This window comes from Microcoleus sp. Pol17C6, assembly GCF_036701145.1.
In the GTDB taxonomy this organism is placed as follows: Bacteria; Cyanobacteriota; Cyanobacteriia; order Cyanobacteriales; family Microcoleaceae; genus Microcoleus.
The window spans coordinates 1-57671 of sequence record NZ_JAUBQH010000035.1 but is presented as its reverse complement, the minus strand read 5'-3'; the positions used below and the strand labels follow the sequence as shown (position 1 = coordinate 57671).

The 57671-nt window shown below is 45.5% G+C and carries 51 protein-coding genes and 1 tRNA gene (1 of these 52 running past the window's edge); 30 read left to right on the top strand and 22 right to left on the bottom strand.

Going from position 1 to position 57671, the window contains the following annotated elements:
• The 9 genes from QUA25_RS18205 to QUA25_RS18165 form a co-directional block, all read left to right on the top strand.
• Positions 1 to 278, top strand: the 3' end of a protein-coding gene (locus tag QUA25_RS18205) for a nicotinate phosphoribosyltransferase (protein ID WP_333040243.1). It extends 1126 nt beyond the left edge of the window; the window shows 278 of its 1404 coding nt (coding positions 1127-1404); its start codon lies off the left edge, out of view; the stop codon is at positions 276 to 278.
• 320 nt (positions 279 to 598) lie between these two features.
• A complete protein-coding gene (locus QUA25_RS18200; RefSeq protein WP_333040242.1) occupies positions 599 to 1198 on the top strand; it encodes a nicotinate-nucleotide adenylyltransferase in 600 nt (199 codons plus the stop codon).
• Complete coding sequence (locus QUA25_RS18195; protein WP_333040239.1) at positions 1159 to 1908, top strand: NrtR DNA-binding winged helix domain-containing protein; 750 nt, start codon at positions 1159 to 1161, stop codon at positions 1906 to 1908. Before QUA25_RS18200 ends, QUA25_RS18195 begins: the two co-directional genes overlap by 40 nt.
• Positions 1909 to 1978: 70 nt before the next feature.
• On the top strand, positions 1979 to 2272 hold the full coding sequence (locus QUA25_RS18190; RefSeq protein WP_333040236.1) for an isochorismate lyase: 294 nt from the start codon (positions 1979 to 1981) through the stop codon (positions 2270 to 2272).
• A gap of 87 nt (positions 2273 to 2359) precedes the next feature.
• On the top strand, positions 2360 to 4090 hold the full coding sequence (locus tag QUA25_RS18185; protein ID WP_333040234.1) for an NAD+ synthase: 1731 nt from the start codon (positions 2360 to 2362) through the stop codon (positions 4088 to 4090).
• Positions 4091 to 4109: 19 nt separating this feature from the next.
• The gene (locus QUA25_RS18180) at positions 4110 to 5039 is read left to right on the top strand and encodes a DUF192 domain-containing protein (protein WP_333040232.1); all 930 of its coding nucleotides are present in this window, start codon (positions 4110 to 4112) and stop codon (positions 5037 to 5039) included.
• 43 nt (positions 5040 to 5082) lie between these two features.
• Positions 5083 to 5415 (top strand): CRISPR-associated ring nuclease Crn3/Csx3, encoded by a 333-nt coding sequence (gene crn3, locus QUA25_RS18175; protein ID WP_333040230.1) that lies wholly within the window; start codon positions 5083 to 5085, stop codon positions 5413 to 5415.
• 368 nt (positions 5416 to 5783) lie between these two features.
• Positions 5784 to 7319: a calcium-binding protein gene (locus QUA25_RS18170; RefSeq protein WP_333040227.1), complete on the top strand. Its 1536-nt coding sequence runs from the start codon at positions 5784 to 5786 to the stop codon at positions 7317 to 7319.
• Between the two features lie 255 nt (positions 7320 to 7574).
• The gene (locus QUA25_RS18165) at positions 7575 to 8204 is read left to right on the top strand and encodes a hypothetical protein (protein ID WP_333040225.1); all 630 of its coding nucleotides are present in this window, start codon (positions 7575 to 7577) and stop codon (positions 8202 to 8204) included.
• Between the two features lie 232 nt (positions 8205 to 8436).
• Here QUA25_RS18165 and ureC read toward each other — a convergent pair whose 3' ends face one another.
• From ureC to QUA25_RS18130, 7 genes are all read right to left on the bottom strand, one after another.
• Entirely contained in the window at positions 8437 to 10173 is a 1737-nt protein-coding gene (gene ureC / locus QUA25_RS18160) for an urease subunit alpha (RefSeq protein ID WP_333040222.1), read from the bottom strand.
• A 177-nt stretch (positions 10174 to 10350) separates the two neighbouring features.
• Complete coding sequence (locus tag QUA25_RS18155; protein ID WP_333040220.1) at positions 10351 to 11478, bottom strand: glycosyltransferase family 61 protein; 1128 nt, start codon at positions 11476 to 11478, stop codon at positions 10351 to 10353.
• Positions 11479 to 11810: 332 nt separating this feature from the next.
• A complete protein-coding gene (locus QUA25_RS18150; RefSeq protein WP_333040218.1) occupies positions 11811 to 12128 on the bottom strand; it encodes an urease subunit beta in 318 nt (105 codons plus the stop codon).
• Between the two features lie 33 nt (positions 12129 to 12161).
• The gene (gene ureA, locus QUA25_RS18145) at positions 12162 to 12464 is read right to left on the bottom strand and encodes an urease subunit gamma (RefSeq protein WP_006635319.1); all 303 of its coding nucleotides are present in this window, start codon (positions 12462 to 12464) and stop codon (positions 12162 to 12164) included.
• Positions 12465 to 12626: 162 nt separating this feature from the next.
• The gene (locus tag QUA25_RS18140) at positions 12627 to 13502 is read right to left on the bottom strand and encodes an urease accessory protein UreD (RefSeq protein ID WP_333040208.1); all 876 of its coding nucleotides are present in this window, start codon (positions 13500 to 13502) and stop codon (positions 12627 to 12629) included.
• Between the two features lie 61 nt (positions 13503 to 13563).
• Positions 13564 to 14877 (bottom strand): photosystem II assembly protein, encoded by a 1314-nt coding sequence (locus QUA25_RS18135; RefSeq protein WP_333040204.1) that lies wholly within the window; start codon positions 14875 to 14877, stop codon positions 13564 to 13566.
• Positions 14870 to 15790, bottom strand: a complete 921-nt coding sequence (locus QUA25_RS18130) for a radical SAM protein (RefSeq protein WP_333040202.1) — start codon at positions 15788 to 15790, stop codon at positions 14870 to 14872. Before QUA25_RS18130 ends, QUA25_RS18135 begins: the two co-directional genes overlap by 8 nt.
• 197 nt (positions 15791 to 15987) lie before the next feature.
• Between QUA25_RS18130 and QUA25_RS18125 the strand changes: the two genes are divergently transcribed.
• Positions 15988 to 16113, top strand: coding sequence for a hypothetical protein (locus QUA25_RS18125; RefSeq protein ID WP_333040200.1), 126 nt, complete (start codon positions 15988 to 15990; stop codon positions 16111 to 16113).
• 236 nt (positions 16114 to 16349) lie between these two features.
• Positions 16350 to 18125 (top strand): ATP-binding protein, encoded by a 1776-nt coding sequence (locus QUA25_RS18120; protein ID WP_333040198.1) that lies wholly within the window; start codon positions 16350 to 16352, stop codon positions 18123 to 18125.
• A 240-nt stretch (positions 18126 to 18365) separates the two neighbouring features.
• Here QUA25_RS18120 and QUA25_RS18115 read toward each other — a convergent pair.
• A tRNA-Leu gene (locus QUA25_RS18115) sits at positions 18366 to 18450 on the bottom strand.
• A gap of 198 nt (positions 18451 to 18648) precedes the next feature.
• On the opposite strand from QUA25_RS18115, the gene ndhL reads away from it, so the two are divergent.
• From ndhL to QUA25_RS18090, 5 genes are all read left to right on the top strand, one after another.
• Positions 18649 to 18864 (top strand): NAD(P)H-quinone oxidoreductase subunit L, encoded by a 216-nt coding sequence (gene ndhL, locus QUA25_RS18110; protein WP_193972727.1) that lies wholly within the window; start codon positions 18649 to 18651, stop codon positions 18862 to 18864.
• Positions 18865 to 19170 (top strand): DUF3007 family protein, encoded by a 306-nt coding sequence (locus QUA25_RS18105; protein ID WP_333040197.1) that lies wholly within the window; start codon positions 18865 to 18867, stop codon positions 19168 to 19170.
• A 302-nt stretch (positions 19171 to 19472) separates the two neighbouring features.
• Entirely contained in the window at positions 19473 to 20270 is a 798-nt protein-coding gene (gene trpA / locus QUA25_RS18100) for a tryptophan synthase subunit alpha (protein ID WP_333040195.1), read from the top strand.
• A 498-nt stretch (positions 20271 to 20768) separates the two neighbouring features.
• Positions 20769 to 21416: a DUF6658 family protein gene (locus QUA25_RS18095; protein WP_333040193.1), complete on the top strand. Its 648-nt coding sequence runs from the start codon at positions 20769 to 20771 to the stop codon at positions 21414 to 21416.
• Positions 21417 to 22718: 1302 nt separating this feature from the next.
• On the top strand, positions 22719 to 25130 hold the full coding sequence (locus QUA25_RS18090) for an ATP-binding protein (RefSeq protein WP_333040190.1): 2412 nt from the start codon (positions 22719 to 22721) through the stop codon (positions 25128 to 25130).
• A 275-nt stretch (positions 25131 to 25405) separates the two neighbouring features.
• Here the strand turns inward: QUA25_RS18090 and QUA25_RS18085 are convergent, their stop codons facing one another.
• The 3 genes from QUA25_RS18085 to QUA25_RS18075 all read right to left on the bottom strand — a co-directional run bounded on the left by QUA25_RS18085 (position 25406) and on the right by QUA25_RS18075 (position 29762).
• Positions 25406 to 26737: a serine/threonine-protein kinase gene (locus QUA25_RS18085; protein WP_333040188.1), complete on the bottom strand. Its 1332-nt coding sequence runs from the start codon at positions 26735 to 26737 to the stop codon at positions 25406 to 25408.
• A gap of 154 nt (positions 26738 to 26891) precedes the next feature.
• Positions 26892 to 27887 (bottom strand): pentapeptide repeat-containing protein, encoded by a 996-nt coding sequence (locus tag QUA25_RS18080; RefSeq protein WP_333040185.1) that lies wholly within the window; start codon positions 27885 to 27887, stop codon positions 26892 to 26894.
• A 183-nt stretch (positions 27888 to 28070) separates the two neighbouring features.
• On the bottom strand, positions 28071 to 29762 hold the full coding sequence (locus QUA25_RS18075) for a hypothetical protein (RefSeq protein ID WP_333040183.1): 1692 nt from the start codon (positions 29760 to 29762) through the stop codon (positions 28071 to 28073).
• Between the two features lie 70 nt (positions 29763 to 29832).
• Here QUA25_RS18075 and QUA25_RS18070 point away from each other — a divergent pair, with 70 nt between their 5' ends.
• Entirely contained in the window at positions 29833 to 31332 is a 1500-nt protein-coding gene (locus QUA25_RS18070; protein WP_333040181.1) for an NAD(P)/FAD-dependent oxidoreductase, read from the top strand.
• A gap of 303 nt (positions 31333 to 31635) precedes the next feature.
• On the opposite strand, the gene QUA25_RS18065 is transcribed toward QUA25_RS18070, so the two are convergent.
• Both QUA25_RS18065 and QUA25_RS18060 read right to left on the bottom strand, forming a co-directional pair.
• On the bottom strand, positions 31636 to 31812 hold the full coding sequence (locus QUA25_RS18065; RefSeq protein WP_333040180.1) for a hypothetical protein: 177 nt from the start codon (positions 31810 to 31812) through the stop codon (positions 31636 to 31638).
• Positions 31800 to 32810 carry a leucine-rich repeat domain-containing protein gene (locus QUA25_RS18060; protein WP_333040176.1) on the bottom strand — a complete coding sequence of 337 codons (1011 nt, stop codon included), beginning with the start codon at positions 32808 to 32810 and terminating at the stop codon, positions 31800 to 31802. Before QUA25_RS18060 ends, QUA25_RS18065 begins: the two co-directional genes overlap by 13 nt.
• A gap of 178 nt (positions 32811 to 32988) precedes the next feature.
• On the opposite strand from QUA25_RS18060, the gene QUA25_RS18055 reads away from it, so the two are divergent.
• The gene (locus QUA25_RS18055; protein ID WP_333040174.1) at positions 32989 to 33447 is read left to right on the top strand and encodes an ABA4-like family protein; all 459 of its coding nucleotides are present in this window, start codon (positions 32989 to 32991) and stop codon (positions 33445 to 33447) included.
• 343 nt (positions 33448 to 33790) lie between these two features.
• Here QUA25_RS18055 and QUA25_RS18050 read toward each other — a convergent pair whose 3' ends face one another.
• Positions 33791 to 36712: a GAF domain-containing protein gene (locus QUA25_RS18050; protein WP_333040170.1), complete on the bottom strand. Its 2922-nt coding sequence runs from the start codon at positions 36710 to 36712 to the stop codon at positions 33791 to 33793.
• A gap of 231 nt (positions 36713 to 36943) precedes the next feature.
• Between QUA25_RS18050 and QUA25_RS18045 the strand changes: the two genes are divergently transcribed.
• The gene (locus tag QUA25_RS18045; protein ID WP_333040167.1) at positions 36944 to 38104 is read left to right on the top strand and encodes a quinone-dependent dihydroorotate dehydrogenase; all 1161 of its coding nucleotides are present in this window, start codon (positions 36944 to 36946) and stop codon (positions 38102 to 38104) included.
• Positions 38105 to 38489: 385 nt separating this feature from the next.
• Here QUA25_RS18045 and QUA25_RS18040 read toward each other — a convergent pair whose 3' ends face one another.
• Together QUA25_RS18040 and QUA25_RS18035 are read right to left on the bottom strand one after the other, a co-directional pair.
• Positions 38490 to 39941, bottom strand: a complete 1452-nt coding sequence (locus QUA25_RS18040) for an anthranilate synthase component I (protein WP_333040163.1) — start codon at positions 39939 to 39941, stop codon at positions 38490 to 38492.
• Between the two features lie 116 nt (positions 39942 to 40057).
• Positions 40058 to 40729, bottom strand: a complete 672-nt coding sequence (locus QUA25_RS18035) for an aminotransferase class IV (protein ID WP_333040160.1) — start codon at positions 40727 to 40729, stop codon at positions 40058 to 40060.
• Between the two features lie 96 nt (positions 40730 to 40825).
• Between QUA25_RS18035 and QUA25_RS18030 the strand changes: the two genes are divergently transcribed.
• Positions 40826 to 41494, top strand: a complete 669-nt coding sequence (locus tag QUA25_RS18030; protein WP_333040158.1) for an ElyC/SanA/YdcF family protein — start codon at positions 40826 to 40828, stop codon at positions 41492 to 41494.
• Positions 41495 to 41670: 176 nt separating this feature from the next.
• On the opposite strand, the gene QUA25_RS18025 is transcribed toward QUA25_RS18030, so the two are convergent.
• Positions 41671 to 41898, bottom strand: a complete 228-nt coding sequence (locus tag QUA25_RS18025; RefSeq protein ID WP_333040156.1) for a hypothetical protein — start codon at positions 41896 to 41898, stop codon at positions 41671 to 41673.
• A 437-nt stretch (positions 41899 to 42335) separates the two neighbouring features.
• Here QUA25_RS18025 and QUA25_RS18020 point away from each other — a divergent pair, with 437 nt between their 5' ends.
• The 3 genes from QUA25_RS18020 to QUA25_RS18010 all read left to right on the top strand — a co-directional run bounded on the left by QUA25_RS18020 (position 42336) and on the right by QUA25_RS18010 (position 45503).
• Complete coding sequence (locus QUA25_RS18020; protein ID WP_333040153.1) at positions 42336 to 42974, top strand: transaldolase family protein; 639 nt, start codon at positions 42336 to 42338, stop codon at positions 42972 to 42974.
• A 227-nt stretch (positions 42975 to 43201) separates the two neighbouring features.
• Positions 43202 to 44902: a calcium-binding protein gene (locus QUA25_RS18015; RefSeq protein WP_333040152.1), complete on the top strand. Its 1701-nt coding sequence runs from the start codon at positions 43202 to 43204 to the stop codon at positions 44900 to 44902.
• 49 nt (positions 44903 to 44951) lie between these two features.
• Positions 44952 to 45503, top strand: a complete 552-nt coding sequence (locus QUA25_RS18010; protein WP_333040150.1) for a GUN4 domain-containing protein — start codon at positions 44952 to 44954, stop codon at positions 45501 to 45503.
• Between the two features lie 105 nt (positions 45504 to 45608).
• Here QUA25_RS18010 and QUA25_RS18005 read toward each other — a convergent pair whose 3' ends face one another.
• Entirely contained in the window at positions 45609 to 47681 is a 2073-nt protein-coding gene (locus QUA25_RS18005; protein WP_333040148.1) for a serine/threonine-protein kinase, read from the bottom strand.
• A 1117-nt stretch (positions 47682 to 48798) separates the two neighbouring features.
• Entirely contained in the window at positions 48799 to 49920 is a 1122-nt protein-coding gene (gene cax / locus QUA25_RS18000; RefSeq protein WP_333040146.1) for a calcium/proton exchanger, read from the bottom strand.
• A 546-nt stretch (positions 49921 to 50466) separates the two neighbouring features.
• Here cax and nuoB point away from each other — a divergent pair.
• The 7 genes from nuoB to QUA25_RS17965 all read left to right on the top strand — a co-directional run bounded on the left by nuoB (position 50467) and on the right by QUA25_RS17965 (position 55492).
• Complete coding sequence (nuoB, locus tag QUA25_RS17995) at positions 50467 to 51180, top strand: NADH-quinone oxidoreductase subunit NuoB (RefSeq protein WP_333040266.1); 714 nt, start codon at positions 50467 to 50469, stop codon at positions 51178 to 51180.
• Positions 51173 to 51592, top strand: a complete 420-nt coding sequence (locus QUA25_RS17990) for a VOC family protein (RefSeq protein ID WP_333040144.1) — start codon at positions 51173 to 51175, stop codon at positions 51590 to 51592. Before nuoB ends, QUA25_RS17990 begins: the two co-directional genes overlap by 8 nt.
• A 77-nt stretch (positions 51593 to 51669) precedes the next feature.
• Positions 51670 to 52464, top strand: coding sequence for an SDR family oxidoreductase (locus QUA25_RS17985; RefSeq protein WP_333040142.1), 795 nt, complete (start codon positions 51670 to 51672; stop codon positions 52462 to 52464).
• A gap of 277 nt (positions 52465 to 52741) precedes the next feature.
• Positions 52742 to 52930 (top strand): hypothetical protein, encoded by a 189-nt coding sequence (locus QUA25_RS17980; RefSeq protein ID WP_333040141.1) that lies wholly within the window; start codon positions 52742 to 52744, stop codon positions 52928 to 52930.
• On the top strand, positions 52897 to 53130 hold the full coding sequence (locus tag QUA25_RS17975; RefSeq protein ID WP_333040139.1) for a hypothetical protein: 234 nt from the start codon (positions 52897 to 52899) through the stop codon (positions 53128 to 53130). The genes QUA25_RS17980 and QUA25_RS17975 overlap by 34 nt, the downstream gene beginning before the upstream one ends.
• 314 nt (positions 53131 to 53444) lie before the next feature.
• The gene (locus QUA25_RS17970; RefSeq protein ID WP_333040138.1) at positions 53445 to 54644 is read left to right on the top strand and encodes an FAD-dependent monooxygenase; all 1200 of its coding nucleotides are present in this window, start codon (positions 53445 to 53447) and stop codon (positions 54642 to 54644) included.
• A 32-nt stretch (positions 54645 to 54676) separates the two neighbouring features.
• Positions 54677 to 55492 carry an alpha/beta hydrolase gene (locus QUA25_RS17965; RefSeq protein ID WP_333040136.1) on the top strand — a complete coding sequence of 272 codons (816 nt, stop codon included), beginning with the start codon at positions 54677 to 54679 and terminating at the stop codon, positions 55490 to 55492.
• Positions 55493 to 55513: 21 nt separating this feature from the next.
• Here the strand turns inward: QUA25_RS17965 and QUA25_RS17960 are convergent, their stop codons facing one another.
• From QUA25_RS17960 to QUA25_RS17950, 3 genes are read right to left on the bottom strand one after another with little or no spacing between them, the layout of a single operon-like run.
• Positions 55514 to 56062: a hypothetical protein gene (locus tag QUA25_RS17960; RefSeq protein ID WP_333040133.1), complete on the bottom strand. Its 549-nt coding sequence runs from the start codon at positions 56060 to 56062 to the stop codon at positions 55514 to 55516.
• Positions 56059 to 56556 carry a DUF4365 domain-containing protein gene (locus tag QUA25_RS17955; RefSeq protein WP_333040130.1) on the bottom strand — a complete coding sequence of 166 codons (498 nt, stop codon included), beginning with the start codon at positions 56554 to 56556 and terminating at the stop codon, positions 56059 to 56061. Before QUA25_RS17955 ends, QUA25_RS17960 begins: the two co-directional genes overlap by 4 nt.
• Before the next feature lie 55 nt (positions 56557 to 56611).
• On the bottom strand, positions 56612 to 57355 hold the full coding sequence (locus QUA25_RS17950; protein ID WP_333040128.1) for a DUF4145 domain-containing protein: 744 nt from the start codon (positions 57353 to 57355) through the stop codon (positions 56612 to 56614).
• Positions 57356 to 57671: the final 316 nt, after the last annotated feature.

Sequence of the window (57671 nt, the reverse complement as noted above, 5' to 3'; positions counted from 1 at the left end):
GACATATTGAAAATGGGCAAATTCTCGGAGATTGTTTGGGATTGTCGGGAGAAACTATTCACAATTGCGATTCTTACTTACCATTAATGGAGTTGGTTGTCAAGGATGGCAAACGAGTCCAGAACCCGGAAAGTTTGGAAGAGATCGCCAAACGCACTGCTGCTTCTGTCGCCAGTCTTCGACCCGAAACTCGCCAACTTGACAACCCGATTTCGCCGTCAGTGGAAATTTCTACAGATTTGCAGAGTCTCACCCAAAAAACGAAAAAGAGTCATTAGTTAGTAGTCAGTGGTTATTGGTGTTAACTTAAGACTAAAATCCATGATAAATCTCGTTTCTAGCTTAGCCTCGATCCCCCTAAATCCCCCTTAAGAAGGGGGACTTTGAGAGCTGACAGTCCCCTCTTTTTTGAAGCGAGACTTCGATCGCTCCAGTTCCCCCCTTTTTAAGGGGGGTTAGGGGGGATCGAGGGGTTAATTATCAAACAGCAGGCTGGAACTACGTTTGATATTAATTTGACACGCTTTGGTCATTAGTATGTAGTTCAATTCCCCATTCCCAATTTCCCATTAACTATTAACGATATTACCGATTACCTATGCAGAAGATTGCTCTTTTTGGAACCAGTGCCGATCCGCCCACAGCAGGACACAAAACAATTCTGAGTTGGCTTTCCCAACATTTTGATTGGGTAGCAGTTTGGGCGTCAGACAATCCTTTTAAGTCCCACCAAACTTCTCTAGAACACCGATCGGCAATGCTGCTGTTAATGATTCAAGAAATTAATTCGCCCAGACACAATCTTTGTTTGCATCCAGAACTCAGCAGTCCGAGGACGGTGGAAACTGTGGAACAAGCAAGATTGCTGTGGCCTAATGCAGATTTGACGCTGGTAATAGGTTCCGACTTGGTGGGGCAACTGTCTCGCTGGTACAAATTTGAAGAATTGTTAAAAAAAGTCGAGTTGCTGATAGTACCGCGACCCGGTTATCCGTCAGAGCAAATAGATTTGTGGCAGTTGAGGCGCCTGGGTGCAGACGTGGCGATCGCATCTTTGAGCGCTCCCAATGTTTCTTCTACTTCCTATCGGGAAACAGGAGACAGGGAAGCTCTGACTCCGACCATCGAAGATTACATCCATAGGGAGCATTTGTACGCATGGCACGAGGCACAAAAAAGAGCGAGGGTTGCTCATTAGCTGACTTTAAAGTAGGAGTAGATAATGTTATTTTTTCCGTCGATACCGTGCAGAACCGCTTGTTGGTGCTGTTGGTAATGCGGCAAGACGAACCGTTTATCGATTCTTGGAGTCTTCCCGGTACTTTGGTGCGTCAGGGCGAGTCTCTTGAAAATGCGGCTTACCGAATTTTGTCTGAGAAAATTCGGGTAAAAAATTTGTATTTGGAGCAATTGTATACTTTCGGAGAACCGGGGCGCGATCCTCGGGAAGTTACCAGGGGCGATCGTTATCTTTCGGTTAGTTATTTTGCTTTGGTTCGGTTTGAGGAAGCTGAGTTAATTGCTGGGAGTGTAGTTGCGGGTGTCGGCCACCGTGTCGGGGGTATTGCTTGGTATCCCGTGCAACAAGTTCCTAAGCTGGCCTTCGATCACAATCAAATTCTCGAATACGGATACCGGCGACTGCGTAACAAACTTGAATACAGTCCGGTAGCTTTTGAAGTTTTGCCGGAACTTTTTACTTTGAGCGATTTGTATCAACTTTATACAACTATTTTGGGGGAAAATTTTTCTGATTATTCTAATTTTAGAGCTCGATTGTTGAAATTGGGTTTTTTGTGCGATACCGGTGTTAAGGTTTCGCGCGGGGCGGGCCGCCCTGCTAGTTTGTACCGCTTTGATGCGGCCGCTTTTGCTCCTTTCAAAAATAAGCCACTGGTGTTTATCTAGCTGTTCCTTGGATGACATTCTGGGATCAATTTAGTAACATTAGAATAGAAGCTATTAAGGAGTGCAGACGATGAAAGACCCTGATGAATGCGCTAATATTCACGAAGTTCGGGAGGAAATTGATATCATCGATCGAGAAGTGATCGATGCTTTGAGCAAGAGATTTCAATACGTCATCGCGGCAGCAAGGTTCAAAACGAGTGAAGCTAGCGTTCGATCGTCGGATCGCTTTCAGGCTATGTTACAGCAGCGGCGCGAGTGGGCTAAAGAATCGGGTTTGAATCCTGATGTGGTGGAAAATATTTACCGGGATTTGGTAAATTATTATATTGAGGAAGAGTTAAAACATTACAAATCTGAGTAAGTTTTCGCTACATTCAAATCTAGGACTATAGGAAAGTGAGTCCGCGCGGGCGGATTGTTAGCAATATTTATTAAGTGATTTGGTGATATGAAAATTGCGATCGCACAACTCAATCCTACTATTGGTGATATCTTGGGCAACTCCAACCTAATTCTGGAGGCTGCGAAAAAAGCTGAGGTTGAGGGCGCAAACTTATTGCTAACACCGGAACTTTCCCTGATCGGTTATCCGCCGCGCGATTTGTTAATTAATCCGAGTTTCATTGCAGATGCAGGTGCACAGTTGCAGCAACTGGCGCAAGCTTTGCCACGAAAGTTGGCAGTTATAGTAGGCACAGCCTTACCTAATGCTAAGGCTGTTAAACTCGGCGGAAAATCATTGTTTAATAGCGCTGTTTTGTTGCAAAATGGCGCCGTCAAACAAGTTTTTCATAAACGCTTGTTGCCTACTTATGATGTATTTGATGAAGATAGATATTTTGAACCTGGAGAAAACAGCAATTACTTTTCTATTGGCGAAGTCAAAATTGGCGTGACAATTTGTGAAGATTTGTGGAACAATGAAGAGTTTTGGGGTAAACGCAGTTACGCGGGCGATCCTGTTTCCGATCTGGCAAAATTGGGCGTAGATTTAGTGGTGAATTTGTCGGCATCGCCTTACTGTGCGGGGAAGCGGGGAGTGCGATCGGCGATGTTGCAGCACAGCGTCATCCGCTGCGCGATACCGATTATTTACGCTAATCAGGTAGGGGGAAATGACGATATTATTTTTGACGGCAGCAGTTTTGCTGTGAATCGAAAGGGTGATTTGATTCAGGTATTAGCTTCTTTTGAAACGGATTTTGCGGTGCTGGAATATGACGCAGCTAAACAAGATTTAGTTGGCAGCCATCAGCAAAATGCAGCAGGAAGTGAGGCGGCGCCGTTGAGTTTTCATCCGGCAGAAGGAGATGCCGAAATTTGGGCTGCTTTGGTTTTGGGAGTACGAGATTATGTTCGCAAGTGCGGTTTTTCTAAGGTTGTACTCGGTTTGAGTGGGGGGATAGATTCGGCTTTGGTGGCGGCGATCGCCAGTTGCGCGATCGGGCGCGAAAATGTTCTAGGGGTGCTGATGCCTTCTCCTTACAGTTCGGATCATTCGGTTAATGATGCTTTGGAATTAGCCCGCAATCTGGGCATCGCGATCGAACTATTGCCGATCGGCGATTTGATGAAAACTTACGATCGCACTCTCGCCAATTTGTTTGTCAACACAACTTTCGGGATTGCTGAGGAAAATATTCAATCGCGGATTCGAGGCAATCTGTTGATGGCAATTTCTAATAAGTTCGGACATTTGCTGCTATCGACTGGCAATAAGTCGGAAATGGCGGTGGGTTACTGCACTCTCTACGGCGATATGAATGGGGGATTGGCGGTGATTTCTGATGTGCCGAAAACTCGCGTGTATTCGCTTTGTAGGTGGCTGAATTCTGGGAGTGAGAAGATTAAAAATCAGGCTGACTTGGCAAAGGAAATTATTCCGGTTAATATTATTACTAAGCCGCCGAGTGCTGAACTGAAACCGGGACAAGTTGACCAAGATTCTTTGCCGGATTACGATGTTTTGGATGACATCTTGCAGCGGTTGATAGAAAATCACGAATCGGTCCAACAAATTGTCGCTGCAGGACACGATGAAGCCGTGGTTAAACGTGTAGTAAAATTAGTGAGGCAAGCGGAGTTTAAACGGCGGCAAGCAGCCCCTGGTTTGAAAATTAGCGATCGAGCTTTTGGTACCGGTTGGCGGATGCCGATCGCCAAATCTTCATTCTATTAAACGCATCATTAAACGCAAAATGGTTAACATCGACGGTAGTTTCGGCTTCGATTTTCTCCTGGGAACTCTCAGCAACGATACGATTAGAGGATTTGCGGGTAATGATACTATTCAAGGTTTGGGGGGAAATGACCGAATTTTTGGCGATCGGGAAAATGATTTGCTGGCCGGAAATGAAGGCGCTGATACGCTGTCTGGCGGTCAGGGAAGCGATACAATCTATGGAGGACAAGACTCCGATTGGATATTTTGCGATCGGGGTAACGATTTGCTAATAGGCGGCGAAGGCGGGGATATCTTGACAGGAGGCGCGGGGGAGGATTTATTTGTAATGGAAAAAACCGCGGCCCCATCTACTATTACTGAAGCCGATATAATTACTGATTTTGGCAACGGCAATGATAAAATTGTCTTGACAGAAGGCATGAAGTTTAGCGATTTAGAGCTTTCTGTTTCCGACAACCAAACTATTATGAAAGATAAAAATTCGGGCAAATATTTAGGAGTTGTTTCGGGAAATTCTAATCTGACTGAATCCAACTTTATTTCGCTGTTTGGCCAACTAGATAGGGGTCAGCTTTTGCCAATTTCGGTTAACACGATTATAGCCGATCGCGCGATCGGACTGGAAGTGGCGCAAACTCCTCAAGAGCAAGCCACAGGTTTAATGTTTCGGACAGAATTACCGGATGACAGGGGAATGTTTTTCCCGATAGAACCCGCGCGAAACGTGCGTTTTTGGATGAAAAACGTGTTGATTGAGCTGGATATGGTTTTTCTGCGGGAAGGCGTAGTGCAGGCGATAATTCCTAACGTACCGCCGTGTTTGAGCGAAATCTGCCCCAACTACGGCCCGGATGTTCCAGTTGACGGAGTGATCGAACTAAGAGGCGGAAGGGCGGCCCAATTGGGACTCAAAGTTGGCGATCGGATTCCCAATTTACCCTAAAAGGTATATGATTTTATCGCAGCCTTAAACATTTGTGCATCCAATGAATCCTATTGAATTAAAAATAATTCCTCATCAAACTCAAGACGGTTTAGCTTACCAACATTTGCGATTGCGTATTACAACTCAAGACGGTATCATCACGCCAAATGATTTACAAGGTTTGAAACTTCCTCAAGACGTTCAATTGAGCCAAGGAATTGTCATTGAAGGTAGAGGAGCAATTTGGCTGTACGGGTATTTAGTACACGAATGTCATCCTGCGGCTTGGGTTGGATGTTACGATCCGCGATTAGAAGGTGCCGTGGTAGTAGCGACGCACAAGCACGAGGTATCAGTTGGACAGGTATTAAAATTGAGTTTACCGAGCGATTAAAACTCTCCTGAGTTTGAGGTGATAATAAATAAAAATAAAACTTGCTTTGGTGGGGGCATTTTACCTGGGTTAGCGACACGCTAACTACTGTTTTTACCACAAATCCAGGAGAGTCGCGATTAAATTAGAGCGTGTTGAGTGAATGGTCCGAACTATTGTGCACCAGAATATCCAGCTATGAATGCCGCTCCAGAAAAGCAAGTCTTGAACAGGCAGGATGCCTGTGCCACAATAATATAATTTTTGGAGAAGTCTATTCAGAAACATTAGTCGATCGCCCTACAAGCGCGCGAATCTGTTTTGTCAGAAGCTTCGGGCGATCGAACACTCGTCAATTTATCAAACTTGCACTTTTAATGCGAGGACTTATGACCATTAATCGCGTTTCTGTAGACTCAGCAGGCGATCAGGCGATCCGCTTATCAGTCGGCTCCTCCATCTCCGCCGACGGCCGGTTGGTCGCGTTTGCATATGGCACCAGCCTCGTACCGGCGGACGCTAGCGGTAGCGGCGACATCTTCGTGCGCGACTTATCAACCAATACCACCACCCCCGTCTCTGTTGACTCAGCAGGTAATCGGGCGATCGGTGTGGGGTTCTTCCCAAGTTCCTTATCTCCCTCCATCTCAGCCGACGGGAGGTTTGTGGCGTTTGAATCTAATGCCACCAACCTCGTGCCGGGGGACACTAACTCTTACCGGGCCATCTTCGCGCGCGACTTGTCAACCAATACCACCACCCTCGTCTCTGTTGACTCAGCAGGCAATCGGGGGAACAACTACTCCTTATCTCCCTCCATCTCAGCCGACGGGAGGTTTGTGGCGTTTTATTCTAATGCCAGCAACCTCGTGCCGGGGGACAACTATAACTTCGACATCTTCGTGCGCGACACGCTCGCCAATACCACCACCGGCGTCTCTGTTGACTCAGCAGGCGATCGGGGGAACCGCGACTCCTACTCCCCCTCCATCTCAGCCGACGGGCGGTTTGTAGCGTTTGAATCTGATGCCGACAACCTAGTGCTGGGGGACACTAACAACAGGAAAGACATCTTCGTGCGCGACACGCTCGCCAACACCACTACCCTCGTCTCAGTCAGTTCTAGCGGCGATCGGGCGATCGGTTTCGATTTCTTCCCAGGTTCCCGATCTCCATCCATCTCGGCAGACGGACGATTTGTGGCGTTTTCGTCTGATGCCATCAACCTCGTGCCGGGAGACACCAACTATGACGAGGCCATCTTCGTGCGCGACACGCTCGCCAAAACCACCACTCTCGTTTCTGTTTCAGGGGCTGGCGATCGGGGGAACCGCTACTCCTTATCTCCCTCCATCTCAGCCGACGGGCGGTTTGTGGCGTTTTATTCTGATGCCACCAACCTCGTGCCGGGGGATACCAACAATAGCGGTGACATCTTTGTTGTTGACTTAACCAGCACTCCAGGTGGCATCAATAACTCTCCAAACGCCATCAACGGCACGAACGGCAACGACAACCTGACAGGCACGAACGGCAACGACACCATCAACGGTTTGGCAGGCGATGACGTTCTGACTGGTTTGCGGGGCAACGATATCATCAATGGTGGCGACGGCAGCGATAACCTGTCTGGGGGCAAAGGTTTTGACACCCTCAACGGCGGTTTGGGCAACGATATTCTAGTCGGTGGCGTGGGCAACGATGTATTTGTTTTAGGTGGGGGATTGGGAGTTGATACCATCTCTGATTTCGCAAACTCTCAAGATACCATTCAATTAATCAATGGCTTGACTTTCGGACAGCTATCAATTTCCCCTGGAACGGACGGCACATTAATTAGAGTAGCCAGCAGCGGTGAAGTTTTAGCTTCTTTGATAGGCGTTGCTCCGAACCTCATCGGCCCTGAAGATTTCCTCTCTGTTTAGATATCTGCCGATTCTCAATTGCCTAGTGTAGAAACACAGCACGGCGCTTTGTCCTTTTACCGAATATTTCACCTTTACTCAAAGAACGCGATCGGGACTTATGCACTCCGACAGAGAAACCGGATTTTTTACCGAATTTGCGGGTCACAACGCAGTATTTTCGTAAAAAACCCGGTTTCTGAACCCCCGTACACAAGCCCTAGCAAAAAATGGTTTGACGCGCAATATACTGTTGTTGGCTTTTAGTTATTAATTATGGCAAATTACAGAACTGTATTGTTGTTCAATAGTTTAACTTTAGTGCTAGTGGGGCTAGTGACGGCGTGTCTGAGTTTGTTCGGTTCTTCAGTAAAAGGGTTATTTTTGCCGCCTTGCTCTGCCACGTATCCGGGTGCAGGTTTCTTTTTTTTGGCGTTTCAAATGTTATTTTATTTATCGGTAATGGTGTGCGCTTTTACCTTTGGATTGCTGAGAATTATTCAACCAGAGCGCCCCGAAAATCGATTTATTTTATATTCGGCACTGTTTGCAGGTTGCTTTCTGTTCAATGAAGTTTTTCGCACCCACGTTCATCTGGGACGTGCGGGTTTCCCGAAAGTGACAATTGTCATATTTTACGCCGGGGTGGCCATTGCATACGGATTAGCTTTTCGGAGACAAATTCGCTCGACTCCCTATGCTTTACTGCTGAGTGGCGTTGGTTTGTTATTTGTTGCCTTTTTTGCAGAAGCGCTGCCTTTAAAAAACGAGATAATTTCGAGCTTGCTGGAGGGAATACCGAAGCTGTTGAGCGGAATTAATATTGCACTTTATTTTTGGTTTTTGTGTCAGGGTTTGATAGTGCGAGCGATCAATTTTTCTAACCGGAAATTACATCCCGAATGAAGTAAGATGAAGATTGGCCGTTGGGTGGGGGCGGGTTTTTTAGATTGTCGGTTTTGGGCAAATATTGTTGGTAAAACCCGCCCCTACATGATTGTATAATCGGTTAAAACTAATAGGTTGCACCATTCTCAATTAGCTTTTTATGAACAGGCAAGATGCCTGTTTCACAAAAAAATTTATATTTTGTGAAACAGGCATCTTGCCTGTTGCTGACAATGGTGCAAAATATCAGTCAAAACAAAAAGTACCGCTGCGCCATTGGCAAAACTGTTGCCGGTTCGCAAGTTAACAATTCCCCATCCGCCCTAACTTCATAAGTTTCTGGATCGACTTCCATTTGTGGCAAATAATCGTTGAGTTTCATATCTCTTTTACTAATTTGTCGTGTGCCGGAAACTGCTACAGTGGGCTTTTGCAAACCGAGCTGTGCGGCAATATCTCGATCGCGCGCAGCTTGGGAAACAAACGTCAGACAAGTCGCCCCAATCGCCCCGCCAAAACTGCCAAACATCGGCCGCATATGCACCGGCTGCGGCGTCGGAATGCTGGCGTTAGCATCTCCCATCTGCCCGTAGGCGATCGCCCCTCCTTTAATTACCAGTTCCGGTTTCACCCCAAAAAAAGCCGGCCGCCACAAACATAAATCCGCCAACTTTCCCTCTTCCACCGAACCGACATACTGACTAATTCCGTGAGTGATTGCCGGATTAATTGTATATTTTGCAATGTACCGCTTCACCCGAAAATTATCGTTAATTTCCTCTGTTTCCCCCCCTTGGTAAGGGGGAGTTAGGGGGGGTAAATGTCCCCGCTGCACTTTCATTTTATGTGCCGTTTGCCAAGTCCGAATAATCACCTCTCCCACTCTTCCCATCGCCTGAGAATCAGAAGAAATCATGCTAAACGCACCTAAATCGTGGAGAATATCCTCAGCAGCAATAGTTTCCCTTCTAATTCTCGATTCAGCAAAAGCCACATCTTCCGGAATGCCTCGATCCAAATGGTGGCAAACCATCAACATATCTAAATGTTCTTCTAAAGTATTGACAGTGTAAGGGCGAGTCGGGTTAGTTGACGAGGGCAAAACATTAGCTTGTCCGCACACTTTAATAATATCCGGTGCGTGTCCGCCACCAGCACCTTCGGTGTGGTAGGTGTGAATAGCACGATTTTTGAAAGCGGCAATTGTAGCTTCCACAAATCCCGCTTCATTCAGAGTATCTGTGTGAATTGCCACTTGCACATCGTACTCGTCAGCTACATTCAAACAAGTGTCGATCGTTGCTGGTGTAGTTCCCCAATCTTCGTGGAGTTTCAAACCCATTGCACCGGCTAATATTTGTTCAATTAATCCTTGCGGTTGACTGCTATTTCCTTTACCTAAAAATCCTAGATTTACGGGGAAAGCGTCAGCAGCTTGCAGCATTCTGTACATATGCCAAGGCCCCGGAGTGCAAGTTGTGGCGTTTGTACCCGTTGCAGGGCCAGTGCCGCCGCCGATCATTGTCGTGATTCCAGAGGCGATCGCCACTTCAATTTGCTGCGGACAAATAAAGTGAATGTGAGTGTCAATTCCCCCAGCACTGAGAATCATTCCTTCGCCCGCAATTACTTCAGTACCAGGCCCGATAATAATATCTACCCTATCTTGAATATAAGGATTTCCGGCTTTACCAATTTTGTCAATTTTGCCGTCTTTAATGCCGACATCTGCTTTAACAATTCCCCACCAGTCTAATATTAAAGCATTAGTAATCACCGTGTCAACAGCGCCGTCTGCATTAGAAATAGGCGACTGTCCCATGCCGTCGCGAATGACTTTGCCACCGCCAAATTTAACTTCATCCCCGTAGGTTGTGAAGTCTTTTTCAACTTCTATGAATAATTCTGTATCGGCTAACCGGACGCGATCGCCCACAGTCGGCCCGAAGGTTTCCGCGTAGGCGCGGCGATCCATTCTGTAACTCATGCTCGCTCCTAATATTAATAAATTTTTAGTTACCAGTTGAGACCCACTTGAATTATAGTATGTGCCGAGTTCCTCAATCTGCAACCGTAAAAAAAATACCACATTAGGCAAGCTTTAAAACCCCGATCGTCCTCAATTCTGCCCCTCGAAAATCGCAAATGCTATGAAGGAGCAAATTTACTCCAGTATTTTCTGGATTTCCCTTTTCAAAATCTCCACATCTACCGTCATATCCATGCCAATGAAACTCCAATCTTCCGCTACATTGTTGTCATCAACCATACGCGAGTATTCTATTCCCAATAGCTGACAAATGTAATAGAAATATGGCGGAGTGTACCCTCCATAAAAGAATTCCAATACTTTCGTTCCCGGCTGACACCACAGCAAATTTGTAAAACCAGCCCCGTGAGGGCCGACAACCACCGTCGCTTCTGCAAACAGACGAATTTGTTCATCAACAGTGCGCGAGATATCTTCCAAAATTTCAAAATCAAATTCTTTCAAAACCTCTCGCACTTGTACTTCATTTTTAACCTTGCGCCGGCCGCTTCTCGACAGATAAAGTTTTCTATAAGGCTTTACTTTTTCCTTAAGACAGAATTTTTTCCGCAAAAGCTCTATATCGTAAGGACTGGGAAAATACCAGTCTTGATTGTTTCCCACCACCAGACTTTCTGCATGATATCCCGTATCTCTAGCCCTAGTGTCGATTAGTGAACTTTCAGGAATACCGAGTTTGGTCATAAAGCCCAACTCAAAATCTGTATGTCGTAAAGGATAACAAATTTTGGATTCTTGCCAAATTTCCTTACCTAAAGCCTCCTCAATTCGACAAAGTTTAGCCAGCACAAAAATCACATAATCATAATAACTACACCACAAATGCGACCAAGGAGCAACTACCAGCGGATAGGTAATTTGGTTAGGTTTGTAAGGCCATTCCAGAATGCCCGCACCGCTAATCCGAAAATCCAAGTCTAAAAGCAACTTGTTATTCAAAAGCGTGTTGCCAGACGTACAAATAGTTAGAGAATTTATTTTTTGATTCAGGGAAATCTTCCAAACATAATCTGGGTCAAAAGACACGGTTTTTTCCGTGGCAAAAAACCGAGAAGGCACTTTATTTACCGAGGTTAATGCGGGTATATTGATGGGTTCATGCTGCTTTTTATAAACGATGCTGTCATCTAACAATTTGATGCTGGTGCGCCGATCTAACGGGGTTCTCCAGACACGCCTTGATGTTGCAAGCAAGCTCTGCTTCAAAGCCTGTTTTATCTGGTCAACTAATTTTGGGTTCATCACGCACTTTTGCTGTATATCTTTGCAATTTTAACAACTACGGTATACCCCAAACGCCAGATTTTAACTCGCTCAAAAGTATGAGATTTAACTAACAAAATAAAGGCAGAAGGGACTTATACAGAAGGCAGAGAAACAGTTTTGAAATTACTTGAGAACTCTCCAGGCGTAGGGCTGGAATTGATACCATTTTCGATGGGGGATTGGGGATGACTGATCACTATCATAGTGTGGAAATTCCCTACAGTTGCATTTTTTTTTGAAACTGCTGGGACTTTTAAGTTAAAAAGTTTCAAATTCAAAACTAAACAATTGTGAACTACCTTCTGGCTTCATACTTCAGCATCCAGATGACCGTTCACTTTTCCATTAAAGCCGTAGACTTGACGACTACCAACAAACGGCACTAATTGAACTTCCCTTTCATCTCCCGGTTCAAACCTGACTGCTGTACCTGCGGGGATATCCAACCGCATTCCTTTTGCTTGTTCTCGATTAAATTCTAAGGCTTCGTTGGCCTCATAAAAGTGATAGTGTGAACCAATTTGAATGGGTCGATCGCCTTTATTTCCTACCAGCAACCGCACCGTTTGGCGAGCCGCATTTAATTCTATTTCGCCTGCTGAAACAATCATTTCTCCTGGAATCATCTTTTCCTCCTATGAGTCTGTCTGGTTAATTTTTTAACGGATCGGATCGTGCACTGTTACCAACTTAGTTCCGTCGGGAAAAGTCGCCTCAACCTGAACTTCATGCACCATTTCTGCTATCCCTTCCATCACATCTTCCCGCGTCAGGAGAGTTGTTCCATAACTCATTAAATCTGCGACGGTGAGGCCATCTCTTGCTCCTTCTAAAATGGCGGCGGAAATGTAGGCTAGTGCTTCTGGATAGTTTAATTTTAAACCTCTTTGTTTCCGGCGCTCTGCTACCAGGGCGGCGGTGAAAATCAGCAGTTTGTCTTTTTCTTGGGGGGTGAGTTGCATTTTTATTCTTGTAAGTGCGATCGCATTATTTGATTATGATATCTTTTACGGTTTTTTGTGAATGATTGAACCGCAAAGGGCGCAGAGGACGCAGAGTCAGAGAAGAGAGAGATGAATAATCGAGTTAGGAGGGGAACTATACATTGAAACTCAAAGATCATCCTATTTTATCCAAACTCTGGGCAAACAGCAAGGGCGTTCTGAAAAAGATAAGCGCAGCAAGTGCCAAATGCTGACAAACCAGTCTCTAGCTGCGGTGGTGGATGAACCGCGATATCGGCACAGCAAACCGTTAGGAATACGAGTGACGCCGACGGTGGAATTACCAGGATAAATTGTTGCCTCAGATGGCAAATTTCGCACTTTTCCCACGAACTCTGTGGTGACGGGTTTGCCTACCCAAGCAAGGGTGGCGACTACGGGTTTTCCTCCGAGCCCGTGAGGGCTTTCGAGCATTTTTTCTCCACCTTTGAGCAATTGTCTGTCAATCCATAAAGGGCTGTTTTGTTGCCAGACTTCGGTGTGCGATCGCCATTCTCCAGACAAGAACTTTTCGCCCCTAGCACTGCGTCCAAATCTGGTAATTTCCCACAGTAAAATCCTTGCTGTTGGTGCTAATTCTACCCGCAAATTTTGCCGATATATTGCGCCGTCAAAAACTATTGTTTCCTGTGGCAGCCATTCTAAATTAGCACCAGTATCTAGCTGAATGTCAATATTTTGTTGTGATTCTAGTCCGCTGCTGCGATAGATTTTACCAGCGGCGGCCGTGGTAATCAAGGCTTGGGCGTTGGGTTGGAGGTTAAAATGGCTGGAAAGTCGATCGCCCCCGACAACTCCCCCAGCCGTGTGCAAGATGACGCTGTGACAAATCTCTTTCCCTTCAGGATAAAACGGGCGCTGCACCTTAAGGGGCGCTTGCATTTGACTGTGAATGATTTGAGTTGCACCGGATCGGTTGGCATAGACTAAATCCAGGCTGCCGTGCCATCCAGTTTGAATGTTATTTGTAGGTGTTTCAGTCGAGTTTTGAATCACAGATTTTTCTAATTAAATGTTAAATGGGAAACTTTTAGCATTTTTTTGAGAGGTAGATTTATCATTTTTTTGCTAAAATCACATAGTCATCCACTGAATAATTTAAGTCATAAGGTAACTTAAAGTGCTGGCGGAAAAGTGGACTGATAAATTTCTGAACAGGTAAATTTTCTCTAGCAAACTTTCCAAAGTTAGGATGAGATGTCCTGCTATCGGTTGAACGTAAATATTTATACCAAACCAAGTTTAAACCAAGCTCATAAACAAATTGTTGTACGACACGTAGCTCCTGTTGGCAATCATCAACTCGACGAACATTGTATGGTATCAGCAACTTCTTTTCTTGAATAATTAGCAAAGCGTAACCAGAATGCTTCAGGCTGTGTGTAAATATATCCTGGTAAATTTTAAGGGATTTTTCTCTTCTCTCCTCATCGTTAAAAAAACAGTGAGAAATTACAATAAAATCAAAGAACTTTTTGGGCAGTCTTTGAGATTGGTGGTCGCTATCAAAGATACTAGAAGTATCAAACCGAAAGTAAGCATTCATCGCCTGGGGTTCCATGTACTGCCGCCAAAACTGGAGTCCGCGATATTGAAAATTTTTTTGCTGTTCCAAAGAGTAGTAGGATATGTGCATTGGGGGCCTTGAAAAAAAGTTGCTACTGCTTTGCAGCAACAAACCGAGTCCGTAAGCAACTGTACCCGGCCCAGCAGCAATATCAAGAATATTAACTGTAGTGGGTAATAACCCTGCCTTGTAAATTAAAAACCAAGCTAGATATGTACAATAGACGTTATCTAGGAAATACCTCATTAAATAGATGTGAGGGCTTAGCTCAAAGCTGTATTGAGGATCTTGTCCTTCTTTCAGTTTCTGTATATCGTCAATAGCTTGTCTCAGTAAATAATCTAAATTATTTTTTTGACGGCTCAAGTTATTAAGATCGTTCTTGATGAACCCAGCCAAATGTTGTTCAAATTCAGTAAATACTTGGTCGTCAATGCCTGTGCATTGAATCATACTTGCATCGCATTCTGTCATTTTGAAAGAATTTTCAATATATTCAATAAACTTGGTGTCGGGAAACAAGGTTAATTGATCAATCCGCGCCAGCGAATCGTCAAGTTGCCCGAAGCCCAGTTGCATTTGTAATTCTTCTAAACGCCGATCACCTTCTTTGATGCGGTCATTTTTTTGCTGCACTAATTTTTCAAGCTGTAGGCGCTCTTTAAATAGCTTCTGCTGCCATGAGAGTTTTGCCCCAGAATTTTGTATTTCTTTTAACAGTTGTTTGGCAAGTCGATTATTTTGACTTTTAACGGCTTCGTTAAATTTTTGGGAACGCCACCAGTTAGCTAGCGGGTTATTCATAGCCAAACCCCTCTTTACCCTCCCTAATTTCAACCTCCGGGAGCATCGCTTTTAGTTTATTTTTAAACTTGCGATAACTCTGCTGTTCGGTATTGTACCACCAAGCGTACTTTTGTTTAAGAGCTAATGCTGCTTCGCGAGTTGAGGCAATTAGTGATCGTGCGTTGCTGGCATGAAAATTCTGAATTACCACCCGATCAGCCACTTCCAGCTTGTTAATAAAATCAGCTTCATCTTCCGGTAAGGTAGGGAGTAGTGGAGTTATAGTTATAGAAAATCTGACTTCGCAATTTTCTCGGTAAGGAAAGCTGTATCTCATTTTTGCAATAGCTTTGAGTCTTGCAGGAATACTAGGCGATTTTGGTTCAAAATCTTTCCTCACTTTTTCGCTACCAGTGGGAATGCTCATGTTAACTCGCAACCGCTGAAATTGCTGTAAAATATCGATATCTCTAGTTATCATAGGACTGCGAGTTTGGATAACCAGCGTCGGTTGATAGGAAACCATCACTTCTAACAAGTGTCTAGTGAGTTGTTCTTTAGATTCAATTGGCTGATACGGATCGGTGACACTACTCATGTAAATGCTAGGCGGTCTATCGGGGTTTTTCTTATGCCAACTTTGCAACTCTCTTTTTAATATTTCCGCTGCATTTTGCTTGATAATTACCCAATTTCCCCAATCCTGCCGCATCTGTGCATTCGGGCTAAAAGCAGCAGCATAACAATAGGTGCATCCGTACTGACAGCCGCGATAAGGATTCAGTGTGAAATCGTAAGCACTGATAAATCCAGTAGCTTTGTTAAGCAATGACTGTGCATTTTGTGCATACACTTTGGCACTTCCAAAGTTTTCTCGGAGTAAAACGGTGTGTTTTTCGGCGGAATATCCCTCATACTGAGACTTTACCATGATTGAACCTGCTACCGTATTAAAATGGCAAACGTTTAGGAATGAGAAAGGCGATCGCGCTTCGAGGTTACTACTTCACTGTACCGCACTCAATAAATGTCCGCAAAGCAGTGGGGAATTACTCAACTTTACAATATTTTTTTGAATAACCAACAACTCTACTTTATAAACTTTATGCTAAGCTTCCTCGACAAGTAATGCAAGCTTACGGATTTACTGACCGCGACGATATTTTAGCAAAAGTGCTGGAATTAAACCTAGAACTGGCAAAAAAAGAAAAACGGGGAGAACCCGTAGTTGGGCCTTGTCTCCCAACTGACTAAAAATACTAATCGTTGTAATCATAAGTTTTGTAAATTTGCGTATAATCACATAGATTGTTGATAGAGATCACAAACACTCTAGTATAAAAACAGAGATAATAGGGGAAGAGTTAAGTTTTGACTTAAAGATTTCCAAATTCAAAATTAAACAGTCAAAACAGCTTTCCGCCTTCAGCATAAGTGCATTCTGCTTTTCTTCGCTCAATTACTCCTGATTTGTTTGGGAGGAACTTCCCATGTTATTATTTACCCACAGTCAGTCCAAAAATAGCAAGGTAGAGCAAAAGCACTATGCTCAAAAACATTTGTTACCGACTTCAACTATTAATCTAACTGGGCTAAAGGCAGAATGCAACCATTTGCGGATCGGCCAAAAAATTAGCTATGGCTATGCTTTAGCTATCGGCATAGCGATTTTGGGAACTGGTGCGGGACTGAGATTGGGAGACTACTTTCGCAAGCAAGCTTTAGTTCAGGTGAATGTTGCCCAGCAGCAGCAGCAACTGCTGCAAAATTTGCAAAATACCGTATTTGAAGCCCGATCGCACGCGGCGAGATTGCCAGTCGTTTTGGGAAACACTCTGGCGCTACAATACGAACAAGATCGGTTTTTCGGGCAAATCCATCAGGCGAAAATCCTGATTTCAGAAATTGAATCTTTCGCACGAGAAAATCCGGATAGACTAGCAACAGAAGAGGCAGCATTGCACGCTATATTGAAGAAATCTGCCCTCGTCATTGATTACTACGGTAAGCTAATTAAATTGCAGTTAAAAGAAGCGGATGTTTGGAACTTGCCACCCAACAGCATTGAGTCCGCACAACTACAAATGTTGAGGACTAGCAGCGGCCAAGAGGCGATCGTACTAGATAACCTTGCTCAAAGTTTAACTGACCTAATTTCTACAGTAGAAATTCACAAACAGCAAGGAACCCAAGCATTAGAAGAAGCTGGAAGTTTGCGAAACCGAATTATTATCGGGAGTATGCTAATTTCAGCACTCATCGCCGCCACCCTAGCGGACAAAACCAGCCGCGCGATCGCCCAACCCCTCGAAACCGTCACTAATGTGGCTCAGCAAGTTGCTCGCGAATCAAATTTTAACCTGCAAGTACCAGTCACAACCGACGACGAAATCGGAGTTTTAGCTGTCTCTTTCAATCAATTGATTCAGCGAGTTAGCGAGTATACACAAGAACTAAAACAAACTCAATCCCAATTAATTCAAACCGAAAAAATGTCATCTCTCGGTCAAATGGTGGCAGGGATAGCCCACGAAATCAACAATCCTGTCAACTTCATCGGCGGCAACATTGACTATGCCAACCAATACATCGAAGATTTGGCAGGTTTGGTAACTCTCTATCAAGAATATTATCCCAACCCACCAGATGCCATTCTAGAGCGCATCGAAGACATTGAACTCGAATTTCTCAGAGAAGATTTACCAAAAACCCTCTCTTCGATGAAAATGGGAGCCGATCGCATTCGCGAAATTGTCGTATCCATGCGGAATTTTTCGCGATCGGACGACGGAAAAATGAAATCAGCCGACATTCACGAAGGAATTGATAGCACCCTCGTAATTCTCAATCATCGGCTCAAACAAGGTATTCAAGTTATTAAACAATACGGCAAGTTGCCTGCGCTTGAGTGCTATCCTGCCCAACTCAATCAAGTATTTATGAACGTGATCGGCAATGCAATAGATGCGCTGGAGGAGGTGAAAAAGGAAGACAAAGGCTATTCGCCAACTATTTGGGTTAGCACGGAAATTACAGCCGACAATACAGTCACGGTCAAGATTCGGGATAACGGGCCGGGAATTGCGTCCGCCAGTGCCCAACAGATATTTGACCCATTTTTCACAACAAAGTCGATCGGCAAAGGTACTGGATTAGGATTGGCTATTTCCTATCAAATCCTTGCCAAGCATCAAGGCAAAATTGAGGTAAATTCTCAAATAGGACAGGGCACGGAATTTGTGATTACTTTGCCAGTTGCTGCGTAATATCACGCGGGACGGGATGAACATAAAAAATCGCTTCCGACTGTCGCAGAATTTCCCAAACCAGCCGATTTGCTCAACCAGTTGAAGACCCGACGTAAAAAGTCGGAGGCGAACTTGGCAGATATAGAGAGAGGCGCTTTTGGACATAGTAGAAAACCATTAGCGCGAAAATTGAACGGATAACAGAACTCTTGGTGACGAGAAATCAGAAACCGTTGAATCACAAATCATTGAAATGGATGGGGGCGGAGGGACTTGAACCCACACGACCGTTTCGGGTCAACGGATTTTAAGTCCGTAGCGTCTACCATTCCGCCACGCCCCCCTTTGGTCAAGCTGCTGTGGTTTTGAGCCACTAACAGCAACAGCCTTTTATTCTACAGCCAAAACCCGAATTTACGCAACCCCTAATCAAAAAATTCCCAAAAGTCGCGCTGGATCTCCGCAAGCGGTACAATAGTTAACCAGCCAACGGAGCGTGTCAACTGACTTACCCGTGTTATTATTCCCCTAAAGCAAATCTATGTATATTACCTTACTGCTTTACGCCGTCTTGGCAGGAGCCTACCTCCTGGTAGTACCCGCGGCCACCTACGCTTACCTGAACAGCCGCTGGTACGTCGCTACCTCTTTTGAGCGCGGCTTCATGTACTTCTTGATGTTCTTCTTCTTCCCAGGTATGTTTCTCCTAGCTCCATTTTTGAATTTTCGGCCCAAACGGCGGCAGATAGAAGCCTAAATGCGACGTATTGACGTAATTGGAATCAGTGTCGGCTTTTTTGTAGCAGGTGGGTTTGTCTACTTGCTACTGCAATTTGCCGGACTCGACAGCATGAATGCAGGGATTTGGAGTCAGTTGTTTTTGGTCGCCGGCTTGATTGGCTGGCTGGTGACTTATTTATTTCGAGCACTGACTCAAAATATGACCTACAGCCAGCAATTGCAAGACTACAAAGAAGCTGTCTTGCAGAAGCAGCTAGATGCACTCACTCCTGAAGAATTAGCCCAACTTCAAGCCGAAATTGAGCAGGAAAAAGATAATTAGTCAATAGTCCTTAGTCCTCAGTCATTAGTTATTAGTGAGTTATTAATGATTAGTCATTAGCAATAAACTCTGAACTAATGACTGGGGAATAACAACTCATCAATAGTAATATTGACTGCTAATTTAATGACTGATGATTGATATCACGTTCCCTAAAATAAGCGCGATAGGTTTGTAGTGAGGACTTCAGTCCGAGGGAGTTTTATGAGAAATGAAGTCCTCACTACAAACAAATTTAATTGCGCTCGATCGAGGGGACATCCTATGATGACCAATGACCAATGACTGATGACTAATAACTAATGACTATTTCTAATTGTTTTGAAACGTTGCGAAAAAGCAACCAATGTGCATTGATTCCTTTTATTACTGCTGGCGACCCAGACTTGGAGACAACGGCTAAAGCACTGCAAATTTTGGATGATAACGGTGCAGATGCGATCGAGCTTGGCGTTCCCTATTCTGACCCGCTAGCTGACGGGCCGGTGATTCAAGCCGCTGCTACAAGGGCTCTACAGCGGGGAACGACGTTAGATGCGGTGCTTGAAATGGTAGCGAAAGTTAGTCCGAATTTGCGATCGCCTATCATTCTCTTCACATACTACAACCCGATTTTGTACCGAGGTATAGAAACCTTCTTGCAGCAAATCAAAAGTGCTGGAGTTCAGGGATTGGTTGTACCCGACTTGCCTTTAGAAGAAGCCGACAGTCTCATCCAACCTGCTAAGAAATTAGGGATTGAACTAACATTATTAGTTGCTCCGACAAGTCCCAAAAGTCGCATAGAAGCGATCGCTCGTCAGTCTCAAGGATTTATTTACTTAGTCAGTGTGACGGGGGTTACGGGAGTACGCGAAGGCTTAGAAACGAGAGCAAAAGAATTGCTGCAAGAACTCCGCACCGTCACCGACAAACCCATCGGCGTCGGGTTTGGTATATCGCAACCTGAACACGCTCGCCAAGTGAAAGAATGGGGTGCAGATGCTGCGATTGTTGGCAGTGCTTTTGTCAAACGCTTGGCTGAAGGAACTCCAGAACAGGGTTTAGAGGCGATCGGCGAATTCTGCAAGAGTTTAAAAACAGCGATTCAAAATGCTTAGTAAGTGTGCACATACTTTCAGCCATTAGACAGATGTGTGCGATCGGGATGTGCCGCCACAATTGCGATTAAAGACCTTGTTGTACTTGAGATCATACACCACTTTCCTTCTAGTTCCTGACTAGAAGGTTTTTTTTGGAGCCGAACACGCACAATATTTCAACATAGTGCGCGCATGGAAAACCAAACAGCTATGTATGGAAACGACTTTGCCTTCTCCGGTGCGGGGTGCTGCGACTTTTAATAATTGGTAGAAGATTGAGGATTGTCCATTTTTTCTTCCTGATTGCTGATTTCTATCCGCTCGAAAAGCCGAAGAGCCTTCTTCCTTCTTCCTTCTTCCTTCTACTATAACTTGAGGAATGTAACTTGGGATAGATGAAAAGCTACGGTTTCTATTCGTATACTTAAAAAGTGTTTAAGTGCCTAATTTGGTACGGCTAGACATCTACAAAGCCACAAGGCATTTGAGCATCTCACAATAGAAAGGAGCATTTTTATGAACAGACTAACTGCATTTGTGAAAAAAATTCGAGCTGTACAAATCTTAACAGTGTTTCTGGCTGGCATTTTAGTATTAGTGAGTACAGCCTGTAGCCGCCCTGATGTGACGGCAGGAAAAACTGATGTGATGGCAGGACAGGCTGATGCGAGGGTAGGAAAAACTGCCGACAAAATTAGAGAAGAAGTGCCTTCAGGGGCTGTAACGTCCGAATTCAAAGGCGGGATGAACGACTACAGCGAGGTCGATCCCAGAAACAAAAAGATGACCACCACAGAAGCAAAAGCTGAGCTTCTTAAAGAGCAAGCGCAGCACCGCATTGACACGAAATCTAGCAACAATGTAGGCGAAAATGTGCGGCGGGTAGCGGATGACGCACCTGAGAAACTAGGCCAAATTGGGGAAAAGGTGAAGGAAGATGCTCGCACCGCCCAGCGCAAAGCTGATAACTTTGGCGACAAAACCAAACAAGGCTTTTCTAATCTTAAAGAAAACACTCGCGAAGGCTTGAAGGGAGCAAAAGATGTTGTTAAAGAAGCCACGCAGGGAGCAAAAGAAAGAGCAGCAGAGGGTACTGAGTCTCTGAGATATAATACCAGCGGCGGCCAAGAAAATATCAATGATGCAGCACGAGATGCAAGATAGAATGCTCAAGATGCCTCAGACAATATTTGCTAGAAAGTGAATCGAGATATTGACTGAACTCAACGAGCGGCTGAAAGAGCGACAGACGACTAATCTCAAATAACGCTGTTTTCTTTTCGGGAAGCTAGATTCCGACAGGGGTTAAAACCCCTGTCGGAATCTAGGTAAAATCAATCGATTTTAGATTTTAGATTTTAGATTAAAGAATTGAAGCATTGACCCCACGGATAAATTCGGGGGAAAACTTTCATCGGATACAGGTTTTTTATTTCTGGGTCCTGAGTCTGCGAAGGAATGAATCCGGGGGCTTGTATCCTGGATGCTTCCGGTCCTGTGAAGACTACTGCCTATTAATATTTGATTGGGTTTTAACCCCTGGGAGGGCTATTAGGCCGGAAGGAGAGTGGAGGGGGGTTTCAGCACAATCCAACGTCCCTGTCCTTTTCTAGGGGGGACTGGAATGCCACTTTTTTCACGACGGATTCTTTATAATTTCTATAGATTGTATTGGGATTTTTTAAGATAAAAACTTTTTGACCGACGTAGCGGAAATTTGGGCGATCGAGCTATATTAAATTCAATTAATTACCCATTGTATTTTTCAATATATGATAAGGCAGTGTTTCTACGGTATTTCGCGTTCATTGAATCGCATTTGAGATTAACAGCAGAAACTTATACGTAAGTAAAAAGCTTTAATCGCGATCGCCAAAGTATAAAATGTTGTTCATTCACAGATAATTGGAATTTTCGATCGGGTGATCAAAAATTATGCGGTTTATGCCCTAAGATAGATACACTAAGTTTTGTCAAGCTAATTTCGGAGTTGAGGTCAGCCGATATGGACGCAATAATAAATGCAGTAGATTTGACTACGGTAATGCCTGGAGCTCGCCCGATCGCGCAATTGTAAACACATTCTCGATCAGCGATTGATCGGTTCGTGCGCGAGAAAGACCGACAACCCGCCGCTAAAATTCTCAAACCTACCTCGTTGTGGGGGAGGATTTCCGGGACGCGGTGCTGCTACAATCCAAAAAAGTTGCATTAGCGACCGTTCATGGGATCGGTAGAAATAGTCCTCAACCGAACAGACATTCTCGACGAACTCCAACGCAGACCGGTTATTTACAAATACATTAAACCTTCCAATCTTTCAATTAATCTTGACTGTTACCTGCAAAATGGAGGTGTATAATTTTTAACCAAAAAAGGCCACGGATTCGCGATCTATTCGAGCCGTAATCCGCCGCCAATCGACAGGGAAATGGAGGCAAACATTATCTTGGGAATTGTGTTTTGATGCTAGTAACGATGATTCACGACTTTTATGATGCGCTGGCAGATTTGGCAATCTATGCAGATGCCGCACCGGCAGAGCGCCAACAAATCCTTAATCGCGTTGGGGCTAGTCAGAAAAAACTCAAAGAATTCGCGCACCATACGCCGATCAATTACCAACACAAGTTCGAGCTGGTTGAGGCAGAATTGCTGGGGGTTTTGGGACAGACAGCAGAAGCAATGGAACTGTATGATCGAGCTATTACCGGAGCTAAAGCTAACGAATATGTCAATGAAGAAGCTCTTGCCTGCGAACTCGCTGCTAAGTTTTACCTGTCATTGGGAAGAGAAAAAATTGCCCGAATTTACATGATAGATGCCTATGATTGCTATGTGCGCTGGGGAGATAGAGCAAAAATTGATGACTTAGAAAAACGTTATCCTCAATTATTAAAACCGATTTTAGAAGCCGCAAAACTCCCTGCAAATCCATTAGCAAATTTTTCAACACCGGCTGGGCAAAATCAATCGCTTCATCCATCCATTCATCCATCCATTTATCCGTCTGTTTCGGCGAGCGTCTCAGATTTCGGGAATTTTTCCACACTGCTAAAAGCTTGTCAAGCGCTCTCTAGTGAAAGAGAACTCGAGCGACTGATTGCCAAACTGATGCAACTGGCGATGAAAAATACAGGAGCTGACAAAGGAGCGCTGATTTTGCCAAACGGCAATCAATGGGAAATCGCGGCTACCAGCACGCTCGACAATTCAGGACTCGAATGGGCGATCGACTTATCATCCGCAAAACTCGATGACAACAGCGATATCTTGCCCCTCAAAATTTTTGACTGCGTTAAAAATTTATTGAAACCTGTGATTGTTCGGGATCTCGCTCAACAACGTGATTGGGATTCCGACTCCTACATCCTCAAATACCAACCGCAGAGCCTGTTGTGTTGGCCGATTCTCGATCGAGGCAACTTAGTCGGCATTTTGTATCTGGAAAATCGCTTAACCGCAAGAGTTTTTACCCGCGATCGCCTGCAACTTCTCAATCTCCTGTGTTCCCAAGCAGCCATCTGTTTGCAAAATGCTCTGCTATATAAAAAATATCAGGATTACAACCAACAATTAGAGCGATCGCTAGTAAAAATTAGCCGAACCGAAGCTCAGCTTGCCGATCAGAAAAAAATGCTCCAAGCGATTCTTGATGTCGCTCCGATTTGGATTTGGATGGTGAATCCCAGTGGTAAAGTACAGTTTGTGAACAAGACATTTTCTCAAGAGGTGGGCGTGCCTCTGAGCGATTTCCTAGCTGTCGATCATTATAAAGATATACTAGGGGAGAATGCAGCGGGCTGTCTGGTTTCAGATGCCGCCTGCCTTACTCAAGATTTGCCGCATTACTCCAGCGAAATTCTCAGACTTGTGGACGGCCAACTACACTATTTAGAAATCACGAAAGTGCAGTTAAAAAATTCCCAGGGCGAGACGATCGGGATTATTGGTTTGGGTGTTGATGCCACGGATCGCAAGCAAGCAGCAGAACTTTTGCAAGAGCAAAACCAACAGCTAGAACGAACTTTAAAAAATTTACAACAAGCACAACTGCAAATCGTGCAAAGTGAGAAAATGTCGGCCTTGGGTAATTTGGTCGCCGGAGTAGCCCACGAAATCAACAATCCGATTGGGTTTATTTCTGGCAATTTAAGCGAAGGTAAAAGAAGTTTGGAAGATGTTATAGAACACTTAGAATTGTATCGCTCCGGTGCATCGCAATCGGAAATAGCCGACCACGCCGAAGAGATAGACCTCGATTATCTTTTGGAAGATTTACCGAAGATGATTGATTCAATGCAACTTGGGTGCGAGCGCATTTGCAGCATCAGCAACAGTTTGCGTACCTTCTCCCGAGGCGACAAAGACTACAAAGTTCCTTTTAATATTCACGAAGGCATTGATAGCGCTATTTTAATTTTGAAACACCGCCTCAAAGCCAACGAACACCGCCCGCAGATCGAAGTGATCACTAAATACGGCAATCTCCCTAAAATCGAATGTTTCCCTGGTCAATTGAATCAAGTTTTCATGAACCTGCTTGCGAATGCGATCGATGCCTTAGAAGAGTCAAATATTGGACGCAGTTTTAGCGAAATTACCGCCAACCCCAACCGCATCACGATTGGCACGGATATAGTCGGCGAAGGGTACATTAAAATTAAAATTGCTGATAACGGCACGGGGATAAAAGAGGAAGTTAAACAGCAGATATTCGACCATTTGTTCACGACGAAAGGTGTCGGCAAAGGAACTGGATTGGGGTTGGCAATTGTCCACCAGATTGCGGTAGAGAAACATGGCGGAAGCATCGAGGTGAATGGCGAGCCTGGAGTTGGAACTGAGTTTGCGATCGTTTTGCCTGTGAAAGGATAAATTTGAATTAAAATTCAATGTTTTTGGGGCGATCGGGTAATAAGATATACTGACTTTGATTCGGGTCTTTTTTTGAAAGCCTTGACATAACTCTTTTAAAGTAGCATCATTTTTTTGATCGAGCAGTCTGGTTTACAAGCTGTTGCTACTGTACTTAATGAACCTGGAATCTGCTGTATTTTAGACACCCTATAAGTGAGCGCGTCACCCATTTTTAGTTGCGAGGTGTCTATTATACACAAAAATTAATCACCAAGGCTTCGTCCTACAAAAATTTATCTTAAATTTAACCAATCTTGAATTTCTTGCGCTAACCAAGCCGCCTCAACCTCTTTCAAATTTGTTGCTAAAGTATAAAAGTAAGTTCCCCTCTCGTTACCTGAACGAATTTTGATTTGATTTCCCTGATAAGTATTGTATAGAAAAGCACCCAAAATCTCAGAAACTTCCCCCCTTTGTCCTAAATAACTCCAACCAAATATCTGATGTTCCAGTTTAAAGTAGTTCCGGTTAAAGGTAATTTTAGTACCATTGCCCAAAATCTTAAGTAACATACTTGCTACAAGCGGAAAAAATCCTAATCCCATACTGACATTTACTTGCAAATATGCTAAGACTATCGGCCAAGATAGCAGTATAGTTAATATTCCTATAAAAGAACCTAAAAAAGGCTTTCTGGCTAAAGTAGACGGAATTTTAATGTTTAACTCCGTTGCTGATTTGCTAAGTTGAATGCGACAGCGAGGTGGTTTAGCAATTTTCCAAACAGTCGGAATTTGAAGATTAGCCCCTTGTATTTTTCCCGATTTCAAAGCTGCTAAAGCCTCTCTAGCCTTGCTGAAACGCTTTTCTAAGGCGATTTCCGTCATCTTCTCAATCCAGCTTACCAAAGTGGGATTCACACTCACGCGATCGCTAAACTGAATCCGAGAATCTTTCTGTGGCAAATCCGCAGGAGTCATCCCCGTTAACAAATGAATTAAAGTAGCTCCCAAAGCATACAAATCCGAAGCCGCCACCGCCCGCCCCCAAAACTGTTCTAAGGGTGCATAGCCACTCGTTCCTACCACTGTAAACGTTACACCTGTCACCGCCGCTTGAGCTTGTACCGCACCAAAGTCTACTAAATAAACCTGCTGATCTTCCCCCCAAATTAAATTACTAGGCTTAATATCTCGGTGCAAAACTGGGGGGCTTAATTCATGCAAATAAATTAAAATTTCTAGCACTTCAGTGGCGATTTTTCGTACTTGTCTTTCTGAAAATTTATTGCCTTTTTCTAACAATTCCTGAAGTGAAAATCCCGGAATATAATCTTGCACTAACCCAAACCAAGGCAATCCTGCTCCGGCTTCCCGCTCCAGGGAAAAATAATCTCGATAGCAAGGAATGCGGGGATGATTTAGCGCCTGCAAAACTTGTGCTTCTCTTTCAAAAAGCTTGAGTTCTTCCCAGTGCATTTCCGGGCTAAAAGCTAACATTTTCAGCGTCACCTGTTCTTGAGACTCTAAATCTACTGCTAGCCAAGTTTGATGGCCTGCCGCTGTGCGTCCTAAACGCTGTTGCAATTGATAACGTTCTTGTAAAATTTTTCCTGTATCTAACACAGCATTGCCCTCCAGTTGTGAATGCTACAAAATGGCCTTAACTATTAAATTAATGACGGCTCTCCTACCTAGCTCATTTTTCCTCATAATTGTTAAATCACAAGGTCGGAGATTAAATCTTTTGGTGACAGCCATAAATTGCTGCTATAAGTAATTACCCGTGCATTTCTCCATTCGGCATAATTGTACCGCGCCACTGAGCACCTGATAAATTAGCAGTGCTCAAATCTGCCCTAATCAAAGTTGTGCGGTGCAAAATTGCCTCCCGCAAATCTGTTCTAGCCAGGTAAGCATCAGTCATATCAGCTTCACTCAAATTTGCCTGATTAAAATTAGCTCGACTCAAATCAGCCCGCACCAAATTAGCTCGACTCAAGTCAGCCATGATTAAATTAGCATTGCTCAACTTTACATCAGTCATAAATGCACCGCGCAAATTAGCGCCAGCCAATTCAGCATCAAGTAACACAGCTCTTTCCAACTTAGCATTGGCCATTACAGCCCAGGAAAAATTTGTTTCTACCAAAGTTGCTTCAGTCAAAAATATGCCATCTAAAATAGCTTCGCTCAAGTTCGCCTGAGTCAGATTTGCTTCTCCCAGAAATGCTTCAGTCAAATTAGCGTGACTGAGATTAGCTTTAGTCAAATCTGCACCTTGCAAATTGACGCCCCGCAAATCTGCACCTTGCAAATTTGCACCCCGCAAATTTGCACCCTCAAAAAGCCGCAGCTCCTTCCGCAAATTTGCACCCCGCAAGCACGCACCGCGCAAATCTGCACCTTGCAAATTCACACCTCGCATATCTGCATCGCTCAAATTTGCATCAATAAAAACTGCCAAAGAGATGTTGGCTTTGCGAAAGTCTGCACCTTGCAAAGTCGCTCCGTGGAAGTCTGCATCGGACAAATTTGCTCCGCTCAAGTTTGCTTGATTTAAGTTAGCACCGCACAGCTTTGCATTAGTTAAATTTGCGCGCTGAAGGTTAATTCTGCTCAGGTACGACATCACTAAGTTTGCACCCCAGAGGTCAGCACTGCTTAAATTGACGCCAATTAAATCGGCACCGCTCAGGTATACCCCTCTGAGATTCATACCTTGAAAATCTAGTTCTCCTGATGTATATCGCCTTAAAATTTCGCTAGCATTCATATCTGTTTTTGTTGTTAATTATGTACAATCTGCTATTTCTAGACTGCTTAAATTTCTGTTCGCGCAGGCGGACTTAGTTTTTGTAGGCCCAGACTTGAGTCTGAGAAATTTGATGAAATTTCTTGAATTTCAGTTGACGCAGGCCGACTTAGTTGGTGTAGCCTCAGACTTGAGTTGGGGCATTTAATGAGTTTGATTGACAAATTCTTGAGTCCAAAAGACTGTTTTGTTACCTAACTGTCGCCCGTGAATTTTCACATGAGTAAGATATTTGGATTTTAAGGTACACAGTTTTTTGTGAATGTATGTAGCTGTAGCCTGTTGGTTTGGTACTTCAGCAGACTCCAGAATAATATGGAGCCAACCGTCTTTAAATCCCGCTGTAGCAGCAATTCCTTTAGGCTGTAGCAATTGATTAATCAATTGGGCGATCGCCTTTGGTTTGCCTTGCTTTGCCATTTCCAAAAGCTGATACTGATTTGCTTTATGGCTAGAGTTTTCCTGCGGTATGTCTGAAATATTGTCATCCAGGTTGTCTGTGATTTCATAAGGATATTTACCGCTTTCTTTTGACTCCAATTCGATCAAGATTTCCAGCATTTTATCGGTAAACTTCTGAACTTTTCCTACATACTCTCTGAGATTTTTATATTTCCAGTACAAACGCTCCTCTGGACTTCCCGTAGAAAATTTTCCGTTCAAAGCAGCTTCTAACTTGGTAAATATATTTTCTATTTGCGCCGTTGCGGAGTTAGCACTTTGACTGACTAATTCTGTCATTTCTTCTTCCAATTCCAACTTGCGTTTGATGGAATCGCTAATATTTATAATAACAGGAGCCGCCGGTTCTAAAGTTTCGATAATAGTCGGCATTTCTGCAACTGGGAATGTTTCTACCATTTCCTGTCTGAAATCGGTAGCATAATTATTGCTGGTTTCGGGTTCTTTAAACTGTACAGTTTCTGCCGTGTCCGGCACTAAGTAACTCTTTTGCGGGTCATAATGATAGTGAGCTGGAGCAGCTTGAAGGATGTGAGTAATCTCGCCTGGATCAAAATAATCGGTGCGCCTGTCCACCAGCTCGCTCTCTTCATAAACACTGTTGTTTAAATGCGTCTGATCGTAATCTTCACTAGCCGAAGATTCGGCTTCATCCGGTTCTTCCTGTTGCATTTTTGCGTAACAAGGATTCATCGCTTTGATGATTACGCTTGCAGCTTGGTCGTTTTCATCTCTGTTGTCGAGATTGCTAGCAGTTGTGTACAATCGAGATTCTAGTTCGGCTAGGCTGCCACAGACATTAAACAGTTGTCGCAGTAGATTGTCAAGTTCTTGAGTTTTCAGCAGTAGCCAATCGCGATCGCTAAAAGTAAACTCGTGATAAAGAGTAGAAAAAATTAGGATTTTCGCCCTCAGCGGATTTGTTTGCTGCAAAATTTTTTGTCTGACATCAAATAATTTGCCGGGGTTTCTTGCCCTTTCTTCGCTGCTGGGTACTTCGGAACTAAAGTGCTCTTCAAATGCGGGAGCTTCCTGACCGCCAAAACTAGATATGTTTATTTCTAATTTGGTGAAATCTTCAAATTCATACAGCCTGCTAAGTTGACAGACTATGAGGTCTGCTACTAAAGCATACTCGGTTTTTTTATTAACCTTAGAGACTATATTATTTAAAACTGCTTCAATATCTTCTAACCTGCTGTATTTGGCGCACAGCTCTTCAATTAAAAGCCTTACATCTGCGCTGGCGAGTTGGGCAGGATCGTTTTCCCAGGACTCTTTACAAGCAAAAAATATTATTTTTTTAATGCGCGAGAGATTCACGTCTTGTTCTAATTCGCGAACAACTTCATCTAAAATAGATAAAGCTTTCATAGTTTTCCTCCCATAAAAATACCCTGTCAACACTCAGCAAGAAATAATACAATTATACCACATTTGATAAATGCAAGACTTTGATGCGATCGTCATTGGCAGCGGTATTGGGGGCTTAGTCGCAGGCTCGATGCTAGCTCGCTACGGCAAGCGGGTGCTCATCTGCGAGAGCCACATCATAGCGGGCGGGGCAGCTCACAGCTTTTCGCGCCGAGGATTTCACTTTGATTCGGGGCCTTCTTTTTATTGCGGTTTGACTGACCCCCGGTCGTTTAATCCTTTGCGGCAAGTTTTTGATGTTTTGGAGGAATCGATCGCAGCAATTTCCTACGATCCACTGGGGCATTACCATTTTCCAGAGGGAAGTTTACCGATTTATGCTGATGCGAGAAGTTACTTAGATGCTGTAGCTAAGTTCGCACCGCAAGGTGCTGTAGAATTACAGCAATTTCAAAAAAACTTATTAGTTTTGTATGAAGCTTTGCGTGGAATTCCGGCTTTAGCGCTGAGATCCGACTGGCAGTTGATACCTGTTTTGCTTTCTCGGTACTCGCCTGCTTTGCTGAAGCTGTTGCCGCTAGTAGGTGCGATCGCGGGTTCTGCTGGTTCCTTGATGGATCGCGATGTGCGCGATCCTTGGGTGCGGCGTTTGATCGATTTGGAGTGCTTTTTGCTGTCGGGTTTGAAAGCGCACGGAACTGTCGCGCCGGAAATAGCTTTTATGATTGGCGAACGATCGCGCTGTGCGATCGAATATCCTGTAGGTGGCAGCGGTGCGATCGTCGATGCTTTAGTCAGAGGTTTGCAGCGCTGGGGAGGAAAGTTGCGCCTGGGATCTCCCGTCGAGCAAATATTAGTTGAAGCGGGCAAAACCACGGGCGTTCGCTTGAAAAATGGCGAAGTTATCAGCGCCCCAATTGTCATTTCAAATGCCACAATCTGGGATACTTATACAAAATTATTGCGGCCTGAAGATTTGCCGGAAAGCTACCGGAAAAACGCTTTATCGATGCCAGCAGTAGACAGTTTCATGCACCTCCATTTAGGAATTAAAGCCGAAGGACTCGAAGGTTTGACCGGCCACCACGTCGTCGTTCACGACAGCAAGATTGACATTACAGTACCCGGAAATACTTGCATGATTTCGATTCCTACAGTGTGGGATGCAACTCTGGCGCCGCCCGGACATCACACTGTTCATGCTTATACATTGGAACCTTACGAAGGTTGGGAATATGGCGAATTGTATCAGCAGAAAAAGCAAGAGCGATCGCAATCTCTGTTTCAAGCTTTAGAAAAAATTATACCGGATTTGCGATCGCGGATAGTCTTAGAGTCGATCGGCACACCCCTAACCCACGCCCGATTTTTACGCCGATATCAAGGAACTTACGGGCCTGCAATTGCCGCCGGAAAAGGCACATTTCCCGGCCCACAAACACCAGTCAAAGGCTTGTATCGGGTGGGAGACAGCACCATGCCAGGAATTGGCGTCCCCGCCGTCGCAGCATCGGGTATTTTGTGCGCGAACACTTTGGTGAATTCGGATGTGACAGCACAATTTTTGTAAGTTATGGCAGAAGGAAGAAGGAAGTTCGGCAACGGATTCTGTAACGGATGTAACGGATAGAAGGAAGTTCGGCAACGGATTCTGTAACGGATGTAACGGATGTAACGGATGTAAAGGATAGAAGGAAGAAGGAAGAATGGAAATTAACTGGTTCCCTGCCTCTGGCTGGGAACCGAGCTCCAGAGGCTCTGCCTCGCTTGCAAAAAAACAGGAGGCAGAGCAATAGTGAAATGCGTTCCCAGCCAGAGGCAGGGTACGAGGAAAAAACTACTTTTTACAAAATCTGCCTGCTCCCAAAACTGATTACCCACCAGCGGCAAAAGCGCCCATAATTGCGATCGACAAAGCCAAACCTGGCAACAGCAGCAATCCTAACATCAAAGCATCGTGTCCGCTCATCACTTTCTCCTGATATTGACCTTTGTCATTATACTCTATAAACTGCCATCTTGCCTCGGCCTTAATAATTAAAACCGGCATATAGATTCAGGATTGACAGGGCAAATTTTATTAACAATGGGATTTCCGCGCAAGTCCAGGGTAGTTAACTTTTGCAAAGATTGCAGGGAACTGATATCAGAGATTTGATTGTTGTACAAGTCTAGTAAAAATAAATTATTTAAAGCTTGCAGCGCGCTGGTATCCGAAATCGGGTTGTTGAACAGATAAAGTTCAGTCAAATTAGTTAACGATTTCAGCGGACTGATGTCGGATATTTGATTGTTACCGAGGTTGAGTTCAATTAAATTAGTGAGCGAGGTCAAAGGAGTAATATCTGATATTTGATTTTGGAATAAAACCAATTTATTTAAGTTAGTTAGAGCTTTCAAAGGAGTAATGTCAGATATTTCATTTCCGAAAAGAAACAGCGTAGTCATATTTTTTAAGGAAGCCAGCGGGGTGATATCCGATATTTTATTATTGTAAAGGTAGAGTGTCTGGAGTTCAGTTAAATTTTCCAGAGGAGCGATATCTGAAATTTGATTGTTGTAGAGAATCAGCGCGTTTAACTTAGTTAAGTTTTTCACCGGAGTGATGTCGGAAATTTTGTTGTCAAACAAGACAAGTGCGGTAAGATTAGTTAGCCCTGCTAGGGGACTGATATCTGAGATTTGATTGGTATCGAGAACGAGTTGAGTCAGATTTATTAGAGATGAAAGCGGGCTGATATCTGATATTTGATTGACATCCATAATCAAAGTTTTCAGATGGGTTAAAGATTGCAGGGGAGCGAGGTCAGATATTCGATTGCTGCCGAGGATAAGATTAGTAAGTTTAGTGAAAGATGAGAGGGGACTGATATCGGTAATTTGAAGATTTTTGAGGTTAAGCTCTGTTGTATTAGAAAGCAGTGCGTTGGCTCGATCGCACTCGGGAGTGTCTGATATTTGCAACAGTATTTCTACCGTATGTTTGGCGTCGGGCGAGAGATTCTCTTTTTGCTGGCACCAATCGGGAAAGTTATTATAAGTTGTCATGGACTGTGCTGCCTTAATCGATTTTAGATGGGAGATTTAAAATTTTAGATAAGTATAGCAAGTCTATTTCATTTGTGAATGAGATTTTTGTCGGGTTTTGAGAAATTTAAGCAAAAATTGTGTAAAGTAATCTTAACATCCTTAATTGAAGTGCATTCGTAGGAGCCAAGAGCCAACTATGACACCAGAACTAATTTTTAATGCCGGTAATCTGTTCGTTGTGCCTTTCTGGGCAATTATGATTTTATTGCCCAACTGGGGAATTACCCGAAAAGTGATGAATTCCTTTATTCCGTTTGCGATGCTCGCCGTTTTGTACATATATTTGTTTGGTAGCAGTCTGACTGCGGAAAATGCGGCTGCTTTGTCGAATCCTAAGTTAGCAGATATTGCTAAGTTTCTGGGGGAAGAAACGGCGGCTGCTACGGGATGGATACATTTTTTAGTGATGGACTTGTTTGTCGGGCGCTGGATTTATTGGGAAGGACAGCGGACAGGAGTTTGGACGGTTCATTCTTTGGCTTTGTGTTTTTTTGCTGGGCCGATGGGATTGCTTTCTCATATTGTAACGGCTTGGATTACTCAAAGGTTTTTCCCGAGTTCTGAGGCGGCGGAAACTGTTACTTCATCGGTTTAGGCAGAGGGTTTTTAATACCTTGGATGTTAGATCGCATCCGGTTGCATCGGAATGATTAAACCGCGAAGGCGCAAAGGACGCGAAGGAAGAGAAAGAAGAAGATGCGGTTATTCCTTCGCGCTATGAGCGTCTTCGCGGTTCATTTAATCTTACGACCTAACAGAACTCGATATAATACAAGTCCGAATCAAACAAAGTTGATATCAATCATCCACTCTTGGACGCAGAACCTAATTATGTAGCGTGCACCTGAAGCACTTTACCGCTAAAAGTTGGATAGGGGCTGGTTTATAAGTACCTCGTATGTGAATTGCAGATAGGGTGAACTCGCCCGTACAGAATTTTAAGAATTGGCTAGGGGCAGCACTAAACGAGCCACAATTAAATTGTTTTCTAACATTTCTATAGAAAAGTTTCCTCCCATTAAGCGTACCGCTCGCTGACAAATTAAGAGATTTTGGACGATCGACCTATTGGAACTAGAAACGGCTAATATGTCCGGCCCGGAACCGCCGTTGAAGGCAGCAATTAACTGTCGATCGCACGCACCGCTATCGATCACAGACAATTCTAGCCAACCTTCCCCCAACAACTGAGAGCGAATCTCAATCTTGGCGCCAACAGCAGAGCGTCTGCAAGCCGCCGCCAGCAATTCGCACAGTATCAAATCGAGCTTGATGCTGTCCCCGCGAACGCTCAAAGTCTGGCCCGCCGGCATCGACACAGCAGTTTCTCTGTGTACTTCCAGCAAGACTTGCGACTGTTTGACCAAGGAAGCCGTTCGATCGAGCGATCGCCTCAGCCAAGCGCTCACAGGCACCGCATCTTGTCCGAATTGCAGCCGCCAATGTTCCTGTTTCAGCAGCAAATGAGTTGACCCCAAAGCATTGCCCATTTGCCGCAAAACCTGTTGGTAGCGCAAAGTTTTCAGAGCATCCTTTTGTTCCTTCACTGACTGGAAAATCGACTGACTCAACTCCCCCAACTCCTTCACCCCCGCTCCCACAGTGCGGTAAAACTCCTCAAAACGGCGCTGTTTGTACCAGTTGAGCAGCTCCAGATCCAATCGCTGCGACTCGCTTGCCGATTGCACCGCCAAATACCTGTGCCACCAAGCCAACTGAGACGCCATCGAGCTGAGTAAACTCACCGACAACTCCGACCACTGGCGGCCCGGAGCGTCCGCAGCCACCACAATGCCCGCCGGAGCGTGTTCTGGGGCAGTCCGCAGCGCCACCGTCAGAATCTCGCCAATTCCCGGACTGCGGAGCCACCGCTTCGTCGCCAGCGGCAGTTGGCTCGTGCTCTGTTGCAGCACGCCCGCTTCTGCCAGGGTTTGTTGGATCAAGGCATCTGTTCGGACAGGAATCACCGCCTCGGGATTGAGGGCAAATACCGGATTGGCAGCTACCGTCGCCACGATGGAACCTTCCTCCTGACCCGGATTCCAAGTAATTACGGCGACTAAAGGACAGGAAAGTGTTTGGGAAACGTGTTGAGCAAAGTTACGATCGAGCTTTTGTAGCGGCAACTCTGGGAACATCGTCGGTGAAGCAGCAGATATCTCTTGCTCAGATTGCTCATCAGGAGAATGGTGCAAAACCGCCAAACCCGATTTGAGCAATCGCTCAAATTGCTGATATTTGTCGATTTCCACACTCTGCTGCCAGGAGTGCAGGATCAATCCTAGCTGTTGGCCCACTAGCCGAACTAATTCTTGCTCAGATCGCCTCCAAGTGCGAGTTGCATTGTGTCCGACAACCAGCAAACCCTCGATCGATTTTCGATTGGCGATTTTCGATTTTAGATTGGGGTTTTCTCCCTCTTTGTTTTTCCCCCTCGTGGTCGATGCCAAAAGCGATCGCACCCCCGCCTCCCCCAACACTTCCCGCCAAGCGCTCAACCGCCCGTCTTCCTCCCAATTTTCAATAGCCACAGGTTCGCTTTCTTGCAACAGCCCCACGTCAGCCACATCGAGGGCGTTGAGCGGCGACGGCACTGACCTGCGGTTGCGTGGCAGATTTTGGCAGACAATTTCAAAGCGATTTTGTTCTTCGCCGTACAGCAGCAGCAAAAAGTATTCGCATTTGAGCCGCTCGCACAACTGTTCGGCGGTATTTTTTAAAGTCGCCTCCCAGTCAGCATCGCTGTAGATGGCGCGAGCTATTCCGGCAGTTAAATCTCGATCGATCTCAATTTGCTGAATTTTCTCCTCCATCTCCGACACAGGAGCCGTCAGAGCCACTAACTGCGCCACTCCCCGCAGGTAATGTTTTTCATTGTCTTGCCAAATCCGGGGCTCGCCGGCTTCGACTGCCAAAAATCCCAACAATTCCCCTTCCGAAACAATCGGCGCAGCCAACAGAGAGCGAGCGCGGATTTGCTGCATCAACCGCCCCGTCAGCTCAGTTTTCAGAGAACTTTGAGATTCACCGATCCAAACCATTTCTTCCCTGCCCAAAGCCTGATAAAATTCGCCCAAGTCTTGAACGGTGATGCCTGAAGCCGCTCGGCTCGGCCCGCCCAAACCCGGAGCAACTTCGCGGTTGCTGACTCGGCGCCAAAAATAGCGCCGCTCTCGCTCGAACCAATAAACATTGGTGCGCGTCGGCTCGATAAATTCATGAGTTTGTTCGACCACCGCTTGCAAGTATTGGTCGAGCGATCGCAGTTCCCCCAACTGCGAAATCAGCGCTAAAAGAGACTCATCTGGGTGTTTGACTTGTTGTCGCTGCCAGTCTTTTTCTATTTGGTAAAGAGCAGTTGCCAGCGCTCCAAATACGATCGCCAACTGCGTTTTTTCCCCCGACTTTGGCGACGCTCCCCACAGGTCAGTCCCGAGCAAAATCACGCCGTAACAGCGGTCTTTGTAGCGGAGGGGAAACAGAGTCGTGCCTTGAATATTGAAAGTTTGAGCTGCTTTGCGCCATTCTCCGGCTCTACTTTCCGATCGCAAATCCGGAACTCCCACCGGCCGGAGCTGAATCACCACTTGTTCGAGCAAATCCCCCGGACTGAGGGCAAACCGCTGTTTGAGAAAAGACAGGTCGCCGTTAGGAGTTATGCCACCTTTGCCGAACAATCTGTGGGCTTGTCGATCGTACAACCCGATCCAAATCAACGGCCAGTCAAATTCAGTTTGCAAGTAACCGAGTGTGGTCGAAAGTAGCACTTCCACATTCTCCTCTTCTCGGAGAGTCTGGAGAACGCGCTCTAGGGTCGCGATTTGTTCGTCTAAATCCTTTGGTCTTTGCTGCTGCCCCATTTCCAAGCTTCCCCGCACATTTATCTAATTTAAAATTACCAACTTAAAAATTCAAAAAATTAAATTGCAAAAGAATCAACTTATAATATAATCGTCTCACTTATCCTTGAATCTAAAACATTGGATACAGTCGAGCGAAGTTGAAGTAAAAACTTCGCCTTCACTGTCTGCTCCTGAATATTTTTATTTCCCTTCTCATTTCTAATTTGTAAATTGCCCCAGTACAAATCATTGGATATTTATCAATCAAGTGTACGCCCGCTGTTGTTTTCCGTATTGAAAACCGATGCCGAGTGGCTGCACAACCGCACTCTCCAAGTTCTCGAACTCGCAGCCAGAACTCAGTCAAACCCCGCAACCCGCCAAATGCTCTGGCGATTGCAGAAATCTTTGGGAGTCCAAGATTCTCGCCTCGAACAATCTTTGTGGGGACTGAGCTTTAACAATCCTGTCGGCTTAGCCGCCGGATTTGATAAAAACGGCGTAGCTGCCGATATTTGGGCAAATTTTGGCTTTGGCTTTGCCGAACTCGGCACTGTCACTTGTCAACCGCAGCCGGGAAACCCCCAACCTCGCTTGTTTCGCTTGACGGAGGACAGTGCAGCCCTCAACCGCATGGGATTTAACAATCAAGGAGCCGCGGCAATGGCCGCCCGGTTTCAGGCAGCACAGAAACAGTCAAAATTCGATGCCTCGCGCCCCATGCCTCAGTCTCGGTTCCCCTTGGGCATCAATCTGGGTAAATCTAAGGTAACACCGTTAGAGCAGGCCGCAGCCGACTATTTGGAGAGTTTTAAGCTGCTGAAAGATTGGGGCGACTATTTTGTAGTGAACGTTTCCTCTCCGAATACGCCGGGGTTGCGATCGCTCCAAGATGCTGCTGGGCTAAGCACAATTTTGGAAATTTTGCAACAAGAAAATCAGGGAAGCAAGCCAATTTTAGTCAAGATTGCGCCGGATTTGGAGTCGGAGGCGATCGTATCAATCCTCGACTTAGCAAAAACCTACCAACTAGCAGGAATTATCGCCACAAATACCACCATCCGCCGCGATGGATTGAAAACACAAATATTGCGAGAAACAGGCAAACCAATCGCCGAAGAAGCCGGGGGAATTAGCGGGCTTCCAGTGCGGGAGCGATCGACAGAAGTAATCCGATTTATCTGGCAATATACAAAAGGCGAATTACCCATAATTGGAGTTGGTGGCATTTTCACCGCCGAAGATGCTTGGGAGAAAATAGCCGCCGGTGCGAGTTTAATTCAAGTCTACACCGGTTGGGTTTACGAAGGCCCTTGGATGGTGCGCCGGATTCTCCAAGGTTTGCTGCAAAAGTTAGAAGAAGGCGGATTTAGTTCTATTTCTGAGGCAGTAGGTTCGGACAATCAATAGACATACGAGGGAAAAGCAAGTTTTGGGCAGGCATCCTGCCTGCCCCACAAGAATTGTTGAAGAAGTCTAATAAATTCTTGCAGGAATCAGCCATTGAGGGGCTTTGTTAATTGCTTGTACTTTTCCTTTCCGATCGTGATAGTGAGCTTATCCAACAGCTAACCAGCTTTGGCAGTCTCGTCTAATATCCATGAGTTCACCCAGAATCTGACTCACAGTGCGATCGCTAAAAAAACTATCAGGCAACACCATACCAACAGTTCCCTAACATTAATACTACAAGAAATCTTTTGTTTTCGATCGATTTATATCAGCATTACCTCAAAACTAAATCCGCGCTCAAAATCTTCAACAAGATTAAAAATTCGATTTATCTAATACGCATCTAATCAAATATTTCCGCTAATTTCAAAGCATTAACTTGAGCTTGAGCTTTCTGCAGCGACTCCTGCCATTCCCTTTCGGGGTCGCTATCAGCAACAATCCCCGCACCCACTTGTCCCCAAACAACTCCCCCGGTCGTACCGTCACTTTTTGGTGCATATAAAAGGGTGCGAATCAAAATATTTAAATCCAGGTTGCCGCGCCAGTCCAAATAACCGCAGGAACCGTAAAATAAATTGCGCTTCACGGGTTCCAATTCTTCGATGATTTCCAGACAGCGCACTTTCGGACAACCTGTAATCGTACCGCCCGGAAATACCCCTCGAATCAAGTCGATCGCGTCGCAATCTCCTCTTAATGTACCGATAACATTACTGACGAGGTGCATCACGTGACTGTAGCGTTCAATCGTCAGAAATTCGTTAACTTTTACCGAGCCCCATTCACACACCCTCCCGATATCGTTGCGTTCTAAGTCCACTAACATAATATGTTCGGCTCTTTCTTTGATATTCTCTATTAATTCCTGTGCTAACTGCTCATCTTGAATGCAGGTTAAACCTCGCGGTCGCGTTCCCGCGATCGGTCTAGTATCCACTTTATTTCCTAATAATTGAACGAGTCTTTCCGGCGAACAACTAACTATCGCCCCCCACGGAGTTTGCCAATAACTTGCAAAAGGCGAAGGATTGATACGTTGCAAAGCGCGGTAAATTGACCAACTACTGCAATCTGTACGGGCTTCAAACCGCAGAGATAAATTAGCCTGAAAAATATCGCCCGCATGAATATACTTCTGAGCTTTTTGCACTATTTCTTTATACTCACTCTGAGAGAGTTGAAAAATAGGAGTAAGGGAATTTTGTTGATAAGTTTCCGGTAAATTATTCTCGATTATTTCTCGATCGGTTTGCTCTACTTGATGCTGCATAACATCGAGGTGAGAAGGTTGACTCGCAGCCAACCAGAGAATTTGCGTTTGACGATCTAAAACCGCAAAAGATTCTGGTTCGTACCAACAGCTAACCGGGAAAGGAAGCGGATCGGTATTGAGTTGGGGCAGGTGTTCGATTTCCCATGCTAAATCATAACCCAGCCATCCCAACCAACCCCCAGTAAAAGGAATTTCCGGCGGTACATTCACGGCTAAATTTTGCTTTTGAGAGTTTAAAAGAGCGCGCAAAAAAGGTAAAATTTCACCGACTGGCGGTGTCCATAGCTGAGATTGACCGTCAATTATCCGGGGAGAACCTGCACAAATAGAATATCGTGCCAATTTAGTAGAAGATGTAACTGGACTTTCTAGCAGAACCGCCATATCGCGGGGGAAACAATCAGATATTGAGCTTGCACTGTGGGCATTTTGACCGAGAAATAAAGTTTGAAAAATCTCAGATCCGCTGCGCTGATTTAGGGGAAGCTTTCGCCAATGCCAAGGTTGTATTTGTTTCATAATAAATTGCACTATGGTTAACACTTTCAGGACTTACGCTACGAGTCAAGTTTGACACTATCTGTAGTAGTAAGGTGGACAGTTCGCACCTACTAAAATCGATTGAAAGCGTTATATCAGCGATTACTGACAACTTTCCAAACATCTCGGGTTGCTTCTTTTTTGAGGCGTATCCAACCCCTAACGGAGTTAATGAGAAATAGAGTTTTGGTACTGCACAAATCCTCTAAGGTAATTAATTCTTCTCTAATTTTTCCCTCCTCTAAAAGTTGAGAACGAAACGTCCCCGGTAATAAACCGCACTTGACGGGAGGTGTGATTAGACCTGCGGGTGTATCGATCGCGATATTGGCGATCGTGGATTCGGTGATAACTCCATCTTGATTCCACAGAAAGACATCCTGATATTCGGGCTGCGACTCCAAAGCCATTGTATAAGGCAATCGGTAAGTTGTCTTGTGGTAAAGAAATGGGTTTTGAGAATCGATCGGTTGGCGGGCAATTCCCACAGATGCACCGATTTTTAAGATACCGCTATCTAGTGTCTGAGCTTGTAATGTTATGTTTCCCTCACAAGATATTGTTAACCGTATTTTTTGTTTGACTGACCCGCAAGTTATACTTAATGCTTGTAAAGCTTTGCTTGCTTCTGTTAGCGATAGGGGAAAATTAAAATAATCAGCCGAACGCTCTAATCTTTGAAGATGTCTGTCTAGCAAAAAATAGCCGTTTTTGGGTTCCCATAAAAGTGATTCCAGCAATTCAAATTTTTGCTGTTGTTGAATCATATTTTTGTCAATATAATGTAAATGAGGTAACTTGACAATTTTTCGACCCGCGAAGGTTCCGGTTGGTGTAATTATATAGGAAGTTAACTTGAAATTATGTTGCCTAAATCCTTTAGATTTCAATGGCGGCTTGCCATCGGGCTGTTAATATTAACCTCAGCGATCACACCCCTAGCACTCAACTACTACGTCCGCCTTGTTACCCGCAACTACCGCCACAGCGATATAGCTAACGTGCCTGCAGAACCGATTGCTATAGTTTTTGGTGCCGGACTTTGGGAAGACGGCACTCCAAGCCCCATGTTAGCCGATCGAGTCCAAGCAGGCGTCGAGTTGTACAAAGCGGGGCGAGTGGACAAACTTTTGATGACAGGAGACAATAGCAGCGTCGATTACAACGAAGTCCAAGCAATGCAGGACTACGCCGCAGCCCAGGGCGTACCGACTAATAATATCATTCTCGATTATGCCGGATTTAGCACCTATGAAAGTTGCTACCGGGCGAAAGAGATTTTTGGCATAACCCAGGCTGTTTTAGTTACCCAAAACTTTCACTTAGCCCGCGCTGTTTATACCTGCCGCCAGTTGGGCGTAGAGGCGATCGGTTTAGGAACGCCGGATTGGGGCAAATTTCGCCAAAAGGGCATGATTCGCTACAGTTTCCGCGAATTTTTGGCCGTCCTCAAAGCGCTTTGGGAAGTGCGCGTTACCCGTCCAGAACCGACTTTTTTGGGCCCGTTTGAAGGAATTAAAGAAAAGTTATGAGTGCTTTGTTGAAAACTTTAGTCCTTGCTTTAAGGACTAAATCCTTCACTAAAAACGGGTTTTCCTACAACTAACCGGACATCATCTAAGTCCGGGAGTTGTAAGTTTTGAGCTAAACAAAACTTACAACACAACTCACAAATCATAACTCGCCCGTTGCGGTAGTGTTCCATAACTTACTCGCGTTTGGAAAGCCCCGCCAGCGACCAAGTTAGGCTCACCATCATTAAGCGGCCTAGAGCCTTCAAACGGTCTTCGGCGTTATTTTCAACCGTTTGAGACAGAGTTTCAGACTTAAGATTTATCGAGAATTCTTGAGCGTTTTCTGCTGACTTTTCCAACTGAGGTTGTTCAGAAGATGTCTCAAGGCTGACTTGGGGCTGCTGATTTTTTTCTTCGGTCATTTTCTGAGTCACCTCCTGGAGTTATTGCATACATAACCCTTACTACAAATGTAATTTCTTTGTATCCGGGATTTTGGGAGTCAAGTTTTTCTTACCCGAGAATCGCAGTTACCACCTGACTTAAAAGTTTTGATTTCAGTTGTTAGCTATCTTAAATAGCACTTAGCCAATTTTCCTCAGAAAGCCGATTTATTCACAGATAGGTCGTCCTCTACCAATTTTTTGTAATAAACGGGCTTTCGGAGCCTAAGTCCTGTTAAATTCAAAACTCACGCGCTACTACCGATGATGCACATCACTGAAGTGTTATATTTACTTAACAGTAATATTTCCGAGATTCTGATATTGTTAAAGATTAACAATTAATTTCGCTCGGATTTATATCAATCTGCAAGCAACCGTCTGGGAAATATTAACAAACTGAAGGTGTAGAGCCGATGGCAATTTATGTTGATACTGCAATTGTAGCGGAAGCCGCACGGGCAAGCAAGTTCGGATGGATAGCGGGAATTACTACTAATCCGACACTTTTGGCAAAAAGCGAGTTATCTCCTGAGCAAACCCTTAAACAACTGGCACAACTGATTCCTGGGGAAGTGTATTATCAGCTAATGGCATCTGATGTTGATGGCATGGTAGCAGAAGGAAAAGCCGCTTTTGAATTAATTGGACAGCAAACAGTTTTGAAAGTTCCAGCAACGGCTGCGGGTTTCCAAGCAGTCGCGCATTTATCACCGGAAATTCCTTGCGCGGTTACGGCGATATACAGCGCATCACAAGCAGTTGTCTCAGCAGAAGCGGGGGCTAAATATGCGATAGCCTACGTGAATCGCGCCACCCGATTGTTGGGAGACGGTTTTGCCTTAGTGCGGGATATGGCAAATGTGTTGCACAGAACTAATACTGAAATTTTGGCAGCTAGCATTAAATCGCCGGAAGAAGCGGTAAAGACTTTATTAGCTGGAGCACATCATTTGACATTGCCTTTTGATGTATTGCAGGCGATCGCAGTTCACGAATTGTCCCAGCAAACAGTTGATGAATTTGCCAAAAACGGGCGGGGAATAAGTTATTAGATGTTGCAATAGAGAAAACTTCATTAATTCTGGAGCAAGTATCATTCGCTCGCTGACTGCATATGAGTTTGGCTATTTTGTCTACTCTTGGTAACATTTGTTGATAAATAGGGCTTTTATGAACTCAAAGTTATGACTTTTATGAATTGACTTTGAGAAATGCTTATTGAATAATGTCAATCAACCGCACGGGAGCTCCAAACTTATACTCTTAAATGTCAGGGCTTATGACTATTACTCGCGTCTCAGTTGACTCAGCAGGCAATCAGGCGAACAATGGCTCCGGCGATCCCTCCATCTCCGGTGACGGGCGGTTTGTGGCGTTTGCATCTCGTGCCCCCAATCTCGTGCCGGGAGACAGTAACGCTAGCCTGGACATCTTCGTGCGCGACTTATTAACGAACACCACCACGCGCGTCTCTGTGGATGCAGCAGGCAATCCGGGGAACGGCGAATCCTACGTCCCCTCCATCTCCGGCGACGGGCGGTTTGTGGTGTTTGCATCTGATGCAGCCAACCTAGTACCGGGAGACACTAATGGCAGCCGAGATATTTTCGTGCGCGACACGCGCTCCAACACCACCACCCGCCTCTCTGTTGACTCAGCAGGCAATCAGGGGAATGGTATCTCCAACCCCCCCTTAAGCAAGCCCTCCATCTCGGCAGACGGGCGGTTTGTGGCGTTTGTATCGACAGCATCCAACCTCGTGCCGGGGGATACCAACATTAGGGACGACATCTTCGTGCGCGACACGCTCGCCAATACCACCACCCGCGTCTCTGTAGATTCAGCAGGCAATCAGGGGAACAACAATTCCATCTCTACCTCCATCTCAGCCGATGGGCGGTTTGTGGCGTTTTCGTCTGATGCCACCAACCTCGTGCCGGGAGACACTAACAGTAGCACCGACATCTTCGTGCGCGACTTATTAACCAATACCATCACCCGCGCCTCTGTTGACTCAGCAGGCAATCAGGGGAACGGGTTGTCTGGGTTCCCCTCCATCTCGGCAGACGGGCGGTTTGTGGCGTTTTCTTCTATAGCAGCCAACCTAGTACCGGGAGACACTAACAATAACACCGACATCTTTGTGCGGGACTTGTCAACCAATACCACCACCCGCGTCTCTGTTAATTCAGCAGGTAATCAGGCGAACAACAATTCCTTCGCGATTGCCTCCATTTCCGACGACGGGCGGTTTGTAGCATTTAATTCTGCTGCCACCAACCTCGTGCCTGGTGACACTAACGGTAGTCGCGACATCTTCGTGCGCGACACGCGCGCCAACACAACCACCCGCGTCTCTGTAGACTCAGCAGGCAATCAGGGGAACGACATCTCCTTCTCTACCTCCATCTCGACCAACGGGCGGTTTGTGGTGTTTGATTCTAGTGCCAGCAACCTCGTGCCGGGAGATACCAACAACACCACCGACATCTTCGTTTCTGACACTGGCAACACTTCAGGCGACATCAATAACCCTCCAAACGTCATCAACGGCACGAACGGCAACGACAACCTGACAGGCACGAACGGCAACGACACCATCAACGGTTTGGCAGGCGATGACGTGCTGACTGGTTTGCGGGCCAACGATATCATCAATGGTGGCGACGGCAGCGATAACCTGTCTGGGGGAAAAGGTTTTGACACCCTCAACGGCGGTTTGGGAAACGATAATCTTGTCGGTGGCGCGGGCAACGATGTATTTGTTTTAGGTGCGGGATTGGGAGTTGATACAATCTCTGATTTCGCCAACTCTCAAGATACCATTCAATTAATCAATGGCTTGACTTTCGGACAGCTATCAATTTCCCCTGGAACTAACGGCACATTAATTAGAGTTGCCAGCAGCGGTGAAGTTTTAGCTTCTTTGACAGGCGTTGCTCCCAATTTTATTGGCTCTGAAGATTTCATCTCAGTCTAGAGATGGTAAACTGGTCATTTGTTAAATCACTGTTACTCAGAAAAACATCATGATTAAACTTGGCAAACTATCCCTCGCATTAGTAGGCACATTTATTGCAGTTTTGCAACCAGCATTTACCGCTAATTCACAAGAAAGCAACAGCGAATTTAGCAAACTTCAATCTTTATTAGAAGCCAAAAAATGGTACGAAGCAGATCAAGAAACAGTGTCTCTGATCCGCAACAACTCCGCCAATCTGTCTTGTCCGAACCTCCGGGCGATCGATGGGATGTGGATGCAATCGAGCAATGGCAAATATGGATTGACTCCGCAGTTAGAGATTTGGCAGAAAGTCGGCGGTTCTAACTGTCGAACTTGCGAAGGTCAAATTAAAGAATTTAGCAAGCAAGTAGGATGGAACATGAGCTCGCAAGTAAGTCCTATACCAGGGGAGTTTCCAGCCCAGTATCCAACTGTTGCTTCATTAAGTTGGCAAAGTTATGTTGACAGCGATAAAAGCATAACTAGGTACAGTCTTTTTGCGGGCGCGCAGACATGGCAAGCGTGGAGAGTTACAGAATTTAACCTGTTTTCTACTTTTGCCAATTGCGGCAAGTAACAGTTGTAGGACGGGCAATGCCCAGACTTCCACGTCGGAGTCGGGATGGGATTTCTCGATCGCCTCGACTCTTCAATCTAAAATCTAAAATCTAAAATAGTAGGACTATGGCATTCGCCAAATCTTAATAGTGCGATCGGGACTGCCGGTCACAAAAGTCTTGCTATCTCTGGCAGCAATAGCAACAGAACTCACAAACTGAGTGTGACCAGAAAGAGTGCTTCTTTCTTTTCCCGTCTTCAAATCCCAAACTATAATATTTCCGCCCCCGCTGATCAAAGTCCGGCTGTCCGGGCTAAAGGCGATCGTCCTCACCGAGCTCGAATGCCCTTTAAAAGTGCGGGTGCGCTTCCCGTCTTGCACGTTCGACAATACGATCCGTTTGTCGGTGCTAGCACTAGCCACAATTTTCCCGTTCGGGCTAAAAGCCACAGCAGTAACCGGGCCCCCGTGCCCTGTGATAATTCTTCTGACTTCTCCGGTGCTGAGATTCCACAAACGCAGAGTCTTGTCCTCGCTGCCGCTAGCCAGAGTTTTACCGTCCCGGCTCAAAGCGATGGCATTTACTCCTCCGGCGTGGCCGCTCAAAGTCCGCAACCGGCTGCCGGTTCTGACATTCCACAAGCGAATAGTTTTGTCATCGCTGCCGCTAGCCAGAGTTTGACCGTCCCTGCTAAAAGCGATCGCGTTGACGGCGGCTGTGTGAGCGGGAATCGTCCGCATCCGTCGCCCCCTCTTCAAATCCCAGAGGATCACATTCTTGTCCCCGCCGCCGCTGGCCAAAATCGAGCTGTCCGGGCTCACCGCCAGCGTGTTGACCGATTTTTTAGAATGCACCGAATTGAGAGTCCGCACCAGGCCTCCCGTCCTCACATTCCAAATTTTAATCGTCCCAAAGCTTGAACTCACCAAAGTTTGACCGTCAGGCGACAGGGCGAGCGCATTTACACCCTCGACATTATTTAAACTTTTTTGCAAAAACTTACTGCTAGGTAAAGTAGAAAGCAGCCACACCGGGTTTGCCGGAAACACCCCGTAACGCATCGACCCGTAAATTTGAGACCCCCCAATACCCAGCATCAAAACAGCAGTGCCCGCCAGCAACTTCTTTTTCCAATCAAAAACATCTTTCTCCGCCTTTTTCAATCCCGAATTCAGAGGTCTGAGGCGGTTTACAGAAGTCTGCTTCTTCACATCAGGCGTCCCGGAAGTTGCGCGAAGTTTAGTTTGCCCCGTCGTCGGCAACTGAGTAGGCAACTGACTTTCCGCGCCGTCGAGATTAATTTCCTCCAAGCACTGCAAAACCATCTGCGGGCTTTGAGGTCGATTTCCCGGAAAAGGCGCCATCAGATAATCGATTACATTAGCCACGGCGTCGGAAACCTGAGGAGCTCCTTTGCGCCACATTAATCTGCCCGTGCGCGGGTTCTCTGGAAACGCAGTCGGTGGCTTTCCAGTCAGCAAATAAACAAAAGTGCGGCCCAGAGCAAAAAAATCTGACTGCGGAACAGCCTTGCCATTAGTTTGTTCCGGCGGCGTGTAGCCCGGGGAAACAATACCGGTCACATTTTGCCCCTGGCCCACCTTAGCGAAATAAGTCGCCGACACTTCCCGAGCAGTCCCGAAGTCAATCAGCACTAACTGCCCGTTTGGCTTGCACATAATATTGTGCGGCTTGATATCCCGATGGAAATAGTTGAGGCGGTGAACTTGGTCTAAAATTTCCGACAGTTGTTTGAGCCAGTTCACAGCTTGTTCTTGACTGATGGGGCGGCCCCGATGTTTCAGCCAGTCTTGCAAATTGGCCCCAGCAATTTTCTCCATCACCAGACAGTGAAAAGACTCTGTGCTGTGAGCGGGCGTAAATGTAAAATAACCGTCGCGATCGACTTTTGGAATACCTGGATGTCTTAGCCTGACCAACACGTCGGCTTCTTGCTTAAACAGTTCTACAGCTTTGGGATGTTCTTTGAGCAGGACTTTGAGCACTCTTCGGGCGCCGTTGTCGTCCACTTCAAATGTTCTGCCAAAGCCGCCGCCTCCGAGAGGCGCGACTAGCCGATATCGACCTTGCAACAAAAGTTCAGACCCGCAGTGGATACACACGGATTTGCCAGAGTTGGCTGGATCGGAGGGATTCGGACATTTGGGATTGAGGCAATAACTCACAGAAGCCACATAACCCTGATTGAGGTTGCTCTATCAAGTTTTACTTTGACACTGCTATACAAAACTTGGCTAAACTTATCTAAGCTTCACCATTCAACTAGAAGTATTTTCTAGAGGGTCTGATTCCTGCTTCTGCCAAGAGAGTCGGCTCTTACTTGTCCACAGGCGTAAATTCGGGTGGAGCAGCACCCTATTTTTGAAGTCTGTACAACTATTTATTATTGTGGAAGCTTTTAGCCATTGTTTAACCATTATTTTCAACCAATTTAACGAATCGTGGTATCCCGTTCGACCTTTTTATAGGCTGGTCAGTTTTAAATCGACCCTCGTTTACTCTTCCAGAAAATTTTTCCTGCAGATTTTGGGCATTATTCTGAGAATGTTGCACAAAAATGTGCCTCTGTCAATATGCTTGTGATCGGCAGCTCGGAGGAAGTTTAATCAAGTATTAAGCGATTAGATTAACCTCTGTGCACTCTTGGTGAGTGAGATTTTTGATTCAGCTTGCGTTACTTGCCTTGACAAGATTACTCAAGCCGAATTAGAGGTGTCTTCTGTAAAATCGTTAATTGCGGTATGGCATACCGTATTTAATTAATCCTCTTTATCTAGTTCGGTTTTTGTTCAAATATGAGTTTTCCTAGACGGCAACACCGTGTTTGTGGGACGACGTACTCAACAATAAGAGTACGAGGTTTTACGTTGTCTAGTCAGACTCAATTTTCAACTTATGACGATCGTAGCACACCTAGTAAAAGACTCATGAGCACCCTTGATTGAAATCTTGCAGCTTCTCTGAAGTCAAGGGAGGCTTTAGTCTCGCTTGACTTGAGCATCCCGTGTTTTTGTATAACCTGTGGCAGTGCACTCTAACGATGATCGGGTTGATGCCAAAGGTTTTGTTGTTTCTCACAGCCGATCAAGGTCACAAATCCCTGAGCACAGCACATAATGTACAAACAGACCAGAACTAATAACGAGAGAGTAGCCACATTTCAATTGTACGATCGCAACCACCACTCTCGAAGAAAGAAGTGAGAGTAGGGGAGTAGGGGAGTGGGGTAGTGAAAAAATCTGCCTTCTGCCTTCTACCCTCTACCCTCTACCTTCAGCAGAAGAAAGCCTTTTAAACAAGTCCCTCAATTACCGGATGGAAGTAGAACGCCAGCGCCAAAACCGTATAAGCTGCCAACAGCAAAGTACCTTCTAGCCAGTTAGAGTTGCCGTCAGAACTGATAGAATTGGCGATCAGCACCGACACCGCAACCGCTACAAGTTCAAACGGATTGAAGTTCAAGTCCATCGGTTTGCCCAAGACAAAACCTGCCAAAACCAACACCGGGGCAACAAACAAAGCAATTTGCAAACTCGAACCCACGGCCACAGAAACCGACAAATCCATTTTATTTTTCATCGCCACCGTCACCGCCGTGGTATGTTCAGCCGCATTGCCAATAATTGGCACTAAAATCACCCCGGTAAACAGTGATGTCAGCCCCAAACGCGCCGTCGCTTCTTCCAGAGTACCCACCAACAGTTCCGACTCGACAGCTACCATCAGGGTACAGGCCAACAGCACCCCAATCCACAGCGGTAGATTGACTTTGTGGTCAGGACTGTCTGGTGCTAAGTTACTTTCGGCTAATTCTTCAAGCATTTCTATTTCTGCTACCCCTGCATCGTACAGATAACTGTGGGTTTTCATCGAAAACAGCAGCGTCAGCACGTAGACGACAATCAGCACTACAGCAACAGCGCTAGAGAGGTTCTGCATAGTTGCCGGAGGGATGCCAATAGAGGTGGCATTAACTGCAGTTGGCACCAAAATGGCAATCACGGCTAAGTTCATCGCTGAAGCATTCAACCGGGCGACTGTCGGCTGAAAATCTTGTTCTTTGTAGCGCAAGCCGCCCAGCAGCATCGCCAATCCCATCACCAGCAGCAGGTTGCTCATAATTGAACCGGTGATGCTGGCCTTGACAACATCTATTAGTCCGGCGTTGAGGGCGACAATGCCGATAATTAGTTCCGTGGCATTTCCGAAGGTAGCGTTCAGCAAACCCCCCAAGTTGGCACCGAGGACGACGGCGATTTCTTCGGTTGCCGTCCCCATCCACGCGGCTAGGGGGATGATGGCTAAAGCCGAGGTGATGAAGATTGTGGAGGATTCCCAGCCGAGAAAGTGTCCGGCGATGGAAACTGGGATAAATAACAGCAGGCTGGAAATAATTGTATTTGTGTTTAGCATTTGGATTTTGAAAGTCTGCCAACCGTCAATCATAGCCTGATGGCAAATTAAAACAAAAGCTTGGGTTCTGGAATTAGGCGTTCCGTCAATCGATTGTAGATTTTAGATACTTCGACTGCGTTGATCCTGAGCCCTTCGGCTACGCTCAGGATCAACGCAGTCGTTGGGATCGGCACAAGTTTTAGATTGATGAAAGCGACCCGCACCGATAAATCCGGAGGCTTCTACTCTGGGACGATCGCCCTCTCTGGCGCGCTAGCTGTTGGTTGCCGGTCGATCAAGCTTTTGTACAGCGCGATCGCGAATCCCACGCAGTTGAAGCATAACTCCCAAAATCGCTATTTTTATCCGATACTTTACAGTATATTACAGTTGGTGGCGACCTCTAAAATGCCATACCATAATTAAATAAAAACTGTATTTATCAGTTGTTTTTTACTCAATTTTCACTAAAAATTTTTAGTATTCAGATATAAATCAACACGCAAATACTGATAACCAACCGCTAGATTTATTAAGGAGTTTGTCAAAATGAACTCACCTGACATGACACTGCATATTCCTTCTGAAGATTTGCCGATCGCCAATTCGATCGCCGCTCCTGAAGTCACGCATCAGCTATCTGAAAACATCATCCTCACAACAGTCGATGACCTTTATAACTGGGCAAAAATGTCCAGCTTGTATCCGCTGATGTTTGGGACTGCCTGTTGCTTCATTGAATTTAGCGCCATGCTGGCAGCCCGTTTCGATTTGGATCGATTAGGTGTATTTCCCCGGATGTCTCCCCGACAGGCAGATTTGATGATTACCGCCGGCACCATCACGATGAAGTATGCTCCGGTTTTAGTGCGCCTTTACGAACAAATGCCAGAACCCAAATACGTGATTGCAATGGGTGCTTGCACGATTACAGGCGGAATGTTCAGTGCAGATTCTCCGACTGCTGCGCGCGGTGTAGACAAGTTAATTCCCGTGGATGTCTATGTGCCGGGCTGCCCGCCCCGCCCCGAAGCGATTATGGATGCGATCGTCAAACTCCGCAAGAAAATTGCCAACGAAAGCTTCCAAGAACAGGCACTGAGGGAACCCACCCACCGCTACTACAGCCGCCCTCACCGGATGAAAATCGTCTCACCAATTCACGAGGGAAAATACCTGGAGACTTCAGCGCGACAGGTGCCACCAAAAGAAATTGCATCATCGGGATTGCCAACAGTCCAACAGTTTCAATTAACTTCTGATACCTCTCATGATTGATATTGGACTGACTCATATCGCCCTTCCGGTTTCAAATGTCGATCGCAGTATTGAATTCTACTCCAAATATGCTGGGATGCAAGTAGTTCACCGCCGCATCGATGCAGAAGCTGGTGTTGCTGTAGTCTGGCTTTCCGATCGCACTCGCCCTTTTGTAATTGTGCTAATTCAAACAGACTCCGTACATCCCGTTTTGTCTGCCTTTGCACATCTCGGAGTTGGCTGCAAAAGCCGCGAATACATGGACGAGCTCTGCGACCAAGCACGTCAAGAAAGCCTATTGCTAGAGGAACCAAAAGATGATGGATATCCGATCGGCTACTGGGCTTTTTTGCGAGACCCGGACGGTCACACGCTCGAACTATCTTACGGGCAAGAAATCGGATTTACAGTGGAGAAAACACAATTTTAAGCCAATGAATAGAATTCGTGGCTACAAACACAAAGTCCGCCTCCGCGGGCTAGAATACTTTTTGGAGGACAACAAAAATGGAACTAAAACTATCTGGTAAAGTGGCACTTGTAAGCGGCTCAACGGCAGGAATTGGCTTGGCAATTGCCACCGAACTCGCCAAAGAAGGTGCAACTGTCATCGTTAACGGACGGACTGAAGATCGGGTAAAAAGGGCGATCAACCAAATCAAAGAAATTGCTCCCGATGCCAAACTTCAAGGTGTCGCTGCTGATTTGGGAACTGCAACCGGAGCAGGCGAATTATTTCAGCAAGTCCCCGCAGTTGACATTCTGGTAAACAATCTGGGAATTTACGGAGCGAAAGGATTTGAGGAAGTTGACGATGATGAATGGATGAATTTTATGGAAATCAATGTCATCAGCGGGGTGCGACTTTCTCGAAAATATCTACCATTAATGCTGACCAAGAATTGGGGGCGGATTATTTTCATCTCTAGCGAATCGGGCATCAACATTCCAGCAGAAATGATTCACTACGGAGTCACGAAAACGGCGCAACTTTCCCTCGCCCGCGGTTTGGCAGAGACGACTGTTGGCAGCAACGTGACTGTTAATTCTGTGCTGCCGGGGCCGACGCGATCGGAAGGAGTAGAAGATTTCATTCAAGGATTGGCAGAAAACCAAAAGGTGACTCGCGAACAAGTGGAGAAAGAGTTCTTTGAAAAGACTCGCCCTTCGTCGCTGATTCAGCGTTTTGCGGAGACTTCGGAGGTGGCTGCACTTGTCGCATTTATTGCCAGTCCGGTATCATCTGCTATTAACGGGGCTGCTTTGCGAGTGGATGGCGGTGTCGTGCGATCGATCGTTTAGTTCGAGTTGTAATATCGCGATCGTAAATCAGTTAAGAACACCCTCTTTTCTAGGACTAAGGCCAACCTCCCTAAAGAGAGAAATCTCTCTAAGGATGCTGTTAATTGCCGATTTGAAGCAGGAAAATATTAGTAAAACTGCTTAGAGGAGTCGATCGCCACCCATGAAAAGAGCTTTAATCGCCAGTCTCCTGCTGGTGCTAGCTGGCTGTAGTCAGTCGTCCTCCCATGATAAGTTGGTCAAAACATTGAAAACGGTTCAATCTTGGACAGCGACTATGAACAAGATTCGGGAAATTGCCTTGGGTATTGTCACCACTATTGGCGGCTTCCTAGATATTGGAGCGATCGCCACAGCCGCCGAAGCAGGCTCTAGCACAGTTTGCATCCCAAAGAGGCAGACCGTTTCAGCCACGTTGGACGCATTGAAGAGGTGCGCGCCCAGCAGCAAGGTGATGATTGGGTAATTGTAGAATATCTGGTGGGCGTACCGGCGATCGTGGAGCGTTTTGCCTGGAATTTAGGCGCTGGTTTGCTGCATCTTTTGGGTGCCCGCAATCTACATAAGGGATATCGTATTCCCTGGGAGCAACTCGATTTATTCGAGCCAGAGCATCCCCGCTTAATTTGCACGATCGATGCCTCAAAGAGATTTCCCAACAGTTAGAAAGAGATGCCAATCTGCCATAAATTTTTATGGTCATTTCAATAGTGTTATTGTGGCGATCGTCACTTCCAAAATTTGGTTAGCAGAAGCGCTCGGTAATGTTTGGTTGCCGATCGAATTTACGGGTTTGTCCAAGGATTCTGTAGTAAATGTATCTCAAAATTTTACTGTCAATAAAACATTTTTAGTCTAGCAAATTGGGTCTGTGTCAGAAGATTGGCCAGCAGAAGTGGATGAAGAGTTGCAGGCAGTGCTTTATATCTTAGGATGGAAATTAATCTGGGAAATACATTAAAAAGCAATGGGGAAGGGCAATGACGCAAGTTGTAATTGTGGGATCGGGGCCAACTGGTGCGGCACTTGCCTTGCTACTGGTGAAACGAGGTATTGCTGTAACGTTGGTTGAGGCTGCAAAAGATTCCTACCGAGTGTTTCGGGGTGAAGCGTTAATGCCCAGCGGATTGGATGCGATCGCCCAAATGGGCTTATCCACTATGCTAGAAGGTGTTCCACACCGACAAATTGATGCCTGGGAGTTCATTGTGGGCGATCGGCAACTATTTCGAGTTGATGAGCCAATGGGGTCAAATCGACCTTGTACGCTGGTATCGCAACCGCCTTTGCTAGAAACACTAATTTCTGAAGCTAAGTTGCATCCAGAGTTTGAATTTATCTCAGGTGTTCCCGTAAAAGATTTACTGTACAGCAACGATCGCATTGCGGGTGTAAAGCTAGGAGATGGGCGAGAGATTCCTGCTGCACTTGTCATTGGCACAGATGGTAGAAACTCGGTTGTACGACAACGTGCAGAATTAGAGTTAGTAAAACAGCAGAATAGTATAGATGTTCTGTGGTTTAAACTGGCCGCTCATCCTCGGTTTGTGGCGGATAATGTATTTTATTCCATCCTGAATGGCGGTAGCGGATTCAGTGTCTTTCATGGGGCAGAATCAGGAAAACTTCATCTGGCTTGGGTGTTATCTGCCGATGACAAAACTGATTGGAAACACACAGACTGGGCAGAAACTTTCGCATCGCTATCTCCTGCGTGGATGGCAGAACATTTCCGCAACTGTGCCGATACGATCGAATCTCCGATGCGATTATCTGTTGTGGTTGGTCGCTGTCCGCGCTGGCATCGACCAGGAATCATACTTTTGGGGGATGCTGCACATCCGATGTCTCCGGTTCGCGCTCAAGGAATTAACATGGCTTTGCGCGATGTAATTGTTGCGGCCAATCACCTTGTACCTTTATTGAAAGCAGGGGCTAATTGCGAGGATATTGACTTAGCATTATCGCGGATTCAGGCAGAACGCGAACCGGAAATTATTCGCGCCCAACAACTTCAAGCACAAGAAGCGTGGAAAGGCGAACAACTGCGAAAAAATGGATTATTGCGTTTATTGATGATGCAAGCGGCTCCGTTTTTGGGTGAAAAAATTAAACAATTTTGGGTAAAAGGACAGTATGAATTGCGCCAAGGAGTAACAGAGGTAAAATTGGTTGTGTGAAAAGAGGAAATTCACAATTAGGAGAAAATTGTATGCGATCGACAACTCTCAAAGGACCGATCGGCACTATTCACATCATCGAAGCCAGCCCGCCTATCAGCGCTGGGGAGTCGGAACCGTTGCCGGTGGTGTTCGTGCACGGTATGACGGTTTCCGCGAGCATCTGGGAGGCGCAGCTTGCCCGTGTCGCCCGTACCCGGCGCGCGATCGCCCTTGATATGCGGGGACACGGCGATTCTGCACCGCCGGAGGACGGCAACTATGCGCCCGCCTCCTGTGCAGCGGATGTTTTCGCGGTACTGGATGGGCTGCGACTCGATCGAGTGGCGATCGTGGGGCACAGTTTCGGTGCTTGTATAGCCCTCGCCACAGCAGCCGCCACACCGCACCGCATCGCGCAGTTGATCCTGGCAGACCCACCTGGAGACTTTACCAAGGTGGCTGCAGATGTGTACGAGGCACGGATCGTTCCCTACCAGAGGGCTCTGGAGACGGAGGATTGGCGGGCTGCTGTGGAAAGCAGCTTCAATGAGGCGCTGACAGGAAGCAGGGCCGATACGCGCGATCGGATTCTCGCTTGCTTGGCTGCGACTCCACAGGATTGTCTGTGTGGAATGTCTCGCGGGATGTTTGCCTTTGAAGCTGTTGATGCTCTCGATCGCTACCTAGCAGCCCCTGGAACACGGGCCCACGCCATTATTGCTCCCTCAAACACTTTTCCGTTCAGCCTCCACATCCTCCGTCCCACACTGACGACAACTACGATCGCCGATACTGGACACTGGCTGATGCTGGATGCGCCGGAGGCCTTTGCTAGGGAACTTGATATCTGTTTGGAAGGTTTTTAATATAGATTTCGACAAAATCTGTTAGTTTTGCCATAATTCATCGAGAGTTAAGTTGTGGGGGTTTTTGAGGATGAAGGCGTTGTTGTCTTTGATTAAGTCACCGCTACAGAGAATCGGTAAGCGTTCTTGATAAGCTTTAATCGCCAGAATATAATCTTTGTCTGCGAGTGAAGTTTGAATTTTCCGCAATTTGTCAGCTACAAGACCTAGGAGAGTTATTTCGCCACTTAATTTTTGGGTATTTGGGGTGTGAATTTGCATAACAATTCCCTGAATAGTCGTGTTGGGAATGCGGGTAAGTAGTTCGCTTAAAATTTCAATTTGAGGGCGATTTTCTGCGTTTTCTAGGGTTTGGATTGCCTCGCGGATGCGGGCTGCATAATCTCCCAGGTTTTCCCGGTTAGGTAGCAATATTTCAAATTCTTCTGCGTCGGCTGTTGGTTTGTGCCAAAGTGTGGCATTATCTAAGAAAGGTTGGTCTTCATGCCAGCCGTGAGTTTGTAAGTAATTTCTCAGTTGATTTAGCTTGATTGTTTCGAGAGTTTGGCTATCTTTTACGGTTATTTTCATGGTTGAACTCCTTGGCTAATTCTCTCCATAATTGACTGAAGGGCGGCGACTGTAAATTGGTTGGTTCTGGGGATGACTACGGTGACAGTGCTTGTGTTTTGTGTTTTTGGCTTTCCCCGCAACGATATCCAATATCCGCAGCCTCTGATGCAAAGTTCTGTTTCGGAGTGGGTTAACCAGTCTTCGGGTGTTTCTGGAATTAAAACGACAACTAAAATTCGGGGAATGGCGAAGTCATCCATTCTTAAGTCGTCGTAGTTTTTGAGCTTGAGGGGGTAGCGGATAAAGTGATTGTCTTGGATATCACTTGATGTAGATTTTAACTGCAATTCTAAGCGAGGTGCTCTGATGGGACCAGTCCCGCCTTTCGCAGCTACTCCCAAATCCACGCTGTCATCGTCTACGAAGGGTTTGTAGAGGGAATAGCCGGCAACGGTGGTGATAGCTTGCAGGTAGATGTTGCTGAATTGTTCTTTTTGTTGGTTGATGTCCACTTTTTACGTAGCGATTATTCTTGTTAATCTATTTGGTAGGACATTATAGATAAATTCATATCATGTGGGTTGCCAAAAAATTATTAATTCCTTGAATCATCAGATACACCTGGCTACGATTAAACTCATCAAAATTTCCGTGAGCTGCACTATTCCGAATATCAGCCCAGGCTCTAAGCTGCTTAGCTGTTAGTTCATTAAATAAGTTATTTTTTTTCAAGACATCAATCAAAGGGGTGAGTGTTAGGGGTTTACCGTTGTTATTATTGACTGTTGGTATGGACGGACTCTGCTTATCACAGAGAGTTCGTAGAGATTTCTCTAAAACAGCTCCCGCTAATACGGCTGCTGGTACATCGTCATATTGACCAGACTGACCCTCTGCTAACAACTGTTCTGCTTGACTCATATAATCTGCTGCTATTGCAGCTTCTATCTCAAGTCCCAAATCTCCTAAATAACCTTTTTGAAAGTCATCTTTCAATCCTTTTAAATGAGAAATGCGGGTATTCAAGTGATCTGGAGGATAGGACAAACTTACTGTTTCCTCCAATAATTTTCGATGAACACTCCTTGGAGGAATGATTTGATCTAGTAACGATAAATAGTTTAAATGCCACACCTCTAGTTTTTGTCGATCTTCAATTTCTTGTTGAGTTAAAGGTCTAGTTACTCCACCCGGGACGCTGAAGTAACCATTGGAAATATATTTAATAACTTTATAAATCCTTTCTCCTTCTTGTATAAGTTCATCAAACCGAGCGAGATATTTGTTGAAAACGCTAGGCGGTAGTGTCATTACAATGATGCCTCAAAAAAAAATCCGTATCTTTAACACGAAGCTCGCCCGAGAGAACCTTGTGGAGTAGGGTATCGCGAATGGCTCCAAGTGTGCGCGATTTTCGATAAAAGTTATCTCGACTTCGCACTCTCCAATTTTATCATTCCTCCTCAATTTCCACATCCACCGCTTCTAATACCATTTTTTTAAAGATGTGATAGAGATAAAGAATGTAAAATCCAAGACCATCCGGTGATAAAACCAATGACGCGAGCGGTGAAAGATGCCAAAACTTCCTGGACTTTTGTGCGGAGTTCGTCAAGATTACTAAACA

Bases quoted from the DNA above. Each gene is read 5' to 3' on its own strand.
- QUA25_RS18010 (WP_333040150.1), top strand. From the start codon at position 44,952: ATGATTAAACTTGGCAAACTATCCCTCGCATTAGTAGGCACATTTATT.
- QUA25_RS18070 (WP_333040181.1), top strand. From the start codon at position 29,833: ATGCAAGACTTTGATGCGATCGTCATTGGCAGCGGTATTGGGGGCTTA.
- QUA25_RS18030 (WP_333040158.1), top strand. From the start codon at position 40,826: ATGTTGCCTAAATCCTTTAGATTTCAATGGCGGCTTGCCATCGGGCTG.
- ureA (WP_006635319.1), bottom strand. From the start codon at position 12,464: ATGCAACTCACCCCCCAAGAAAAAGACAAACTGCTGATTTTCACCGCC.
- QUA25_RS18040 (WP_333040163.1), bottom strand. From the start codon at position 39,941: ATGAAACAAATACAACCTTGGCATTGGCGAAAGCTTCCCCTAAATCAG.
- QUA25_RS18120 (WP_333040198.1), top strand. From the start codon at position 16,350: ATGTTATTATTTACCCACAGTCAGTCCAAAAATAGCAAGGTAGAGCAA.
- QUA25_RS17950 (WP_333040128.1), bottom strand. From the start codon at position 57,355: ATGACACTACCGCCTAGCGTTTTCAACAAATATCTCGCTCGGTTTGAT.
- cax (WP_333040146.1), bottom strand. From the start codon at position 49,920: ATGCTAAACACAAATACAATTATTTCCAGCCTGCTGTTATTTATCCCA.
- QUA25_RS18015 (WP_333040152.1), top strand. From the start codon at position 43,202: ATGACTATTACTCGCGTCTCAGTTGACTCAGCAGGCAATCAGGCGAAC.
- QUA25_RS18155 (WP_333040220.1), bottom strand. From the start codon at position 11,478: ATGAACCCAAAATTAGTTGACCAGATAAAACAGGCTTTGAAGCAGAGC.
- QUA25_RS18185 (WP_333040234.1), top strand. From the start codon at position 2,360: ATGAAAATTGCGATCGCACAACTCAATCCTACTATTGGTGATATCTTG.
- QUA25_RS18060 (WP_333040176.1), bottom strand. From the start codon at position 32,810: ATGACAACTTATAATAACTTTCCCGATTGGTGCCAGCAAAAAGAGAAT.
- QUA25_RS18080 (WP_333040185.1), bottom strand. From the start codon at position 27,887: ATGAATGCTAGCGAAATTTTAAGGCGATATACATCAGGAGAACTAGAT.
- QUA25_RS17985 (WP_333040142.1), top strand. From the start codon at position 51,670: ATGGAACTAAAACTATCTGGTAAAGTGGCACTTGTAAGCGGCTCAACG.
- QUA25_RS18090 (WP_333040190.1), top strand. From the start codon at position 22,719: ATGCTAGTAACGATGATTCACGACTTTTATGATGCGCTGGCAGATTTG.
- QUA25_RS18135 (WP_333040204.1), bottom strand. From the start codon at position 14,877: ATGAATAACCCGCTAGCTAACTGGTGGCGTTCCCAAAAATTTAACGAA.
- QUA25_RS17960 (WP_333040133.1), bottom strand. From the start codon at position 56,062: ATGAAAATAACCGTAAAAGATAGCCAAACTCTCGAAACAATCAAGCTA.
- QUA25_RS18180 (WP_333040232.1), top strand. From the start codon at position 4,110: ATGGTTAACATCGACGGTAGTTTCGGCTTCGATTTTCTCCTGGGAACT.
- QUA25_RS18020 (WP_333040153.1), top strand. From the start codon at position 42,336: ATGGCAATTTATGTTGATACTGCAATTGTAGCGGAAGCCGCACGGGCA.
- QUA25_RS18105 (WP_333040197.1), top strand. From the start codon at position 18,865: ATGCGACGTATTGACGTAATTGGAATCAGTGTCGGCTTTTTTGTAGCA.
- QUA25_RS18190 (WP_333040236.1), top strand. From the start codon at position 1,979: ATGAAAGACCCTGATGAATGCGCTAATATTCACGAAGTTCGGGAGGAA.
- crn3 (WP_333040230.1), top strand. From the start codon at position 5,083: ATGAATCCTATTGAATTAAAAATAATTCCTCATCAAACTCAAGACGGT.
- QUA25_RS18065 (WP_333040180.1), bottom strand. From the start codon at position 31,812: ATGCCGGTTTTAATTATTAAGGCCGAGGCAAGATGGCAGTTTATAGAG.
- QUA25_RS18125 (WP_333040200.1), top strand. From the start codon at position 15,988: ATGCAAGCTTACGGATTTACTGACCGCGACGATATTTTAGCAAAAGTG.
- ureC (WP_333040222.1), bottom strand. From the start codon at position 10,173: ATGAGTTACAGAATGGATCGCCGCGCCTACGCGGAAACCTTCGGGCCG.
- QUA25_RS17970 (WP_333040138.1), top strand. From the start codon at position 53,445: ATGACGCAAGTTGTAATTGTGGGATCGGGGCCAACTGGTGCGGCACTT.
- QUA25_RS17980 (WP_333040141.1), top strand. From the start codon at position 52,742: ATGAACAAGATTCGGGAAATTGCCTTGGGTATTGTCACCACTATTGGC.
- trpA (WP_333040195.1), top strand. From the start codon at position 19,473: ATGACTATTTCTAATTGTTTTGAAACGTTGCGAAAAAGCAACCAATGT.
- QUA25_RS18170 (WP_333040227.1), top strand. From the start codon at position 5,784: ATGACCATTAATCGCGTTTCTGTAGACTCAGCAGGCGATCAGGCGATC.
- QUA25_RS18195 (WP_333040239.1), top strand. From the start codon at position 1,159: ATGGCACGAGGCACAAAAAAGAGCGAGGGTTGCTCATTAGCTGACTTT.
- ndhL (WP_193972727.1), top strand. From the start codon at position 18,649: ATGTATATTACCTTACTGCTTTACGCCGTCTTGGCAGGAGCCTACCTC.
- QUA25_RS18055 (WP_333040174.1), top strand. From the start codon at position 32,989: ATGACACCAGAACTAATTTTTAATGCCGGTAATCTGTTCGTTGTGCCT.
- QUA25_RS18050 (WP_333040170.1), bottom strand. From the start codon at position 36,712: ATGGGGCAGCAGCAAAGACCAAAGGATTTAGACGAACAAATCGCGACC.
- QUA25_RS18035 (WP_333040160.1), bottom strand. From the start codon at position 40,729: ATGATTCAACAACAGCAAAAATTTGAATTGCTGGAATCACTTTTATGG.
- QUA25_RS18095 (WP_333040193.1), top strand. From the start codon at position 20,769: ATGAACAGACTAACTGCATTTGTGAAAAAAATTCGAGCTGTACAAATC.
- QUA25_RS17965 (WP_333040136.1), top strand. From the start codon at position 54,677: ATGCGATCGACAACTCTCAAAGGACCGATCGGCACTATTCACATCATC.
- QUA25_RS18075 (WP_333040183.1), bottom strand. From the start codon at position 29,762: ATGAAAGCTTTATCTATTTTAGATGAAGTTGTTCGCGAATTAGAACAA.
- nuoB (WP_333040266.1), top strand. From the start codon at position 50,467: ATGACACTGCATATTCCTTCTGAAGATTTGCCGATCGCCAATTCGATC.
- QUA25_RS18200 (WP_333040242.1), top strand. From the start codon at position 599: ATGCAGAAGATTGCTCTTTTTGGAACCAGTGCCGATCCGCCCACAGCA.
- QUA25_RS18025 (WP_333040156.1), bottom strand. From the start codon at position 41,898: ATGACCGAAGAAAAAAATCAGCAGCCCCAAGTCAGCCTTGAGACATCT.
- QUA25_RS18130 (WP_333040202.1), bottom strand. From the start codon at position 15,790: ATGGTAAAGTCTCAGTATGAGGGATATTCCGCCGAAAAACACACCGTT.
- QUA25_RS18150 (WP_333040218.1), bottom strand. From the start codon at position 12,128: ATGATTCCAGGAGAAATGATTGTTTCAGCAGGCGAAATAGAATTAAAT.
- QUA25_RS18165 (WP_333040225.1), top strand. From the start codon at position 7,575: ATGGCAAATTACAGAACTGTATTGTTGTTCAATAGTTTAACTTTAGTG.
- QUA25_RS17990 (WP_333040144.1), top strand. From the start codon at position 51,173: ATGATTGATATTGGACTGACTCATATCGCCCTTCCGGTTTCAAATGTC.